This is a genomic window from Rhizobium laguerreae, from assembly GCF_002008165.1.
GTDB classification, from domain to species: domain Bacteria; phylum Pseudomonadota; class Alphaproteobacteria; order Rhizobiales; family Rhizobiaceae; genus Rhizobium; species Rhizobium laguerreae.
In genome coordinates, this window is the sequence record NZ_MRDM01000014.1 from 505940 (window position 1) to 562432 (window position 56493).

The 56493-nt window shown below is 60.8% G+C and carries 52 protein-coding genes, 3 pseudogenes and 1 other annotated feature (1 of these 56 running past the window's edge); of the genes and pseudogenes, 26 read left to right on the forward strand and 29 right to left on the reverse strand.

Annotated elements, in window-relative coordinates; all coding sequences use genetic code 11:
* From BS630_RS18265 to BS630_RS18285, 5 genes are all read right to left on the reverse strand, one after another.
* On the reverse strand, positions 1–50 hold the 5' portion of the coding sequence (locus BS630_RS18265) for a DMT family protein (RefSeq protein ID WP_017960930.1). It extends 298 nt beyond the left edge of the window; 50 of the gene's 348 nt are visible here — the first part of the coding sequence; the start codon lies at positions 48–50; its stop codon lies beyond the left edge, outside the window.
* 119 nt (positions 51–169) lie between these two features.
* Positions 170–1357 carry a GGDEF domain-containing protein gene (locus BS630_RS18270; RefSeq protein WP_077978508.1) on the reverse strand — a complete coding sequence of 396 codons (1188 nt, stop codon included), beginning with the start codon at positions 1355–1357 and terminating at the stop codon, positions 170–172.
* Between the two features lie 216 nt (positions 1358–1573).
* On the reverse strand, positions 1574–2824 hold the full coding sequence (locus BS630_RS18275; protein WP_077978509.1) for an MFS transporter: 1251 nt from the start codon (positions 2822–2824) through the stop codon (positions 1574–1576).
* A 461-nt stretch (positions 2825–3285) separates the two neighbouring features.
* Positions 3286–4089 (reverse strand): class I SAM-dependent methyltransferase, encoded by an 804-nt coding sequence (locus BS630_RS18280; RefSeq protein WP_077978510.1) that lies wholly within the window; start codon positions 4087–4089, stop codon positions 3286–3288.
* 185 nt (positions 4090–4274) lie between these two features.
* Positions 4275–5324, reverse strand: a complete 1050-nt coding sequence (locus BS630_RS18285; protein ID WP_077978511.1) for a class I SAM-dependent methyltransferase — start codon at positions 5322–5324, stop codon at positions 4275–4277.
* A 98-nt stretch (positions 5325–5422) separates the two neighbouring features.
* On the opposite strand from BS630_RS18285, the gene BS630_RS18290 reads away from it, so the two are divergent.
* A complete protein-coding gene (locus BS630_RS18290; protein WP_077978512.1) occupies positions 5423–6502 on the forward strand; it encodes a GlxA family transcriptional regulator in 1080 nt (359 codons plus the stop codon).
* 239 nt (positions 6503–6741) lie between these two features.
* Here the strand turns inward: BS630_RS18290 and BS630_RS18295 are convergent, their stop codons facing one another.
* From BS630_RS18295 to BS630_RS18315, 5 genes are all read right to left on the reverse strand, one after another.
* The gene (locus BS630_RS18295) at positions 6742–8208 is read right to left on the reverse strand and encodes a SulP family inorganic anion transporter (RefSeq protein ID WP_077978513.1); all 1467 of its coding nucleotides are present in this window, start codon (positions 8206–8208) and stop codon (positions 6742–6744) included.
* Positions 8209–8276: 68 nt separating this feature from the next.
* Positions 8277–8332, reverse strand: a sequence feature (sul1 is cis-regulatory element that is thought to sense ions involved in sulfur or methionine metabolism; They are found in Alphaproteobacteria).
* A gap of 139 nt (positions 8333–8471) precedes the next feature.
* Positions 8472–8723 carry a hypothetical protein gene (locus BS630_RS18300; RefSeq protein WP_011652465.1) on the reverse strand — a complete coding sequence of 84 codons (252 nt, stop codon included), beginning with the start codon at positions 8721–8723 and terminating at the stop codon, positions 8472–8474.
* 77 nt (positions 8724–8800) lie between these two features.
* Complete coding sequence (locus BS630_RS18305) at positions 8801–9178, reverse strand: response regulator (protein ID WP_025395010.1); 378 nt, start codon at positions 9176–9178, stop codon at positions 8801–8803.
* Between the two features lie 207 nt (positions 9179–9385).
* Positions 9386–11146, reverse strand: coding sequence for a phospholipase D-like domain-containing protein (locus BS630_RS18310; protein ID WP_077978514.1), 1761 nt, complete (start codon positions 11144–11146; stop codon positions 9386–9388).
* A gap of 249 nt (positions 11147–11395) precedes the next feature.
* The gene (locus BS630_RS18315; RefSeq protein ID WP_077978515.1) at positions 11396–12184 is read right to left on the reverse strand and encodes a DUF899 domain-containing protein; all 789 of its coding nucleotides are present in this window, start codon (positions 12182–12184) and stop codon (positions 11396–11398) included.
* 210 nt (positions 12185–12394) lie between these two features.
* Here BS630_RS18315 and BS630_RS18320 point away from each other — a divergent pair, with 210 nt between their 5' ends.
* Positions 12395–13042, forward strand: coding sequence for an ankyrin repeat domain-containing protein (locus tag BS630_RS18320; protein WP_077978516.1), 648 nt, complete (start codon positions 12395–12397; stop codon positions 13040–13042).
* Between the two features lie 77 nt (positions 13043–13119).
* On the forward strand, positions 13120–13611 hold the full coding sequence (locus BS630_RS18325; protein WP_077978517.1) for a YHS domain-containing (seleno)protein: 492 nt from the start codon (positions 13120–13122) through the stop codon (positions 13609–13611).
* Positions 13612–13629: 18 nt separating this feature from the next.
* Here BS630_RS18325 and BS630_RS18330 read toward each other — a convergent pair whose 3' ends face one another.
* Entirely contained in the window at positions 13630–15846 is a 2217-nt protein-coding gene (locus BS630_RS18330; RefSeq protein WP_077978518.1) for an adenylate/guanylate cyclase domain-containing protein, read from the reverse strand.
* A gap of 231 nt (positions 15847–16077) precedes the next feature.
* Here BS630_RS18330 and BS630_RS18335 point away from each other — a divergent pair, with 231 nt between their 5' ends.
* Positions 16078–16845: an adenylate/guanylate cyclase domain-containing protein gene (locus BS630_RS18335; RefSeq protein WP_077978519.1), complete on the forward strand. Its 768-nt coding sequence runs from the start codon at positions 16078–16080 to the stop codon at positions 16843–16845.
* A 165-nt stretch (positions 16846–17010) separates the two neighbouring features.
* Positions 17011–17463, forward strand: coding sequence for a DUF805 domain-containing protein (locus tag BS630_RS18340; RefSeq protein WP_077979228.1), 453 nt, complete (start codon positions 17011–17013; stop codon positions 17461–17463).
* A 96-nt stretch (positions 17464–17559) separates the two neighbouring features.
* Here BS630_RS18340 and BS630_RS18345 read toward each other — a convergent pair.
* From BS630_RS18345 to BS630_RS18355, 3 genes and pseudogenes are all read right to left on the reverse strand, one after another.
* Positions 17560–17938, reverse strand: a pseudogene (locus BS630_RS18345) (hypothetical protein).
* Between the two features lie 250 nt (positions 17939–18188).
* Positions 18189–18368 (reverse strand): annotated as a pseudogene (locus BS630_RS38020) (DUF982 domain-containing protein); the annotation flags it as partial.
* 215 nt (positions 18369–18583) lie between these two features.
* Positions 18584–18925 (reverse strand): hypothetical protein, encoded by a 342-nt coding sequence (locus BS630_RS18355; RefSeq protein ID WP_077978520.1) that lies wholly within the window; start codon positions 18923–18925, stop codon positions 18584–18586.
* A gap of 467 nt (positions 18926–19392) precedes the next feature.
* Between BS630_RS18355 and uvrB the strand changes: the two genes are divergently transcribed.
* Complete coding sequence (gene uvrB / locus BS630_RS18360; protein ID WP_077978521.1) at positions 19393–22386, forward strand: excinuclease ABC subunit UvrB; 2994 nt, start codon at positions 19393–19395, stop codon at positions 22384–22386.
* Between the two features lie 120 nt (positions 22387–22506).
* Here the strand turns inward: uvrB and BS630_RS18365 are convergent, their stop codons facing one another.
* From BS630_RS18365 to BS630_RS18375, 3 genes are read right to left on the reverse strand one after another with little or no spacing between them, the layout of a single operon-like run.
* Positions 22507–23187 carry a uracil-DNA glycosylase gene (locus BS630_RS18365; protein ID WP_077978522.1) on the reverse strand — a complete coding sequence of 227 codons (681 nt, stop codon included), beginning with the start codon at positions 23185–23187 and terminating at the stop codon, positions 22507–22509.
* Between the two features lie 4 nt (positions 23188–23191).
* Positions 23192–24013: a dCTP deaminase domain-containing protein gene (locus BS630_RS18370; RefSeq protein ID WP_158081418.1), complete on the reverse strand. Its 822-nt coding sequence runs from the start codon at positions 24011–24013 to the stop codon at positions 23192–23194.
* Positions 24013–24507, reverse strand: a complete 495-nt coding sequence (locus BS630_RS18375) for a hypothetical protein (RefSeq protein WP_077978524.1) — start codon at positions 24505–24507, stop codon at positions 24013–24015. Before BS630_RS18375 ends, BS630_RS18370 begins: the two co-directional genes overlap by 1 nt.
* Before the next feature lie 924 nt (positions 24508–25431).
* Between BS630_RS18375 and BS630_RS18385 the strand changes: the two genes are divergently transcribed.
* From BS630_RS18385 to BS630_RS18400, 4 genes are all read left to right on the forward strand, one after another.
* Positions 25432–26373, forward strand: coding sequence for a hypothetical protein (locus BS630_RS18385; protein ID WP_077978526.1), 942 nt, complete (start codon positions 25432–25434; stop codon positions 26371–26373).
* 64 nt (positions 26374–26437) lie between these two features.
* Positions 26438–26824, forward strand: coding sequence for a GNAT family N-acetyltransferase (locus BS630_RS18390; protein ID WP_077978527.1), 387 nt, complete (start codon positions 26438–26440; stop codon positions 26822–26824).
* A gap of 331 nt (positions 26825–27155) precedes the next feature.
* Positions 27156–29945 (forward strand): metal-binding protein, encoded by a 2790-nt coding sequence (locus BS630_RS18395; protein WP_077978528.1) that lies wholly within the window; start codon positions 27156–27158, stop codon positions 29943–29945.
* 180 nt (positions 29946–30125) lie between these two features.
* Positions 30126–33362, forward strand: coding sequence for a cadherin domain-containing protein (locus BS630_RS18400; protein WP_077978529.1), 3237 nt, complete (start codon positions 30126–30128; stop codon positions 33360–33362).
* Positions 33363–33447: 85 nt separating this feature from the next.
* On the opposite strand, the gene BS630_RS18405 is transcribed toward BS630_RS18400, so the two are convergent.
* Positions 33448–33759, reverse strand: coding sequence for a putative quinol monooxygenase (locus tag BS630_RS18405; protein WP_011652481.1), 312 nt, complete (start codon positions 33757–33759; stop codon positions 33448–33450).
* A 176-nt stretch (positions 33760–33935) separates the two neighbouring features.
* Here BS630_RS18405 and BS630_RS18410 point away from each other — a divergent pair, with 176 nt between their 5' ends.
* From BS630_RS18410 to dusA, 3 genes are all read left to right on the forward strand, one after another.
* Positions 33936–34403, forward strand: a complete 468-nt coding sequence (locus tag BS630_RS18410) for a DUF3828 domain-containing protein (RefSeq protein WP_077978530.1) — start codon at positions 33936–33938, stop codon at positions 34401–34403.
* 764 nt (positions 34404–35167) lie between these two features.
* Positions 35168–35380 carry a cold-shock protein gene (locus BS630_RS18415; RefSeq protein WP_003540801.1) on the forward strand — a complete coding sequence of 71 codons (213 nt, stop codon included), beginning with the start codon at positions 35168–35170 and terminating at the stop codon, positions 35378–35380.
* A 183-nt stretch (positions 35381–35563) separates the two neighbouring features.
* Positions 35564–36565, forward strand: coding sequence for a tRNA dihydrouridine(20/20a) synthase DusA (gene dusA, locus BS630_RS18420; RefSeq protein WP_077978531.1), 1002 nt, complete (start codon positions 35564–35566; stop codon positions 36563–36565).
* A 37-nt stretch (positions 36566–36602) separates the two neighbouring features.
* On the opposite strand, the gene BS630_RS18425 is transcribed toward dusA, so the two are convergent.
* Positions 36603–37559 (reverse strand): S1C family serine protease, encoded by a 957-nt coding sequence (locus tag BS630_RS18425; protein WP_077978532.1) that lies wholly within the window; start codon positions 37557–37559, stop codon positions 36603–36605.
* 565 nt (positions 37560–38124) lie between these two features.
* Here BS630_RS18425 and BS630_RS18430 point away from each other — a divergent pair.
* The 3 genes from BS630_RS18430 (at position 38125) to BS630_RS18440 (ending at position 39692) form a co-directional block, all read left to right on the forward strand.
* Positions 38125–38961 (forward strand): alpha/beta fold hydrolase, encoded by an 837-nt coding sequence (locus tag BS630_RS18430; RefSeq protein WP_077978533.1) that lies wholly within the window; start codon positions 38125–38127, stop codon positions 38959–38961.
* Between the two features lie 43 nt (positions 38962–39004).
* Positions 39005–39286, forward strand: a complete 282-nt coding sequence (locus BS630_RS18435; RefSeq protein WP_077978534.1) for a hypothetical protein — start codon at positions 39005–39007, stop codon at positions 39284–39286.
* Between the two features lie 196 nt (positions 39287–39482).
* Positions 39483–39692 carry a hypothetical protein gene (locus tag BS630_RS18440; protein ID WP_077979229.1) on the forward strand — a complete coding sequence of 70 codons (210 nt, stop codon included), beginning with the start codon at positions 39483–39485 and terminating at the stop codon, positions 39690–39692.
* Positions 39693–40004: 312 nt separating this feature from the next.
* On the opposite strand, the gene BS630_RS18445 is transcribed toward BS630_RS18440, so the two are convergent.
* Complete coding sequence (locus BS630_RS18445) at positions 40005–40625, reverse strand: hypothetical protein (RefSeq protein WP_077978535.1); 621 nt, start codon at positions 40623–40625, stop codon at positions 40005–40007.
* Positions 40626–41076: 451 nt separating this feature from the next.
* Here BS630_RS18445 and BS630_RS18455 point away from each other — a divergent pair, with 451 nt between their 5' ends.
* Entirely contained in the window at positions 41077–41568 is a 492-nt protein-coding gene (locus BS630_RS18455) for a BA14K family protein (protein WP_077978536.1), read from the forward strand.
* 272 nt (positions 41569–41840) lie between these two features.
* Here the strand turns inward: BS630_RS18455 and BS630_RS18460 are convergent, their stop codons facing one another.
* The 3 genes from BS630_RS18460 to BS630_RS18470 are packed head-to-tail and all read right to left on the reverse strand — an operon-like array spanning position 41841 to position 44837.
* Positions 41841–42773 (reverse strand): DUF3313 domain-containing protein, encoded by a 933-nt coding sequence (locus BS630_RS18460; protein ID WP_231284804.1) that lies wholly within the window; start codon positions 42771–42773, stop codon positions 41841–41843.
* Positions 42774–42813: 40 nt separating this feature from the next.
* Entirely contained in the window at positions 42814–44166 is a 1353-nt protein-coding gene (locus BS630_RS18465) for a sensor histidine kinase (protein ID WP_077979230.1), read from the reverse strand.
* On the reverse strand, positions 44166–44837 hold the full coding sequence (locus tag BS630_RS18470; protein WP_077978538.1) for a response regulator transcription factor: 672 nt from the start codon (positions 44835–44837) through the stop codon (positions 44166–44168). Before BS630_RS18470 ends, BS630_RS18465 begins: the two co-directional genes overlap by 1 nt.
* A 138-nt stretch (positions 44838–44975) precedes the next feature.
* On the opposite strand from BS630_RS18470, the gene BS630_RS37395 reads away from it, so the two are divergent.
* Entirely contained in the window at positions 44976–45122 is a 147-nt protein-coding gene (locus BS630_RS37395; protein WP_012757973.1) for a hypothetical protein, read from the forward strand.
* Positions 45123–45137: 15 nt separating this feature from the next.
* Here the strand turns inward: BS630_RS37395 and BS630_RS18475 are convergent, their stop codons facing one another.
* Positions 45138–45680 carry an NADPH-dependent FMN reductase gene (locus BS630_RS18475; protein ID WP_077978539.1) on the reverse strand — a complete coding sequence of 181 codons (543 nt, stop codon included), beginning with the start codon at positions 45678–45680 and terminating at the stop codon, positions 45138–45140.
* Positions 45681–45843: 163 nt separating this feature from the next.
* Between BS630_RS18475 and BS630_RS18480 the strand changes: the two genes are divergently transcribed.
* Genes BS630_RS18480 through BS630_RS18490 form a run of 3 tightly spaced genes read left to right on the forward strand, consistent with a single transcriptional unit; the run spans position 45844 to position 48448 of the window.
* Positions 45844–46845 carry an ABC transporter ATP-binding protein gene (locus tag BS630_RS18480; RefSeq protein WP_077978540.1) on the forward strand — a complete coding sequence of 334 codons (1002 nt, stop codon included), beginning with the start codon at positions 45844–45846 and terminating at the stop codon, positions 46843–46845.
* Complete coding sequence (locus tag BS630_RS18485) at positions 46842–47642, forward strand: ABC transporter permease (RefSeq protein ID WP_077978541.1); 801 nt, start codon at positions 46842–46844, stop codon at positions 47640–47642. The genes BS630_RS18480 and BS630_RS18485 overlap by 4 nt, the downstream gene beginning before the upstream one ends.
* A gap of 2 nt (positions 47643–47644) precedes the next feature.
* Positions 47645–48448, forward strand: a complete 804-nt coding sequence (locus BS630_RS18490; RefSeq protein ID WP_077978542.1) for an ABC transporter permease — start codon at positions 47645–47647, stop codon at positions 48446–48448.
* Between the two features lie 25 nt (positions 48449–48473).
* Here the strand turns inward: BS630_RS18490 and BS630_RS18495 are convergent, their stop codons facing one another.
* Positions 48474–48995, reverse strand: coding sequence for a winged helix-turn-helix transcriptional regulator (locus BS630_RS18495; RefSeq protein ID WP_025395039.1), 522 nt, complete (start codon positions 48993–48995; stop codon positions 48474–48476).
* Between the two features lie 103 nt (positions 48996–49098).
* Between BS630_RS18495 and BS630_RS37060 the strand changes: the two genes are divergently transcribed.
* Entirely contained in the window at positions 49099–49275 is a 177-nt protein-coding gene (locus BS630_RS37060; RefSeq protein WP_158081419.1) for a hypothetical protein, read from the forward strand.
* A gap of 65 nt (positions 49276–49340) precedes the next feature.
* Here BS630_RS37060 and BS630_RS18500 read toward each other — a convergent pair whose 3' ends face one another.
* Positions 49341–49958 (reverse strand): TetR/AcrR family transcriptional regulator, encoded by a 618-nt coding sequence (locus BS630_RS18500; RefSeq protein ID WP_077978543.1) that lies wholly within the window; start codon positions 49956–49958, stop codon positions 49341–49343.
* A 138-nt stretch (positions 49959–50096) separates the two neighbouring features.
* On the opposite strand from BS630_RS18500, the gene BS630_RS18505 reads away from it, so the two are divergent.
* Positions 50097–51128 (forward strand): aldo/keto reductase, encoded by a 1032-nt coding sequence (locus BS630_RS18505; protein WP_077978544.1) that lies wholly within the window; start codon positions 50097–50099, stop codon positions 51126–51128.
* A gap of 138 nt (positions 51129–51266) precedes the next feature.
* Here the strand turns inward: BS630_RS18505 and BS630_RS18510 are convergent, their stop codons facing one another.
* Positions 51267–52142 carry a bifunctional helix-turn-helix transcriptional regulator/GNAT family N-acetyltransferase gene (locus tag BS630_RS18510; RefSeq protein ID WP_077978545.1) on the reverse strand — a complete coding sequence of 292 codons (876 nt, stop codon included), beginning with the start codon at positions 52140–52142 and terminating at the stop codon, positions 51267–51269.
* A 146-nt stretch (positions 52143–52288) separates the two neighbouring features.
* Between BS630_RS18510 and BS630_RS18515 the strand changes: the two are divergent.
* Positions 52289–53099: pseudogene (locus BS630_RS18515) on the forward strand (hypothetical protein).
* 30 nt (positions 53100–53129) lie between these two features.
* On the opposite strand, the gene BS630_RS18520 reads toward BS630_RS18515, so the two are convergent.
* Together BS630_RS18520 and BS630_RS18525 are read right to left on the reverse strand one after the other, a co-directional pair.
* Positions 53130–53951 carry a class I SAM-dependent methyltransferase gene (locus BS630_RS18520; RefSeq protein ID WP_077978546.1) on the reverse strand — a complete coding sequence of 274 codons (822 nt, stop codon included), beginning with the start codon at positions 53949–53951 and terminating at the stop codon, positions 53130–53132.
* Positions 53952–53980: 29 nt separating this feature from the next.
* On the reverse strand, positions 53981–54868 hold the full coding sequence (locus BS630_RS18525; protein WP_077978547.1) for a transcriptional regulator GcvA: 888 nt from the start codon (positions 54866–54868) through the stop codon (positions 53981–53983).
* A gap of 180 nt (positions 54869–55048) precedes the next feature.
* Here BS630_RS18525 and BS630_RS18530 point away from each other — a divergent pair, with 180 nt between their 5' ends.
* Together BS630_RS18530 and BS630_RS18535 are read left to right on the forward strand one after the other, a co-directional pair.
* Positions 55049–55528, forward strand: coding sequence for a VOC family protein (locus BS630_RS18530; protein ID WP_077978548.1), 480 nt, complete (start codon positions 55049–55051; stop codon positions 55526–55528).
* 134 nt (positions 55529–55662) lie between these two features.
* Positions 55663–56094 carry a hypothetical protein gene (locus BS630_RS18535; protein WP_077978549.1) on the forward strand — a complete coding sequence of 144 codons (432 nt, stop codon included), beginning with the start codon at positions 55663–55665 and terminating at the stop codon, positions 56092–56094.
* Positions 56095–56493 lie beyond the last annotated feature (399 nt).

The window sequence follows — 56493 nt, forward strand, 5'->3', positions numbered from 1 at the left end:
GAGGCAAACAGCATGACGACAGGCCAGACGGCCGCAGGGGAAAAGGACATGGGGTAACTCGGGCTGTGAAGGGAGGAACCGATCCGGTAGGGAGATACCGGCAGCCCTTACCTAGCACGCCGCCATTCGGCTGCAAGCCCTGCGACGCCCGAGATCGGTCGCGATAGCCTCACACCGCCGAGGCGATGCGGATACCAGGCAGGTCGCGCGGCGGTTCGCCTTCCAGCATCACCCTGTTGCGGCCGGCCTCCTTTGCCGCATAGAGCGCGATATCGGCGCGGCCGATCTGTTCGTGCAAGGACCGGTCGCCCTGGCGGTGCTCCGCAACGCCGAAGCTTGCCGTGATCGCCTGGTCGGCGCCGAACGCGCTGCGGTCGGCGGCAGCAAAGTCCAGCCGGATGGCGTTGGCGATGGCCGCCGCCTGCGCGATCTCCACCTCAGGCAGGAAGGCGACGAACTCCTCGCCGCCGAAGCGCGCCGCAAAAGCACCCTTGGGCAGCCGCGCCGAAAGCTGCTCGGCAAGGCCGCGGATGACCAGGTCGCCGCAAGCATGGCCGAACCTGTCGTTCACCCGCTTGAAATCGTCGATGTCGCAGATGATGACGGCGCCGGTCGCAGCCTTCGCTCCGGTCGCCCAATCGGCAACCACCCGGTCGAAACCGCGCCTGTTGAGAAGGCCCGTCAGCGGATCGTGATCGGCGGCGCCGCGATAACGCGCGATGAGGTCGAGCGCGACCGCGCCGAGCGCCGAAAGCCCAAAGAGCAGCGACAGGATCGACGCGGTCGCCTGCATCATGAAATCATAATTCGACGAGAGGAACCCTTCGGCCGTGCCGCCATAGGAGGGCATCACGAAGACCAGCATGATATTGCGCCCGACCGTATCGAGCACGATCAGCCCGGCGATGACAAGCAGTAGCCTGTCGGCAAGATGACGGGCGTGCCTGATGCTCAGGGCAACGGCGAAGGCGAGCAGCACGGAACAGGAGAGATCGTTGATGACGAGCTCGGCCGGCAGGTTCCCCGCGACAAGGGCCGCATAGCTGGTCGCCGCGACGGAGAGACCGCAGAAGACCAGCCGTCCCCGCACGAAACCCGGCCGCCCGAAGCGGAAGAGCAGCGCGCCGCTATAGAAGTAGAAGGCTGAAACGAACAGCGCGTCGGCGATCGGCGACAGGATGGAATCCGAAACGAGGTCTGAAAGCAGCGGCATCGAGAAGGCCGCCACGCCGAGGAAATAGGCCGCCGCCCAATAACCGGCGTCGCGCAAACCCTGCCGCCTGACCACCAAAAAGGTGCAGCCGAAAATCAGCATGATTGCTGGCAAGAGGAAGGCGAAATTATCCGTCGAACCCATACGCTCCTCGCTGCGAGACGCAAGACATGACCCACGCGAGGAATAGGCCAAGTGTTTAGTCCCGGGACTAAACACTTAAGACAACGACCTTAAAAAAAAGAAACCGGCGGGGTACAGAAATTGCACCGGAATTTAGCATTCAAGGGCAGATGGCGCGGCAGGACGCAAGGAAAGGCCGGCGACGTCAGCCGCCGGCCTTCATAGCCGCAGGCAGCGCTAGATTCGGATCGCGCCATGCGGTTCCTCGGCCTCCTCCGAACCGAAGCGGACATCCTTTTTCTCGTAGCCGAAGCCGGCAAGGGCCGCGACGATGAGAGCTACCACGGCCGCGACGATCAGGAGCGCATAGGCATAGTCGCCGTCCCAGCGAGCGGCCAACCCGGCCTGCAGCGTCGCATTGCCCGAGGCGAGCAGGTTGCCGAGCTGATAGGCAAAGCCCGGGAATGTGCCGCGCACCTCGTCTGGTGACAGTTCGTTCAGATGCACCGGCACGATGCCCCAGGCGCCCTGGACGAAGAACTGCATCAGGAAGGCGCCGATGGCGAGCAGCACCGGCCCGGGCGCATAGGCCCAGAGCGGCGCGACGGGCAAGGCGATCAGCGCGGCGATGACGATTGCCTTCTTCCGGCCGATCCGCTGCGACAGTGCGCCGAAGAACAGCCCGCCGCAGATCGCCCCGATATTGTAGACGACGGCGATCGCGCCGACCGTATAGCTCGAATAGTTGCGCTGGGTCTCGAGGAATGTCGGGTAGATATCCTGCGTGCCATGGCTGAAGAAGTTGAACGCCGTCATCAGGAGGACCGCCCAGATGAACAGCGGAATGTTTTCGCGCAAGACCGTCAGGAACGGCCGGCGCCCCTCGGCCTGCCGCTTCAGGAAGGCCGGACTTTCCTCGACGTTGCGCCTGATGTAGAGCACCAGCAGAGCCGGCACGGCGCCGACAAAGAACATGCCGCGCCAGCCGATGACGGGAAAAAGCAGGAAGAACACGATCGAGGCGATCAGATAGCCCGAGGGATAGCCGGCCTGCAGGATGCCGGAAACGATGCCGCGGCTCTGCTCCGGCACCGTCTCCATGACCAGCGAGGCGCCGACGCCCCATTCGCCGCCCATGGCGATGCCGTAGAGCGCCCTGAGCACAAGGAACATGGTGAGCCCGGTGGAAAAGCCGGTCAGAAATTCGAATATCGAATAGAGCAGCACATCGGCCATCAGCGTGATGCGCCGCCCGTAGCGGTCGGCCGCCAGCCCGAAGACCAGCGCGCCGAGCGCCCGCATGGCAAGCGTCAGGAAGATCGCCACCGAGACGGCGGGAACGTCGGTATGGAATTCCTCGGCGATATATTTGAGAACGAAGACGAGAATGAAGAAATCGAAAGCGTCGAGCGTCCAGCCGAGATAGCTGGCGATGACAGTGTTGCGCTGCTGCGGCGTCAGCCGGCGCAGGCTTTCCAAAGCGGACATCTGATATTCCTCCGTCCGAAAGCGGCGGCGAGGCGGGCAATTCCGGATGCCGTCGGAAGGGGTGCCCGAAACGGGCGAGTGATGCTGTTGCGGCAGCGTTTGCAGTCGGAGACAGCGGGCAATAACGTCAGCATGCTGCCCGTGTTCCATCACGATTGCCGTGATCGGGCGGCACCTAAAGCGCCACTATTGAAGACGTCCCACCTTCCAGCACCCTGCCTTTTACGTTGGCGGATGCGGGCGCTGCCTGCCTCTTCTCCCCAGCGGGGAGAAGTGCCGGAGCGACAGCGAGGCGATGAGGGGGTGAGCGGCAAAGCCGCGAATGCACGGAGCGCGAGCGAAGGGCAATGAAGGGCGTGCCGTGTGGCCCCCTCATCCGACCCTTCGGGCCACCTTCTCCCCGCTGGGGAGAAGAGGGAGCAGCACGATTCTCGCTTTAGAGGAGGTGGCGCTCCCGCTAATCAGTCCGCCACGCTGCCCCGGCACGCCCACGCCACCGACGCAAACGACCTTGGCCCATCGGGCTCGCCCGCCTCGTAAGCGGCCCTGACGGCGGCATCGACCGCTTTTCGCTTCGCCGGATCTAGCCCCGCGACATATTTGCCGAGCGGTCCCTCGCCGGCGGCGATCGGCTCCCAGTAGTCCGCGAAGGAGAGGTATTCCATCCGGATCAGCAGCGAGGTTTCCTCGACATCGGCAAGGCCCTGCGCGATGAAGCTCTCCTTCATTTCCCCCGGCCGCATCATCGGCTGGAAACAATATTTGCGGCGCAGGGGCAGCGCGCCCTCATCAAGCATCACCACCGTATCCCACATCATCCGCATGCCGGACATGCCGCCATAATGATCCCAGACGGCTGCTGCGACTGTGCCGCCCGGGCGCACCACACGGCGCATCTCGGATACCGCCTTTCCCGCTTCCGGCACGAAATGCAGCACGAGCAGCGACATCGCCCTGTCGAAGCGGTTATCCTCGAAGGGAAGCGCGCAGGCATCGGCCTGCCGGATCGATACGCGCGGATCGGTGTTGCGCCGCGTTGCCGCCTCGACGAAGACCGGCGAATAGTCGACGGCTGCGATCTCCTGCAGGCCCGGCGTTTCCGCCAGCGTGAACGCCAGACTACCGGTGCCGCAGCCGACATCGAGCACGCGATCGCCGTCTGCAAGACCGACGAAATCGATCAGCATCGGCGCGAGCTTCCTGCTCCACCGCCCCATCAGCCGTTCGTAACCATCCGCACTTTCGACATTGAAACTCGACGGCATCGAAGCCTCCCCTCAAGAACGCTGGTCTGCCGCCAAACAATAAGGTGTCACGGCGACGGTCGCAAGCGGAACAGCCGTGCCAGGCTTAGTCTACATCGTCATCCGTCCGACCGCACAGACGAGAGCGTGCAGTCGGCGGCGGGTGGCCATCGGCCACCCGCGTCTCGAATTGCCCCCCGCTGACGTCAGAGCCGAGCCTCCAGCACCATGTTGAACGGGGTCTCCGTTGCACGCCGCACCTTCGAAAAGCCACCCGCCTTGAGCACCTCAGTCAGCTTTGCCTGGCCGGCCTGCGCGCCGAGGGCGGCACCCACTTCCTGGCCGAGCGAGGCCGGGACGCAGGTGTTGGCCGAGGCGGCATAGAAGACGCGGCCGACGGGGTTGAGGTTTTCGGCCAGGCTGTCGCCCGCCATCGGCTCGACCAGCATCAGCGTGCCTTCCGGCTTCAAGGCCCTGGCGATATGTCTGACGGCGCCGACCGGGTCTCCCATGTCGTGCAACGCGTCGAAGATGGTGACGAGGTCGAAGCCCGCCCCTTCGAAATCCTGCGCCCGGGCGGTTTCGAACCGGACATTGCTCATGCCCTTTGCGTGGCGGCTCGCATGCTCGATCGAATGGGCGTGGAAGTCGAGGCCTGTAAACTGCGACTTCGGAAACGCCCTGGCCATCAGCAGGGTCGACGAGCCGAAGCCACAGCCTATATCGGCGACCTGCGCGCCGCGCTCCAGCTTCTCGACGACACCTTCCATCGACGGAAGCCAGCTCTCGACGAGATTGGCCTTGTAGCCCGGCCGGAAGAAGCGATCGGTGCCGCAGAACATGCAGTTGCACCTATCCGTCCACGACACGCCGCCGCCATGGCGGAAGGCATGGGTGAGCTTGGCGCGATCGGCATAGATGGCGTCGAGGGCGACAAAGCCGCCGATCATGTTGACCGGGCTGTCCTCGACGGCAAAGACCGCCGCCTGTTCAGGCGAAAGCGTAAACCTGCCGGTCGCTGCGTCATAGTCGACAAACCCCGACGCTGCCTGGGCGGCGAGCCATTCCCTCACGTAGCGCTCTTTTGTGTCGGTCGCTTCGGCAAGTTCGATCGATGAGATCGCTCCCCTCTCCGCCATCTTGCGATAAAGACCCAACTCCTCGCCGATGATGACAAGGGCGGAGTTCTGCGCCGCCCCGAGCTCATTGACCATGACGCCGAGCAGCGTCTGCAACTTCTCGATATTCAGTTCCATTGATGCGATACCCTCTCCATCAGGCAGCGACATGCCACCCGTTTCGAAGCGCCTTTTACGTGTTGCTAATGGTTGGCAGCAGAGGCAGGATGGCCGCTATGAAGCCGATAGAGCCACATTCCGCCAATGTGAAGCGCCCCTTGCGGGTTAGCATCGTCGCATTTCCGGAGTGCGACCCCTCGATCATGTACGGCATCTTCGACACGCTGTGGATCGCAGGCGCCAACTGGAAGAGCAGCTCGAACGAGCCGACGAGCGAGGTGATGTTCGCGCCGCGCCTGGTCGCCGCCGAGCCCGGCCCGCTGAGGCTGATAACAGGCGTGACGATCATGCCGCAGGAAACGATCGATGACATCGAAGAGACTGACTACGTCCTCGTTCCGAACGTGCTTGTCGACACGCCAGAAACCATCAGGGCACTCGACCGGCGGCTGCTGAACTGGATTGTCGAGATGCACCAGCGCGGCGCGCGCCTGCTGGCCGCCTGCGGCGGCTCGATCGTGCTGGCCGAGGCGGGGCTGCTGGAAGGGCAGTCGGCAACGACGCACTGGATGTATGCGCCGCTGTTTCGCAGCCAGTTTCCGAATGTGGAGCTTAAGGAAGAGCGCATCCTGGTGCAGGCCGGCGCTGGTCATTCTATCGTCTGCGCCGGCGGCGCATCCTCCTGGCAGGACCTGACGCTCTTTCTCATCGCCCGGCATGCCGGAACGGCGGAAGCCATCCGCATATCGAAGATCTTCCTCTATCAATGGCATCGCGATGGCCAGCTGCCCTACGCCTCGATGATCGCCAATGCCGATCACGGCGACGCCGTGGTGAAGAAATGCCAGGAATATGCCCCCCTGCACTACCAGTCGGCGGATATCGTCGCCGAGCTGCTCAGGCTTTCCGGGCTGCCGAAGCGGTCCTTCGACCGCCGCTTCAGGAAGGCGACGGGTTATTCGCCGCTCGAATATGTCCAGTGGCTCCGGGTCGAGGAAGCCAAGCAGATGCTCGAGATGGAGGATGGACCGATCGAGGAGATCGCGCTCGAAGTCGGCTATTCCGACCTCGCCTCGTTCCGCCGCCTATTCCGCAAGCTGGCAGGCCTGACGCCCGGCGAATATCGCCGCCGCTTCCGGCTGCCCGCCAATGTCGAGGCGGCGCTACAGGCAGTGGCGCCGACGGCGCGTGCCTGAGCACGATGCCTCGCTCGACGACATCGGGAAGCGGACTCGACCGGCCACCTCCACAGAATGTCACCACTCGGTGACCTCGCTGCGACTCATCCGGTCTTGTCGAGCACTCCAGTTGAAGCCCTTCGCTCATTCGGCATAGCTGTGCCGCCTTTGGTTAACTGGCCATCAGACGGCTGAACGCCACGGGAACCGGCGGCAGCGACGATTTCGCGATCGTCTCACGCTAGCTCTCGCGCCCCTCACACCTCTTTCAGCACCACTTTGCTGTCGAGGCTTCCGATCAAAGTCGCGCTCGCCCGGTTGAGGCCTGCGACCTCCACGGCAATGCCGTGCGCCCTGAACCGATGCACGACCTTGTCGAGTGCGGCAACGGCGGTGATGTCCCAGAAATGCGCTGCGGACACGTCGATCTGCACGGACTTGCCCACCGCGTCCTGAACGTCGAAGGCTTCGACGAAGACGTCGGCGGAGGCAAAAAACACCTGGCCGGACACGCGATAGATCAGCCGCCCGGCGGCTTGATCGGGCGCCACATCAACACGCAGCAGACGGGCGACCTTGAAGGTAAAGAACACGCCGCTGAGCAGCACGCCGACCGTTACCCCGAGCGCCAGGTTGGCGGTGAAGACGGTGACGAGGACGGTCGCCACCATGACGGCACTCGACATCCTGGGATGGATGATGACAGCTCGAAGCGACGACCAGTCGAACGTATCGATCGACACCATGACCATGATCGCCACCAGCGCGGCGACCGGAACCTCGGAGACCCACGGCTTCAGCAGCACCATCAGGACCAGCAGGAAGGCACCGGCAAACAGCGTCGAGAGCCGGCCGCGCCCGCCATACTTCACATTGCTCACCGTCTGGCCGATCATGCCGCAACCGGCGATGCCGCCGAACAGGCTCGCGGCCGCGTTGGCAAGGCCAAGACCGGTGCATTCGCGGTTCTTCGAACTCGGCGTATCTGTGAGATCATCGACGACGCTTGCCGTCATCATCGATTCCAGCAGTCCTACCATGGCGATGGCAAGGGCGGGTCCGGCGATGATCCGAAGCGTTTCGAGCGTCAGCGGCACGGCCGGCCAGCCGAAGACGGGTAGCGAATCCGGCAGCTTGCCGAGGTCGGCGACGGTGAGAATCGGAAGCCCAAGTGCCGTCGAGGCGACAGTCAGGATCAGGACGCAGATCAGCGGCGACGGGATCGCCGTGGTGATGCGGGGCGTGAGATAGATGATGACAAGCCCGGCGATCAGCACGGCATATTCCATCCAGCCGGCGCCGATAATATGCGGCATCTGCGCGGCAAAGATCAGAATGGCGAGTGCATTGACGAAGCCGGTGCGGACGGATTTCGACACGAAGCGCATCAGCACGCCGAGCCGCAGCAGGCCGAACACGATCTGCATCAGCCCCGCCAGCAGCCCGGCCGCAAAGAGATAGGGCAAGCCGTGAGCATGCACCAGCGGCGCCGCCACCAGCGCCACCGATCCGGCGGCGGCCGAAATCATCGCCGGGCGTCCGCCGGTAAACGCAATGACGATGCCGATGACGAAAGAGGCGAACAGACCAACCTCGGGATCAACCCCCGCCACGAAGGAAAAGGCGATCACCTCGGGAATCAGGGCGAAGGTCGCCACCGCTCCGGCAAGCATTTCGCGCATGGGATTGGCGGACCAATCGCGACGGATGGAGGAAAGCAGCATCTTGAAGTCTCGCAAAGCATGGCCGGACCCGCTCTGTCGAGTGGTCGCGTGATGGCATGCAGGTTTTGCGTTGTCTGGCGGATCGGCGGCCAGAAGAGCCACCCGGGATCTCACCGGGTCCGTGGTGAATGCCTGCGGTATAGCCGATCTCTACTGCAGCGCAACATTCAATTGCGAAGGACGAAGGCGAAAACGCACGCGCCGTCCGCCTCTCGCCGGACGGCTGCTCACCCCTTCGCTTTGGCGCTGAGGAACCGAAGTCCTCACTGCCAGAGGAAGTCCGGCCCCGTGCTCTGTGAGGTAAGCTTCAGCGTCCCGTCCGGCTGGACGACATAGGTCTCGAACACACGGTAACCGAAATCGCCAAGAAAGGTATTCTTGACCACCGTTCCCGGACGATAGGGCGAACGGAGAACCTTTCCACCATAGGTGAGGCTGCCGGGAAGAGGCTGCGGATCCCCTGCGCTGGCGCAGGCCGAGAGAGCGAAAAGAACGGCAAGGAGCGCGTGTTTCATCCAGACTTCTCCTCGGGCAGGCGCAGCGGCCTGAGCGACGTCGATTTCCTTCTTATAACACGCAGCCTTGATGCTGTTCAGAACGCAACCTTGCTGCTGTCGAAGTCTTTGCGTCGGGCCTCCGCCCGCGAGAGCGCGCCGGCGATCCTCTCGTCGGTGAAGGGCTTGGAGATCACATCGAGCGCGCCTTCGATACCGTGACCGACATTCTCGGGACTGCCGGTCACGAAGATGACGTCAACTCCATGGCGGTCGATCAGCCGACGCGCCAATTGTGCGCCGCTCAGCCCATCGGAGAGACTGAGATCGACGAGTGCGACATCGCTTCTTTGAGCGTGGGCGAGTGCCTGCTCCACCGTCGAAACCGGCCCGATGGTCTGGTGTCCGGCCTCTTGCGCAATACGCTCGAGTTCCAGAGCGATAAAATTCTCATCTTCGACGATCATCACCTTCATGGATAAGCCTCCTCATAGACGGCCTGTCAGGCGCACTGCGGGTAGCGGCTACAACGCAACCGTCCCCGGAATGTTTCCACTTTGAGAAGAATATATTGGCGACCGACGGGCAGCGCCGCGTTATCGGTCCCGCTACCGGTCCTTGTGGAGGAACCAGCCGATGGCGAGGTCGCTCCGGCCTGTGCCGCAGCGGTCGTGACCGCGACATTACTCCGCCCGGGCAAACAACGCCCGATCCCGGGCGCGGATTGGGTCGGTCCAGTCGCGTTCGAACCAGGGCGTGCCGCCGGGCTGAGGCGGGCGTTTGAGTTCCAGCGGACGGGCCGGGCCGCCGCTCGCTCCGGAGGCGACGCGGAAGATGTAGTGGTCGTACATCCTCAGCGCCTCGATCATGTAGCTGGTCGCAACCCTCCGGTCGCGCACGAGGACGAGGTTTTCGCCGTTCTCGTCATCGGCGGGGTTCGAGAAATTGTAGGAGCCGAGATAGACCCGCGCCGTCGGCTTGTCGAAATCGAGCACGAGGAATTTATGGTGCATGCGCGTGCCGCGCTGGTTGCCGTCGACGCCTGACAGGCCTGAGGGTTCCGTCAGGAAGGGCGGCGGCACGTTGCCCGTCAAGGCGGCCGCCCGCACCACCCTGCGGCGATTGTCCGGCGTCAGCACGTTGAGGCCGAGATTGCCGGCGCGCACCTCGGCATCGGCGATGCCCATGACATGCATCTCGGGGCGTTCGAGCGCGCGGCCGAGCGCCGGACCGATCGCTCCCCTGGTCATCTGGCCGAGGAAAGCGAGCGAGAACAGCACGCTGGAATGGGCGGTATCGATATCGGCGCCGATCTCGTCGAGCCGGCCATTGGCATCGCTGTGCGGCGAGAAAGCGACCTTGGCGTCGACGCCGTCAAGGCCGAGATCGATCCAGCCGGCGGAACTTGGCGAGTCGCGGAAGTCTTCGGCGCGTTTGGCGGTGAAATAACTCTCGAAGGCGGTGAAATAATCGTCGATCGCCTTTTCGCTGTGGACGGCAAGGCTGTTGTTCGACTGCACATAGAGCCCGCGCCAGCTGAGGTTGGTCGAGCCGTAAAGCACGGTCGAAATGCCGCTGCCGCGGACCGCAATGGACTTCTGGTGCTGGAGGTTGGCCATGTGCTGGCGCTTGACATTGGCAACACCCGCCGAGGCGATCAGCCGCTCCGCCGCCCTCGTCTCCGGCGAATTCGGGCGGCCATGGCCCTTGGTGCGGTCGCTGTCGTCGATGATGATCTTGAGTTTCGGCCCCAGCGCCTCCAGCCGGGTGACCACCTCGGGCAGGTTGAGATCATAGGCGATGACGCGCACCTCGGCGCCGGCAGCGTGCGCCCTGTCGAGCAGATCGAGCGTTTCGGCCCGCGCCTCGAAGCCCATCCAGGCGAGCGCCCGCGCGGCATCGGCATGCGTCGGCACGAAGTCCAGCCCCTCATCGCCAACAGGCGGCACCAGCGTGATGATCGTCGGCGCGTCGGGGGCAAAATTGCGCACGAAGGCCTGCGACGAGACGAAGCCGCGGGTGAAGGCGACGTTGAGCTTGCCCGGAATGGTCTCGCGCATCAGCGCCAGTTCCGCCTCCTGCGCCTCGCCCGCCGTCAGCGCGCCCGCCGCATCCATGAACTTCGGCGTGACGCGATAGAGAAACTTGCCGGGCAGATCGGCATTGAAGGGAAAATGCACCCAGCGGAATTTTTGGATCGGCGCCTCTGTCGTGCGGATGCCGTCGACTGGAACCGGCTGGCCGGGAAAGCCGATACGGTTGCGCACCGTCTTGAAGAAGTCCGTACTCGGCTCACGATATTGGATGGCGAAGCCGACGAAATCGATCGGCGGCCGGCCATTCTTCCAATCCATGCCGAGCAGCACCATGCCGTCGCCGCGATGGATGGTCAGCGCAAAAAGCGCAGCCGCATTCCTGCCGGTCACACGAAAATCCGTATCCATGCCCGCCTCCCCTGGAAATCGGGCGAAATCTAGCATGGTTCCGTGACAGTAAGGAGATATGTCGGTGAAATTCTGCGCGCAGAAGGTGCAGGGAGGCGAAGCTACGACGCAAGCGCGTTCTGGGACACTGCCGCGTCGCCAGCCGTCAATCATTGACCCGATTGTCGACGACCGCCAGTTCGCCAGACTTTCAGACGGACCGCCGTACCCTCCTGCCCCGGCGGGACGGAGGATACGGCCGGACCGAACCTACGGTTTCTCGTTTGCGCTCTCGGCCCTGAACGCCGCCTCGCCGGCGTCGGAGACCTCGACCCATTTCTTGTCGGGCTCGGCGTCCGGCACGTAGCTGTCGTGCCAGTTCCACCACTTGTAGGTCGGGGTCTGCGGATAGCCTTCGGGCGAATCCTCCCAGACTTCCTGGCGACCGAGCGGCGTGATGTCGAGGTAGTTCCAGGTGCCGCCCATCTGCTCGTCGCCGCGGTTGTTGATGAAGTAGGTGCGGAAGATGCGATCGCCGTCGCGGTAGAAGACATTGGTGCCGTGCCACTCGTCGACGCCGAAGTCCTTGTCGAAACTGTCGGTGATCGTCACCCACGGCATCGTCCAACCCATCCGCGCCTTCAGCCGTGCAATGTCGGCCTGCGGCGCGCGGGAGGCGAAGACCAGTGTCGTGTCGCGGGCGTTGAGATGGGCGACATGGGCAACCTGATCGGCCACCATCGAGCAACCGCGGCAGGCATGTTCGGGCCAGCCGAACACGCCGGGCTCGTAGAAGGCGCGGTAGAGGATGAGCTGGTGTCTGCCTTCGAACAGGTCGAGCAGGCTGACCTTGCCCTGAGGCCCTTCGAACGCATAGGCCTTCTCCACCGCCATCCACGGCATGCGCCGGCGCTCGGCAGCGAGCGCGTCGCGGGCGCGGGTCTCAGCCTTTTCCTTCACGAGCAGTTGCGCGCGGGCCGCCTCCCAGGCCTGCGGCGACACGACCGGCGGTTTGTGCATGGCTTGTCCGCTTTTTCCATTCTCGGCTGAAGCAGTCATGGCTTTCAATCTCCTCATTGGGGCGAATTCGCGGGGCTTGGACGCCCGGTTCATCGCGCATTGGTCTGAGATAGTTTCGCATCGGAAATCGAACAGGGGGAGTAACAAGTGTGACCGTATTCTTTGGAACCGTCGGTCGCAGCCTTGGCGCGCGAGTGGTGTTGGCCGGGAGCGCGTCCATTAGCGCAATCTTGTTTACGAATTGCACACGTGCTAAAACGCGACAAAACGGCGCATACGAACCCTGATCAAACTGAGATCGTGCCCGTGAATATTTTTATCGCGACTGTTGCTACGCTTGTCATTGGCGCCCTCCCGGCATGGGCAGGTCCTTTGCATCAGGCGGCCAAGGACGGCGATATCGCCCGCGTCACACAGTTGCTGGACCAGGGCTCCGATCTGTCGGAGCTCGATGAGGCGGGCGAACCGGCGCTGATTATCGCGTCATTGGCGGGCCATGCCGATGTCGTCGTTCTTTTGCTGGATCGCGGCGGCGACATCGAAATTCGCAACAAGGGCGGGCTGACAGCACTGCATGCAGCAGCCTATGCAGGAAATCTGGAGGTGGTGAAACGGCTTGTCGCCGAGGGAGCTGATGTCAACGACAGGAAGAATTTCTATCAGATGTCGCCGCTGCACGGCGCCGCCGAAGAGGGCCGCACCGACGTGGTCGCTTTTCTGCTGACGAAGAGTGCGGATGTCGAAGCGACGGAAAGAAACGGGTACACGCCTCTCACTCAAGCCGGGTGGCGGGCGCATTGGGACACGGCCAAATTACTCATGGAAGCCGGTGCTGTTTGCCAGAAAGCCGAGCTTGTGGGCGAACCGCTCTACAAGGAATGCACCAAACGGCAATAGCATTTCGGTTCAGGTACAGACCGCGTCCGGGAAAGGAGCTTGTTATGTCTTATCATGTGCAAAAATGCGGAACGCGGATGGGCGTGGCTGTTGGCGCTGCGGTGATGTTGCTTTCCTTCCTTCAGCCTGCGGGGGCCGAGGAACTCGTCAATACCGGCTATTTTGGCGATGTCGCGATCAAGGGCTACGACCCGGTCGCCTATTTCACTGAAAACCAGGCCGTCGAAGGATCCGAGACATATTCCCACCACTGGCTTGGCGCGACTTGGTATTTCGCCAGCGCTAAAAATCGCGACCTCTTTAAGGGCGATCCATCCAAATATGCGCCGCAATATGGCGGCTATTGCGCTGACGGCGTGTCTTTCGGGACGGTGACCACCAATATCGATCCGAAAGCTTGGCGGATCATCGATGGCAAACTGTACCTGAGCTATGATCCCGGGGCAGCCGAAGGCATGGAGAAAAATCCGACCAAGGTGACCGACTCGAAGAAGCATTGGTCCGAAGTTCAGCAGACGCTGATTTCGGAGAAGATGCATACCGTCTGGCAGCAACCGGATACGAAATGAAGCCGCAACGCCCACCCGTCAGGGTGTGGGTGAAAAGAAGGTCAAGGCGCGCGGCGTGACATGGACGTATGGCCTGTCGCGCTGTTCACCTGACGTGTTGCGGTAAACATATCCGCACACCATCCTGTCTAGGAAATAGCCGTCGAATTTTTCGCAGAGACTGTCGCCTCGCACCTCGACGATACCGGTGATGTTGGTATTCGCGCTGCGATAGGCAGTGTTTCCGGCCTTGTCAAAATATTGGGTGAAATCCGTGCCGTTTTTGTGCTTGCCGGTCCAGCTCTTGCCATCGACAAGATTGCGCAGGTCTGCCTCGCCCAGCCTGTCGGCTTGACTGCCTGTAAAGCCGAAGGGCCATTCGGGAATGCCGGCCTTTCGCAATGCGGCCAGATGGCGCTGCAGATCGCCGTCCCGCCAGTAATCATAGAGATAGCCGTAATAGGTGAGATTGCTTTCGGGGAAGAGCTCCAGCAGCTTTGCCGTCTCCGCTGCAGCCTTGGTCTCATTGCCCTGGTCGGCATAGGCGGCCGCCAGGTATTCGCGTGCCGGCTCGACCTTCGGCAGGCTGTCGAGCGTCGGCTCTATCAGCGAGATCGCGCGCTGATCATCGCCCGCGGTATAAAAGACGATCCCCGCCAGCAGTTGAAAGCTCGACGCCGGCGAAGGGTCGAGTCGCAAAGCCTTTTCCATCTCCGTGATCGCCTGCCCGCTGCTTCCGGTATGGACCAGAATGAGAGCGAGGTTGGCGGCGGCCTCAGCATCGTTCGGCTCCATCGCAACCGCCATGTTGGCGGAATTTTTGGCCTCCGTCTCGCGTCCATCCACCCATTGCAGCAGGGCAAGCACCGTGTGCGCCCTGGCATTGTTGGGATCGAGCTTCAGGGCTTGCCCAGCGGCGTCATAGGCGATCTTGCGGGCGACGGCGGCCGACCAGAGGTAATTATAGTCGTTGCGCCAGACATCGACGGCCACGCGCGCGATTCCCGCATGGGCATTGGCAAAGCCGGGATCGAGATCGATCGCTTTCTGGTAAAAGGAGAGCGTCCGGCGATAAGTGTCGACATCCCTCAAGATGAAGCCTTCCTGCTCGGCCCGCATGTAATAATCATAGGCTTCGAGATTTTCGGTCGGGATTCGGGCCAGTTGGTCGCGCTCGCGGGCGCTGAGCTTGACCGACAGGGCCGAGATGATCTTGCCGATCACATCGTCCTGCACCGCAAAGAGGTCGGCATACTGGCGGTCGTAGCGCTCGGCCCAGAGCGACAGGCCGGTGACCGCATCGATCAGTTTGACATTGATCCGCAGACGCGGCCCGGCCCGCTGCAGGGTTCCTTCGAGCACATATTTGACGCCGAGTTCGGCGGCCACGTCCTGGATCTTGCCGACGGAGTCCCGGATGGCGAAGACCGAGTGGCGGGCGATGACGAAGAGACCCGATACTTTGGACAACTCGGTGATCAGATCGTCCGTCAACCCCTCTGCGAGATGGTCGTGCTCGGTGTCGCCGCTGACATTGATGAAGGGCAGAACCGCGACGGAGGGCCTGTCCGGCAGAGGATAGGCGAAACGTTCGCCAGGCCCCGGTGGTTTTGCCGGCATCCATGGCTGCCACCAGAGTGCTGCGCCCGCGAACGCGAGGATAACGGCCGCGGCTACGCCCGCAACCAGGTGACGTCTCGGCAGGCGCCTGCGGGTCTTGAGGGTTTTGCCGGCGGCAGTCGGATCAAGCAGGACGCGGTAGACCCGGATCGGTTCGGTGATGCTCTTCAATCGCTGTTCGCCGAGCGAAGCAAAACCGACCGGGACTTTCGATTTCACCTGGTCGTATGTCGTGCCCGATATGGCGATGCCGCCCGGTTCGGCCAGCGCCTGTATTCGATCGGCGATATTGACGCCGTCGCCCTGGATGTCTTCGCCCTCGACGATGATATCGCCGAGATTGATGCCGATCCGGAACTCGAGCCGATGCTCCGGCAGCGCCGCGGCACTCTGCGTGGCTTTCAGCTGCTGGACCTCCACCGCGCAGCGCAAGGCATCGACGACACTCTGAAATTCGACCAGCAGACCATCGCCCATGGTTTTGACCAGCCGGCCATGGTGACGCGTGATCGCCGGCTCGAAGACATCGTTCTGGTCCGCCTGAAAACGCGCACGGGTGCCCTCTTCGTCGATCTGGCTCAATCGACTGTAACCGACGACATCGGCGATCAGGATTGCTGCAAGACGGCGCTCCATCCCCGGTCTTTCCTGGAGAGCGAATGTATTATTAACAATATCCTACAGTATGTCCCAGCGCGATGCTATCGTCGGGCGAGGCGATATTCAACTTAGTGGCGACGTGTCCCAGAAGAATGGGGCCGGACGAAATAGTTCGAGCCATCGTCGCACTCGACGGTCGGCAGAGTTGCCAAAAGCAGGCAAGTATCGGAAGCTCATTTTTTGCTATCAGGCGATGGATTGCGAGATATGACGACAGCCTCCTCTACGGAGCCAACCAGGCACGGCAGCGCCCGGATCTGCCGCGGCTGCTGGGACCAGATGCACATGCCGATCCCGATCGGCGGCCCGCTCGCCTTACCCTTCCGCGCCTTAGGCATCACCCGCAGCAAGATGAATCCCGATATCTGCACGATCTGCGAACGCTCCTTCCAATATGTCAAGAAGCAGCGCCAGATCACCGTCGACGCCACCATCCTGTTTGCCGATATCAGGGGCTTCACGGATCTGTCGGAGCGCATCGAGGCTGTACAGCTGAGCGAGATCGTCAGCCTGTTCCAGGATCGCTGCGCGCAGGCGATCTGGGCGCATGACGGCATCGTCAACAAGCAGATGGGCGACGGCCTGATGGCTATCTTCAACTTCCCGATCGTCCGAAAGGATCACGCCGGCGCCGCTATCCTGGCCGCGCAGGAGATCCAGCAAAACTGCGCCGCAGCGCTGAACGGTCTGGCGCTCGAGGCATTGCCCGGCCGCACCCTCGGCGTCGGCGTCGGCATCCATTCCGGTGAGGTCCAGATCGGCGAATTCTCAAGCTTTCGCAGCGATTTCACCGCCATCGGCGGCGTCGTCAATCAGGCCGCAAGGCTGGAATCCCAGGCCGCCGCCGGCGAGATCCTGATCTCGGCCGAAACGGCGGCGAAGGCTGCTGATCTCGCCGCAGGCGCCGAAACTCGCATGCTTGTGCTCAAGGGCATCGAGCAGCCGGTGCAGGCACGGGTGCTGGCCAAGCGCTAAGCTGCCAACTGCGCTGCCAACCTCTTCCAAGCGTCTATACTGCCCTCAACGTGGCAGCCGCTGTTTCTCACGCTTTGATTGCCGACGCATCAAATTGCAAGCCAGTTAATCTTCCGGAAACGACCATTGCTTATCTCTATACCACTCAAATCGTTGGGGTATCTCATGGGTAGTTTTTCTCTCTTTCACTGGCTGGTCGTCTTGATCCCGCTAACAGTGCCGTTGTTCTTCATTTTCAGAAAACCACCCGCCGGGCCGAACCGCTTCGGCGGCCTGCCGCAGCCAATGGGTTTCGGCCAAGCGATCAGCAGCTACTTCAAAAAATATGTGGATTTCACCGGCAGAGCCAGCCGATCGGAATTCTGGTTTTCGGCGCTCTTTGTCGCTCTCGTCAGCATCGCTTTGTACCTTGTTGATCGAACCGCAACATTGAACGGGATCTGGTCGCTGGCGACGTTTCTTCCCTCAATCGCCATGGCCGCTCGGCGTTTTCACGACATCAACCGAAGCGGATGGCACCAGCTTCTTGGGATTCTGTTCCCCATTGGAACGATTGCCGTCATCGTGTGGTATTGCAGAGCGCCGTCCGTGGATGACTCCAGGGCGTCCGTCTTTTGAAAATAGTGTACGGCGAGCGTGGGAATGGTTCTCACGGTTTGAGCAGGGCCACGTCCGGAAGGTGATCGCGAGGCTGCCAGGCGCCTCGTCTCTCTCTCAGTATTTCATCTTACGCAATTCAGGAAAATCATAGTAACGCAGCCGTTCGTCGTGGCAGCGATGGTCGTTCTTTTTCAGGTACAATATCATGTTGTGTTGCAAGCCCAGGCCGATATAGGACCAGTTCGGGTTGGCACGTTCCGTCGTGCGTGTGCAATAAGCATAATATCTGCTTTTCCGGATTAAGCAGAACCACGCTGGAAATCTCGGCCTTTACGAAGTTCCCCGGTTTAATGGTTCCCCGCAGAGCCTCGACATTCTCGCGTCGAACTGCGCTGGAAGGCGGCTGCTGGGAATCTAAAACGGACTGCGGCGCCGGAGTCTGGCAGCCAGCCAGTGCCAGCAGGACAGCGCAAACAAGGAATTTGATTTTCATTCAGATGAATCTCCAAAGAATCAGAGCGCCGTAACGTGGCGTATTTCCTACAAACACAGCGGGAATAATATTTGCAATACATGAAAAGAACATGTTGACGCCGCGTGACGCGTGGATATAGCCGGCGTCGCTCCAGCTATACCGCAGGGTTCAAGGCGGAGGCTTCTGCGCCGTCTTCATCATCATTGATCGTAACGCCGGCTTCCAGCGCGGCCAGGATGAAAGCCTGCCGCACCGTCTCGGCCGGCATGCGTCCGGCAAGCCAGGCGCGGCAGAAATCAATCGCCCTCTGCTGGTGGACACCGCCATTGACCGGCCAGTCCGAGACGAGTGCATAAAGCGCATCCTGCGGTGAGCGGAGAACCAGGCGTTCGCCGGTATCAAGGTCGATCGAGATCGTTTTTTTCCAGAAGGCGGAATGGTCGCTAATGGCAGTTGCACCTGAAGCTGAAGTGACAGGAAACTAACTGCGGAAGACCGATTTCGGTTCCGATACGAGGGTCGGACGATCGCCGCGCGGCATTTCACGAATGCCGTCGGTCTTTGGGCGAAGAAACGACGGGCGCCGAGGATATTGAAATCGGGATCGCCGGCCAATGCCTCACTTTTGGCCGGGCCGATCTCGATGGTTGCTGCCCCCGGCTGTCAGCCGGGCAGCTTGCAGCCCTTGCTCATTCCAGCGGACTGCATGGCCGAAACCTTGCCTTTGGACGCGGCAATTTCGCCTTCCTTGTCTCCCCCGGCGACGCTGCCGATGGGGACGCCGACGAGGAAGACACCGAAAGCATCGCCGTTCGCTGCGCTGATCTGCTGCTTGGACAGGTCGTCGAGCTTGGCCTTCTCTTTCTTATGTTCGACTGCGAGCGCCTCGCAACTGAGGTTCGTATAGGCCGCCATCGGAATATCGACCTGGACGATGGCGTCAGGACGTTTGGCGCAGCCGGCCACTGCCGCGGCCGCCGCGAATGCAATGATTATCTTGTTCATGAATAGTCCCCAATTCCCGCAACAGCTCTAACATCGCCGCGCGCATTGCGGGAGGCTGCCCAGCGTTCAACCACAGACTTTTATTTCTGCTGAACTCGGCGCCCGAGAGCCTCATCCTGAGGTGCCCCGCCAGGGGCCTCGAAGGACGAGGCGGGTGTCCAACAGTTGACGGATTTAAGGAGCGGCGCTGCGGCGCGTGCTTCGAGGCTCCGCCCTCTCGGGCTGCGCACCTCAGCATGAGGGAGGTTGGAGGATGCCGCAGCCGCTCGCTGACGCGAAGGAGGCCGCCAGCGCCCAAGAGAGCCTCACCCTGAGGTGCCCCGCAGGGGCCTCGAAGGGCGGGGCGGGCACGCCGGCCCCAGCCCCACAAGGTTCGGAATTATTAAGCCAATCCGAACGATTCATTCGTTTCCCTTTTGTACTCTTTCCCTCTTCACTTTCGCGGTGACTCTCTCCATATTCCGCCCATGGCCAAATCTCCGAAGAAATCCCCCGCCCCGAATGGCTTCGAGGAAGCCCCTCAATCGTCTTTTGAGGGAGCCCCCCTCTCAGGCTCGGTTGCCGATTGGGTGAAGCAGCTGGAGGCCGATGCCGAAGCCTCGGGCGTCGAGACCCAGCGCCAGATCGCCTCCAAGGCCGGCAAACATCGCAAGAAGGTGGAAATCGCCGCCAGGACGAAAACCAGCGACGGCGGCGTCAGCGCGTCGAAATCGGCGCGCGGCACCTCCATGGGCGGTTCGACCGACCCGAAGACGCGCGCCGCCGCCGGCCTCAATCCGGTCTCCGGCATGGATACGACGCTGGAGGAAGCCTCGTCGCTGCAGGCCGGCACCGCGGTCACCGCCACGGTCGAGGCGCTGTCGGCACTGATCGAGAGCGGCAATCCGCTGCACAAGAACGGCAAGATCTGGACGCCGCACCGCCCTGCCCGGCCCGACAAATCCGAAGGCGGCATCGCCATCCGCATGCAGTCGGATTATGAACCGGCCGGCGACCAGCCGACCGCTATCCGCGATCTCGTCGAAGGACTGGAAAATGGCGACCGCAGCCAGGTGCTGCTCGGCGTCACCGGCTCCGGCAAGACCTTCACCATGGCCAAGGTGATCGAGGTGACGCAGCGCCCGGCCGTCATCCTGGCGCCGAACAAGACGCTGGCCGCCCAGCTCTATTCCGAATTCAAGAATTTCTTCCCCGACAATGCGGTGGAATATTTCGTTTCCTACTACGATTATTACCAGCCGGAAGCCTATGTGCCGCGCTCCGACACCTATATCGAGAAGGAAAGCTCGATCAACGAGCAGATCGACCGCATGCGCCACTCGGCGACGCGCTCGCTGCTCGAACGCGACGACTGCATCATCGTCGCCTCGGTCTCCTGCATCTACGGTATCGGCTCGGTCGAGACCTATACGGCGATGACCTTCCAGATGTCGGTCGGCGACCGGCTGGACCAGCGCCAGCTGCTGGCCGACCTCGTGGCTCAGCAATATAAGCGCCGCGACATGGATTTCACCCGTGGTTCCTTCCGGGTGCGTGGTGACACGATCGAGCTCTTCCCCGCCCACTTGGAAGATGCCGCCTGGCGCATCTCGATGTTCGGCGACGAGATCGACGCCATCACCGAGTTCGATCCGCTCACCGGCCAGAAGGTCGGTGACCTCAAATCGGTGAAGATCTACGCCAATTCGCACTATGTCACCCCGCGCCCGACACTGAACGGCGCCATCAAGTCGATCAAGGAGGAGCTCAGGCTTCGCTTGGCCGAGCTGGAGAAGGCCGGCCGCCTGCTGGAGGCCCAGCGCCTCGAGCAGCGCACCCGCTACGATATCGAAATGCTCGAAGCAACCGGCTCGTGCCAGGGCATCGAGAACTATTCGCGTTATCTCACCGGCCGCGACCCGGGCGATCCGCCGCCAACGCTGTTCGAGTACATTCCCGACAACGCCCTCGTCTTCATCGACGAAAGCCATGTCACCGTGCCGCAGATCGGCGGCATGTACCGGGGCGACTTCAGGCGCAAGGCGACGCTGGCCGAATACGGCTTCCGCCTGCCCTCTTGCATGGACAACCGGCCGCTGCGCTTCGAGGAATGGGACGCCATGCGCCCCGACACTATCGCCGTTTCGGCCACCCCGGGCGGCTGGGAGATGGAACAATCCGGCGGCGTCTTCGCCGAACAGGTGATCCGCCCGACCGGCCTGATCGACCCGCCGGTCGAGGTGCGCTCGGCCCGCAGCCAGGTCGACGACGTGCTCGGCGAAATCCGCGAGACAGCGGCCAAGGGCTACCGCACCCTCTGCACCGTGCTGACCAAGCGCATGGCCGAGGACCTGACCGAATATTTGCATGAGCAGGGCGTGCGCGTCCGCTACATGCACTCCGACATCGACACGCTGGAGCGTATCGAAATCCTCCGCGATCTGCGCCTCGGCGCCTTCGACGTGCTCGTCGGCATCAACCTTTTGCGCGAGGGCCTCGACATTCCCGAATGCGGTTTCGTCGCCATTCTCGACGCCGACAAGGAAGGCTTCCTGCGCTCGGAGACCTCGCTGATCCAGACGATCGGCCGCGCCGCCCGCAACGTCGACGGCAAGGTCATCCTCTATGCCGACCAGGTCACCGGCTCGATGAAGCGGGCGATGGAGGAAACCGGCCGCCGCCGCGAAAAGCAGATGATCTATAACCAGGAACACGGCATCACCCCGGAATCGGTCAAGGCCAGGATCTCCGACATCCTCGACTCCGTCTACGAACGCGACCACGTCCGCGCCGATATCTCCGGCGTCTCGGGCAAGGGCTTCGCCGATGGCGGCAACCTCGTCGGCAACAACCTGCAGACCCATCTCAACGCCCTCGAAAAGAGCATGCGCGACGCCGCCGCCGACCTAGACTTCGAAAAAGCCGCCCGTCTCCGCGACGAAATCAAACGCCTCAAGGCCGCCGAACTGGCGGTTATGGACGATCCGATGGCTAGAGAAGAGTCAAAGGCAATGGAAGGCGTCAGACGGAATGCGAAAGCGACCCGCGAGTCCCTTCTCCCCGCCGGTGAGAAGGTGCCCGGCAGGGCGGATGAGGGGGCCACCCCCTCCTACTTCTCAAGACCCGGCCTCGACGACATGGGCCCGGGCACTGACACCGCCACCCCTCTCTTCCGCAAACCCGCTCTGGATGAGATGGGCCGCGACATCGCCGAGCCCGCCAAGAAGACCCTCTTCCGCAAAAACGACCTCGATGAAATGACGGTCGGCCGAACCGAAAAGCCGGTCACTGGCGCAGTGCCGGAAAAACCTGAAGCCGCCAAGGGCACGAAGCGGTTTTCACCGCTGCTCGAAGGCCAGCCGGAGCGCGACGACGTGCGGCCGGTCGTGCGCGGGAAGACGGGTGTGGGGAGCTATGAGGACCCGGGCGAGCAGAAGCGCAAGGGGCGGACGAAGGGGAAGACTGGGCGGCCGGGGCGGTGACGCTTTGTCTTCCAACAACGTTTTGCTGCAACACGTCAGATCTCTGATCTTGACGGCTGAGCGACGCAAAATTCGCAAGCCGTTTCACTTCCTTCGTCGGAGCTCACTAAAATTTAAATCTCAAAATAAATCTAACTGAGTGGCCTTTTTAGCAAGGAGACGAAGATTATATATTTTAGCAATAGCGCCAATGAAATCAGTCTGACCGCCGTAGCTGGGATGCCTCACCGGAATACAATTATAACCAATTGAATTCACGGCAGTATGAGCATCTCTCCCTATAGAAACTATCGTGTCTGGCTTTAGAGTATCAAGAACATATTTCAGAAATCCGGCAGTTATGAAGCGTTCCCGAGAGGTATGGCTTCGATTTTCCATTTCTGAATTTGGGCCATGTGGATGGTATGGAAAGACGTTCCAAAGAAAAACCGGCTGGTTAATTTCAGCGAGCATATCCCAAACTACTCTGGCCGTTCGCTCAGGCCAAATAGCACCCCTAGTGGCCTGACGAAATCGACTTTCATTCATTACTCTCGCGAGTCTATTGAGATTACCCTCATCGGTAAGAGGCAATCCAGTCCGACGCCCACCGCGATAACCTAAATCGCGCCCGATCCACAAAGTGGATACTTTAGCGCTTCTCGCAGATTCAAAGAATAATTGAATGTTCTGGCGACGCACGTAAGGTGAATTTTCTACGTCGTGAAAGCCACATATGTGCTTGTACGGATTAAACACATTGTCCAATTCCAACTCAAATAAGCTATTAAAAAACTCACTATCGTCACGGAATTCAGACATCACCTTAAATATCTTCTCGCGGAACCTTTTTCACGATGACGTGGTATTCTCTCTTTCTCTTGAGAATCTGATAGATAAAAAATGCAAAAACCATGGCGGGTACAATAACGACTAAATACAAAAAGAAAGCATTTATATTAATGTCAACCGAAGGGCTTTTTCCACCAATCCACTGCCCAAGAACTACTTGCAAGACCGCCACCAACAACGCAACAAAAAATGGAATTCCAACACCCAAAACAATTGCGAAAACCAAATCAACACGCCCTCGCAAATCCTTTAATTCGTCAGAAATTGTATGAACGGATGTATTAATTGATGGAATTGACTGAACGAGTTTGGGAGTTATACCCATAAAACCCGGTTTATAGCCTTTAGAATATTTTAGATCGGCTTCTCCGGATAGCGTCGTCAGCCATATAAGAAAGCACGGCTCTCTTTCGCTAAGTACAACAGGCTTGGGGCCTGCGTTGAATACAGATATCACAAGCTTGCCGTGGTATCCTGGATCAACGTGAAAGCCACTCACATTTACTAAGCCAGATAGCTTTATACTGCTTTTTACGTTTATGAGAGCCATTGCATCGTGTGGTATGGTCAGAATCTCGTGAGTTAGCAAAAATCCAAATTGCCCAGGCGGAATTACAAAGTGCTCATCCCGGCTTAACTTCCTTGCAACATTCTCATCTCGCGGACTTCCGTCCACGCTTATGTAAACCTCATTACCAACATGCAACGTATAGGCGTTACAATCGATATTGTCATCATTATAAGGTGCAAAAATACGACTGATCTCTTGTGAGAGTTTCTTGCCGGACCAAAACATCATATTCTCGCTGGGTGGTATGCTTGACGATGAGAAAGCACCTCACGCCGCTCCTCCAACCCAGAAAGCAGATCGATACCGTTTGCGCCCGCACAACTCACAACCCACGCTAGAATGTCTGAGTTAGCCGCAAGAGCAAGTTCTCTGAAGCTTTCTAAATGATCCATTTTTTCACACGCGTCGGCAAAACGGCCGACCGCATCTGCAAATGTCAAAATATCAGACCTATCGCTCAAATATGAGTTTTCGCTAATATTTAGACGTTGATTTAACGCGTTCGCGGCGCTCAAAGTGATAAGCAACGTATCAACAAGCGTTGCCTTCAACGTCTTTTCTTCTTTATTTCCGCGCGCTAAACGACCCACATATTTCGCATAATGCAGACCATAGTGTTTCATGCGTTCCATCTTGTGGAGCGACAGAATGTCAAGGTGATTATGCATATCATAGTGTTGTTGAGCTACTTGGAGGTCTTTGAAGTTGAGCTCCTGCATCACAGCCTCCCAATTCGACTCGTTTAGGCGATCATAGATTAGCTAGAAACCTTGCTCGCAGATTGACAGGCAAAAAAATCTGTAATCCACAATTTAGCATATCTTGTAGCCATCCTTCCAATCCGAGCTCAGAACCTCGTTGCAGCGCCCGACGGTGTCCCGTTAGAGATCAGCGACCTGTCCGATGAAGAGCGATAAGCGCGCGCAGCATCTCGTCCGTCTGAGAACCCTATCGCTTGTCGGTTGTCTGGCTCGAGACACTAACCCAGTCTGTCTAAGCGACAGGCTCCCGGCATGGCCGATAAGGATTGATGCACTATCGCTTTGGACGGCGCAGGCGATGAGCCACCATCAGCATCAAAGAAGGAGCGCGCGATGCCAGAACTTCGAGAAAGGAACCAACAATGTCCGACACCATCCTACGCTACGTCCCAGCCGACCCGTATTGGCAACCCTCCCCGGAAAACGCCGCCAAGGCTGTCCCTTGCTGGAAACAATCGTCCCCGGGGCGGACGAAGTGAAATCGAGCTTCGAGGATGAGGTCAAGTTCTACGATCCCGGCGAAAACTGGTCTGGAGTGAAGTGCAGCGCCTGCGGTGCGGATGCCCCTTCCCCTCCGCCCTCAACACCCTCCGGTCCGCCGCCTGGGACGCCCGCCCCGCGCGACTTCACCCGCGTCCTGTCCCGCAGCCTCGCCCGGCACAAGACCGCCGCCCAATTCCGGCCGATGCGCCGAATCCGTCATTGATCGGCAACAGCTTTGCCCTAGCTTCTGCTGGCGGCCGGCCGCTCGCTGGGGCGGCTTCGGGGGACGACATGCATGAACGAACGCCCGAAACACGCCGCGTGAGTCCGGTTCGCCGCAACGCGCCGCGGACGGCGGCCGGGCGGTTGGCGCCTCTTTCGCCGGCGCAGGAGACCAGGATGCGGATCGTCAATCTTTCAGTCGGCCTCGCCTTGATCCTGACGCCGGCGGCAGCTTATGCGGACACGACACATCAGGGAAACGCCGACATGTTCAAGACCCTTCTCTCGAAAATACGCATCCGCTCTGAGGGGCAGACCATCTCTGCCGCGCCGCCCGAAACGCTGGCGCAGTTGCGCGACGCCGTTGCCGCGCGCCTGCGCGGCGAGCCCGAGGTCGAAGAGGTTGCGATCGACCCCAGCAATCCCGCCGTTCTCCGCCTGCGGCTTGCCAATGGTGGAAGCGAAGCCGTAACGGGGACGGTCGATGTCACCAACGTCTACGGCAGGCTTTATACGCTCCGCAACGATCTGGACCGCGAGGCCGCCATCGAAAACCTCGTGCAGAGCGTTCTGATCACGGTCCGCAGGCCGGAACTCGACCTGCAGCATGTCTTCGCCAATATCCGCTTCCGGCAGCCTGGGAATGAGCAGGATGCGGCAACGTCTCTGGCGGAGGAGCTTGCCGGCGACGTGGCGATCGTCTTGCAATTGGACACGCCCCAGAGCCTGGTCGGGCTCTCGGGCGCCGATCTCGGTGAGCGCTCCGTCGCCGAAATCCGCCAGGCCGCGCAGGGGAATATTCTGCGGGAAATGTCGAAGCTCCAGGAAGAGCGGATCAACGATCACATGATCGCCTACCGGATCGACGACAACCCGCCGCTGACGCCGGCCATCGTGCTGACGGATGAATTCTGGGCGATGGTGGACAAGAATTTCCCGGATGGCGCCTTGCTGATCCTACGCCAGCGCGACGAGGTCGCCGTGATCGACCGAAAAGCGCCCTCCGCGCTGATCACGGCCCGGCAGCTGATCGACATGGCGAAACACCGCGGCGTCGACTTTCTCTCCGACAGAATTTTCGAAAGACGCGACGGCCGGCTCGTCACTGTGACGGAATGAGCTACAACGTCGCCCTCACTTGATCCGGAAGACCTACATGCCCGCTGAAGGAAGGGAACCGCCCATGCTGGACCTGCGCATCGACCCCTTCCCCTCCGCCGCCGAACTGAACGCGCTCTTTTCCGTCGCCTGGGGCAGCCCGCACAACCGCGATTTCACCGCCATCCTGTCCCGCAGCCTCGCCCATATCGGCGCCTATCAGGACGGCCGGCTCGCCGGCTTCGTCAATGTCGCATGGGATGGCGGCATTCATGCCTTTATCCTCGACACCTCAGTTCACCCTGATATGCGACGGCAGGGAATCGCAACGCGGCTGGTCCGGGAAGCGACGCGGGTTGCGCGGGAGCGTGGCGCAGAGTGGCTGCATGTCGATTTCGAACCGCACCTGACCGGCTTCTACCGCGCCTGCGGCTTCAAACCCACGGAAGCAGGCCTGATCAAGCTGGCATAGAGCCGCCTGCCACGCTCGAAGCACTCCAAACAATGACGCTCCACGACAATGCGGACCGGCTTACGGCCGGTTTTCCACAGCTATTCCGCGAATTTAATATAATTTAAAAGACTAAAATATCACTAAGAGTTCTCTAATTCCAAGTCGTAACCCGGTGTTTAAGCTTACTTTTCCGTTAAAAAAGCAATAAAAAAACACAATTATCCATTGAAAACTTAGTTGCGTATTGGCATAGATCCCCAAAGGGTTGTCGTCCGTTGAACCAGTGAGAACAGTTCTTCTGAAGATTTCTCGTTTCACAGAATACAACGCATCTTATGGAAAGTTTAATATGGCCCTGAATATTCTGGACACGAACGGCGCCACAGTTACCAAGACCGGCGCTGAGTTCGAAGCGTACGATGTTATTCGTGATTCCGCCGCCAACCCTTCCGCCCCTGTCAATCTCACCGTCTCCGATTCCTCCGTGGCCGATCTGGCCGATGAGTTGGAGTCCGTCTCTGCGAACGTGACCGGCTCGAGCGGCGACAACATGATCACGACGGGTGCCGGCAACGACACCATTTCAGGTGGCGATGGCGCGGACACACTGAGCGGTGGCGATGGTGACGACACGATCTACGGCAATGCCGGCAACGATACATTGAGCGGCGGCGACGGCAACGATAGAATCACCGATGGCGGTTTTAACTTTGGACCTGGCGGCCTACTGCCGGAAATCCTGAACATCGACGCCGGCAATGGCGACGATATCATAACCATAGACAGCTTCGCTGCATTTACGTCGGGAACTATTGACGGCGGTGATGGCATCGATGCGTTGCGCGCCTGGTCGCTCCACGGCCTGACGCTCAACAATATGGAAAACCTTGAAACGGCAGCATTTCAGATTAGCGGTTCGAGCGCAGAGTTCGAGAGCTTTGATAGGATCGTCAGGTCAACTGACCCCTTCTTCAGTTATGACCCCTCGCTGGCGGTGACGGACAGCGCCCATCTCGATCTTTCCGACGAACTGGGAGATCTCGGGACTCTTGTCCGCGGCTTCTCCGGTATCGACGTCAAAACCGGCGACGGCAACGATGAGTTTGCGGGCAGCGACGTCAACGACATTTTCGACGGCAGCGGCGGCAGCGACCTCATCAATGGCAACGACGGCGATGATAAACTGACCGGCGGCGCTGGCAACGACACCATTAATGGCGGCGCGGGCATCGACACGGCTGCATTCACAGGCAATTTCGCTGATTATTCCTTCGCGGTCGACAATGGCAGCCGCGTCGTGACGAGCGTGCTGGAAGGCACGGATAGACTGACAAACGTCGAATTCGCGCGCTTTGCCGATGGCATCTACGACTTCGCGACCGAAACCTTCACGGTCAACAGCACCGAGCCGGGCATCCCGCTGAACATCCTGGACACAAACGGCGCCACGATCACCAAGACCGGTGCGGAGTTCGAAGCCTACGACGTCATCCGCGACTCCGAAATCAATCCTCTCGTCTCGGTCAACCTGGTCATCTCGGATTCCAGCACGGTAGACCTTGCCGACGAACTGGGCTCTGGCTCCGCAAATGTGATCGGCACAAGCGGCAACGATGTGATCACCACAGGCGCAGGCAACGACAATATTGCAGGCGGCGACGGCGCAGACACGCTGAACGGCGGCGCAGGATACGACAGCCTCAATGGCGGAGTTGGCAACGACACGCTGAATGGCGGTGACGGCAATGATGTGCTCTCGGGCGATGTCGGAAACGACGTCATCAGAGGCGGCGCGGGCAACGATACGATCGACGATGGTGAGCTTTTCGGCTCGACCCCGGAGATCGTTGATATCGACGCGGGGGATGGCGACGATCGCGTAGCCATAGAAACATTCGCTCCCGGGAACTCCGGAACGATCGATGGCGGCGCCGGGATCGATACGTTGCGAGTCACCTCGCTCCAGGGCCTGACGATCAAGAACATAGAGGTCCTTGAAACGGCAGGAGTGGCGGTTGCCGGTTCAAGCGCGCAGTTCGAAAGCTTCGACAAAATCGTCTGGTCGACCGATCCGTTCGACGATTTTCGCGCCTCAGTGACACTGACGGACAGCGCCCATCTCGATCTCTCCGACGAACTGGGTGATCTCGGATCTTTCATCGCCGGCCATGCCTTTGGCATCGACGTCAAGACCGGCAGCGGCGACGACGAGTTCACGGGCACCGACGGCAACGACATTTTCGACGGCAGCGGCGGCAACGATATCCTCAATGGCAACGCCGGCAATGACAAATTGACCGGTGGCGCCGGCGACGACACCATCAATGGCGGCGACTGCATCGATACGGCAATCTTCTCCGGCAATTTCGCCAATTATTCCTTCGCATTTAACAACGGCGATCACATCCTGACGAGCGCCGGGGAAGGAATGGATACGCTGACAGACGTCGAATTGGCGCGCTTTGCTGACGGCGTCTACGATTTCGCCACGGAAACTTTTACGCCGAAGGATAATGCCGCGCCGACCAATATCCAGCTTTCGAAGACCGCCCTCTCAGAGGACACGCCGATCTGGACCACGGTTGGCCTGCTCAGCGCCAAGGACGCCGATGGCGACGCACTCACCTATACGCTGCTCGACGGCGCCAACGATCATTTCCGGATAAAGGGCGACCGCATCGTCACCTCGAAGGCGCTGGATTACGAGACCGACAAGTCGCACACGATCAAGGTTGCCGTTTCCGACGGCAAGGTCACGGTCGAAAAGGACATCACGATCAATGTCCTCGACGTCAACGAAGTACCTGTCAACAAGGCGCCGACCAATCTCGCCTTCTCGCGCAGCTCGGTCTCCGAGAACATCGCGATCGGCACCTCGGTCGGCCTGCTCACGGCAAAGGATCCGGAAGGCGGCACGGTAAGATGGCGGCTCACGGACGATGCTGACGGCATCTTCAAACTCGTCGGCAACAAGATCCAGACAAAGGCTGCAATCGACTACGAAAGCACCCACAGCCTGACCTTCACCGCCGAAGCCTATGACGCGGCTGGAAACGTCACCAGCCACGATTTCACGCTTGCCGTGAAGGACGTCTTCGAGCTGTCGGTTTCGAGCTTGTCGCATGAGGCGTTGATCTAGTCGCAACACTGCCGCGGGACGCAGACATGCGTCCCGAACAGTGCCCCACCTTCCAACCTGCGGCCGCCGCCTCTCCGAATAAGGCGACTGCTCTCCCGCACGAACCTTCTCCACCCGGAACGGCAGATAAAGACACAAGCCGCTCTTGCAGAGTCCAACGCATCTTCTAGAAAGTTTAACATGGCTTTGAATATTCTGGACACGAACGGCGCCATTATTACCAAGACCGGCGCTCAGTTCGAAGCTTACGATGTTATTCGCCACTCCCCCGCTAATCCTCTCGCTGCGGTCGATCTGCAGGTCTCGGATTCCGGCGTGGCAGATCTGGCCGATGAACTGGGCACCGTCTCCGCGAACGTGGTAGGCTCGAGCGGCGACAATGTAATCACGACAGGCGCCGGCGACGACTTGATCAACGGTCAAGCTGGTGATGACACGCTGAATGGCGGTGACGGCAATGACGAGATTTATGGCGACGTCGGCAATGACGTCATCAATGGTGGCGCGGGTAACGACACGATTAGCGATGGTTATTATTTTTCCGATGTCGCCGAAGTCTTCAATATCGATGCGGGCGATGGCAACGACACCGTAATTTTGTCCAACGACACTTTCCTCCAGATATCAGGAACAGTCGACGGCGGCGATGGCACCGACACGCTGCAAGCCAGCAATTTGTCCGGCCTGACGATCAAGAACGTCGAGATCCTCCAATCAGGGATATTCGGAGTTACCGCATCGACCGCGCAACTCGAATACTTCGACAAGATCACCGGTTCGAGCTCCGATTCTTCCGTCAACTTGGTCTTGACGGACGGAGCCCATCTCGATCTCTCCGACGAGTTGGCAGGAGACCGAAACTACATCTCTGGCAATAACGACGTATCCGGTATTGACCTCACCACCGGAAGCACTCAGGACAATGTGATCGGCACCGCCGCCAACGACATTATCGACACGGGCGATGGCAACGACTACATCAACGGCAATGCCGGGGACGACAGGTTGGACGCCGGCAAGGGTGACGATGAAATCTTCGGCGATGCCGGAAATGACGTCATCAGGGCCGGAGCGGGCAACGACATCATCTTTGATGGTGATTTCTTCAGCGGTTCCCCGGAAGTTTTTGACATCGACGCAGGCGACGGCGACGACGCCATAACCCTGCGAACCGGGGGGCTTTCCGGAACAATCGATGGCGGCGCCGGGATTGATACTCTGCAAGCCTCCTCGCTCAGGGGCGTGACGATCAAAAACATCGAAGTCCTTGAAACGGCGGGATCGGTGGTATCAGGTTCGACCGCGCAGTTCGAAAGCTTCGACAAGATCGTTTACTCGAACGATCCGAGCGAGGGCTTTCCCGCCTCATTGTCATTGACGGACGGCGCCCACCTCGATCTTTCCGACAAACTGGCAAACGGTGCGGCCAGCATTCGCGGCACCGTTTCCGGCATTGACGTCAAGACCGGCGGCGGCGACGATCAATTCACGGGAACCGACGGCAACGACATTTTCGACGCCGGCGCCGGCAACGACACGATCATTGGTAATGGCGGCAACGACAAATTGATCGGCGGCGACGGCAACGATACAATCACCGACGGTGCATTTGGCGGCTTTCTCCCGGAAGTCTTCGATATCGATGCAGGCGACGGCGACGATGCCATAACCGTGGAGACGTTCAGTCCACTGGTTTCCGGAACAATCGATGGCGGTGCCGGGATTGATACTCTGCAAGCCTCCTCGCTCAGGGGCCTGACGATCAACAACATCGAAGTCCTTGAAACGGTGGGATGGTTGGTTGCCGGTTCTAGCGCGCAGTTCGAAAGCTTTGATAAGATCGTCTACTCGGCCAATCCGGCCGACGATTATCGCCCCTCATTGGCATTGACGGACAGCGCCCACCTCGATCTTTCCGACGAGCTGGGAGATCGCGGGGCTTTCATTTCCGGTTATGTCTCCGGCATTGACGTCAAGACCGGCAGCGGCGACGACGACTTTATAGGCACCGACGGCAACGACATTTTCGACGGCAATGGAGGCAACGACATCATCAATGGCAAGGCCGGCGATGACGTCATCAGGGGTGGAACCGGCGACGACACGATCACCGATGGCGATAATGTCTCCACCAACCCCGAGACCTTCAATATTGATGCGGGCGATGGCAATGATGCAGTTAACTTGCAGTCACACTCGGTCGCATTGTCCGGATTGATCGATGGCGGCGCCGGCACAGACACACTGCGTGTCATCGAGCCGACGTTAGACCCCGGCATGGAATACATCGGGCTTGCCGGCCTGACGATCAAGAATGTCGAAATTCTTGAAACGGCGGGAGCCGAGGTTCTCGCTTCGGCTGCCCAGTTCGAAAGCTTCGACAAGATCGTCATTTACGACAAACCGGGCTACGAGAACGATGTCCTCGCGCTGACATTGACGGACAGCGCCCATGCCGATCTCTCCGACGAGCTGGCAAACCGCCATGTCGACATCTTCGGCACCGCCTTCGGTATCGACGTCAAGACCGGCAACGGTGATGACTACTTCTTCGGAACCGGCGGCAACGACAAATTCGAAGGCGGCGCCGGCAACGACACGCTGTTTGGGGGTGCCGGCACCGACATGGCAGTCTTCGCTGGCAATTTCGCTAACTACACCTTCGCGACGAACAACGGCGATCACATTCTGACGAGCGCCAAAGAGGGTGTGGACACGCTGCGCGACATTCAAATCGCTCGTTTTGCCGATGGTGTCTACGATTTCGCCGAGGGTACCTTCACACCCGACGCTAATACCGTACCCATCAATCTCCAGCTCTCGAAAACCTCTGTCTCCGAGAGCACCCCAATTTGGACCACCCTCGGCCTGCTCAGCGCTCACGATGCCGACGGTGACAAGCTCACCTACAAGCTGATCGACGGCGCGGACGATCACTTCCGGCTGAATGGGAACCGCATCGTCACCTCCAAGGCTCTTGATTACGAGACGGCGAAGTCGCACACGATCAAGGTGGCCGTCTCCGACGGCAAGGTCACGGTCGAAAAGGACATCACGATCAACGTTCTCGACGTCAACGAAGCCCCTGTTAACAAGGCGCCGATCAACCTCGCCTTCTCGCGCAGCTCGGTCTCCGAGAATGTCGCCATCGGCACCTCGGTCGGCCTCCTCACGGCACGCGATCCGGAAGGCGGCGCCGTGAAATGGCGGCTGACGGACGATGCCGACGGCATCCTCAAGCTAGTCGGCAACAAGATCCAGACGAAGGCGGCGATCGACTACGAAAGCACCCACAGCCTGACCTTCACCGCCGAGGCCTATGACGCGGCCGGAAACGTCACCAGCCACGATTTCACGCTGGCCGTGAAGGACGTCTTCGAGCCGTCATTTGCGCTGTCGCATGAGGCATTGATCTAGCCGCGACAGAATTGCCGGGCACCGAGGTGGGACTTGCAGTCGCGCAAGCCCCACCGATGGGTGGCCGCGCGAAATCAGGCATGCATCAGTCAAACCGCTCGTCGATATGCTCCACCTGAGCGGAAATCACATTGTCGATAACGACATGCGACAGCAGCGTCGGGCCGACGGCCCATAACTCGCGCATGTGATCCGTATCCTCGTGCCGGCGATGCGCTTCCTCGCTGGTGAAGGCCTCGGCCAGCAGGATCTTGTCGGGATGCTCTGGCATCGGCACCAACTCGATATAGAGACAATCCGGGTCGAGCCGGCTCTGTTCAAGATGGTTCTGCGCCGCCGCCAGATAGGCATGGCGCTTTCCAGGCTTGGTCATAAAGAATCCGACAATGCATTTCATCTCACCTCCCCAGCTTGATTTGGAAGTCTCGCCCGGGCGCTGTCACAAGCAAGTGCGGACCACTGTCATTGGAACACGGCCGATGGCCGCGCCAAACCTGATAACCCTTCCAAAAATGCCGCTCCACCTCCGCACCTGATTCCGCTATGGTTCACCGCTCATCCGAGGAGAGCCGCATGCGCCTGCCCACATTCATCCTCGCCCTCGCCGTGTCGGCACTCGCAGCCTTGCCGGCATTGGCGCAGACCTACAAGACGCCGAAGGCGCTGCTCAAGGCCCTCTATAGCTACGACACCGATAACAGCGACGCTGAGGCGCCCTCGCCTTATTCGACCTTCTTCTCCGACCACCTGAACGAGCTCCTTCAGACCGATCTCGATAACACACCGGAGGGCGATGTCGGCGCGATCGACTTCGATCCCGTGATCGCGGGTCAGGACGGCGCCGCCAGCGACGTCAGGATCGGCCAACCGATCCTGCTGGATGACAAAGCCGAGGTGGAGGTGGAGTTCGAAAACGGCGAAGAGGTGACGCTCTTCTACACCCTGGTACGCGAACACGGCGGCTGGAAGGTCGACGACATTGCGAACCAGAAGGGGGATAATCCGTGGAGCCTGAGCGCGTTGCTGGGTGATGCGCGGTAGGTGGGCGGCCGTTGGGGTCTCGCCTGCGACGTGGATTGAGCGGACAATTGCACTAGCTGTAGAATAAAAGCCGCAGGCGCCAAAGAGAGCCCTCATGGTGAGGAGGCCCAAGGGGCCGTCTCGAACCATGAGGGCGGGCGTGGAAGCTCCTCCCACCTGCATTCCACAAAGCCCCCCTATGCAAATCGAAGGTTATGGCGCCGGTGGCCGCCCCCGTCCTTCGAGGCTTCGCCCTGCGGGCTACGCACCTCAGGATGAGGGCGGAGCAAAGACGGCGCGAGGAACACTGGAGAGCAGACCCTGCGATCCTCTTCACCATAAGGGCTGATCGGTTTGCCTGCCGCCCGGCCGCCCGCGAACACATCCCTGTCCGGCTATCGAATCCGCCCGTCATCCCATTTCGACACGGAATCCCGATATGGCACAGGCGTGCAAGAATCCGTTAACCCATCGTCAAGTATCTGAATCTTCGGCATTTCCCGGTATCGATGCGGGCATGCCACAATAATCCCGCTTGCTTTTTGCCCGAAATGCTGGCACGAATTGACTTACTCGGGCATTTGCATGCCGGTGACTGGACTGATGTGGTAATCCCTTCCGTTTGGAAGGCGGCGCGGGACTACCCGCCTACGTAGACGTTCTTTCCCCGTACGTGACTTCTCCGACTGACCCTTCGTCCCAATCGATCGGGGCGAAAGCTAAAGCCGTCCGCTTCCTCTCGGGGGCGCGGATACTACACAGACTAAGGGAAAAGGACGATCCCAATGGCCACCAAGGGCACCGTAAAATTCTTCAACCAGGACAAGGGTTTTGGTTTCATCACGCCGGACGGCGGCGCAAAGGACGTTTTCGTCCATATCTCTGCGCTGCAGGCTTCTGGCATCCAGTCGCTGCGCGAAGGCCAGCAGGTTACTTTCGACACCGAGCCGGATCGCATGGGCAAGGGCCCGAAGGCTGTCAACATCTCGGCTTCGTAAGTCAGACAATCGCTTCGGCGGCAGAAACGGCGCTCCGCAAGGAGCGCCGTTTCTGTTTGTGGTGATCGGCGGTCATTTGTCGATCGTATTGGCAAGTGTTATATGCGCGCTTGATGGATGCCCGCCCCATACGGCGGTGACGGTGCCGTGCTTGCACCGGTAACAAGGAATAATGGAACGTCGATGACGCAGAAGAGGCCGATTTTTGCGGTCGCCCCAATGATCGACTGGACGGATCGGCATTGCCGCTATTTCCACCGGCAGATCAGCCGCGAGGCGCTGCTCTATACCGAGATGGTGGTGGCCGATGCGATCATCCACGGCCCGCGCGACCGGCTGCTCGGTCATGACGCCGCCGAGCATCCGCTGGCGCTGCAGCTCGGCGGATCGGACCCGGCAAAGCTTGCCGAGGCGGTGAAGATCGCCGAGCCCTACGGCTATGACGAGATCAACCTCAATATCGGCTGCCCTTCCGATCGCGTGCAGTCGGGCACCTTCGGCGCCTGCCTGATGCTGACGCCGGAGACGGTGGCCGAATGCATCGCGGCGATGAAAAGGGTTGCAACCGTGCCGGTGACGGTGAAATGCCGGATCGGCGTCGACGAGCAGGAACCGGAACAGGCGCTGCCCGAGCTGATCACCCGCGTTCTAGACGCCGGCGCCGACGCGATCTGGATCCATGCGCGCAAGGCCTGGCTGAAGGGCCTGAGCCCCAAAGAAAACCGCGAGATCCCGCCGCTCGACTACGAGATCGTCTACCGGATGAAACAGCGCTGGCCCGACGTCTTCATCGGCATCAACGGCGGCATCCGCACGCTCGACGAAGCCGCCGTCCATCTCGACCATGTCGATGGCGTCATGCTCGGCCGCGCCGCCTATCAGAATGCGGCGATCCTTGCCGACATCGACCAGCGCTTCTTCGGCGCCCCTGCGAGCGAGCCGGACTGGGAGACGCTGCGTGACCGGATGATGGCCTATGCCGAACGCCACATCGCCAGCGGCGGCCGGCTGCAGCACGTGGCCCGCCATATGGTCGGCCTCTTCACCGGCCTGCCCGGTGCCCGCCGCTACCGCCAGATCCTCTCGACCGATGCCGCGAAAAACGGCGCTGGGCCGGAGGTGCTGGCGGCAGCCTTTGCGGCGGTGGATTTTTCGGGGACCGAGCAGCAAGCGGTCAGCGCCTGACGTACGTGACGTCTCGTCATGGCGTCGAAGTGCGGCGTCAGGAACGCGCCGTCGGCAGCAAGATCTTCTTCTCGATCCGGCCCGCCACCGAAAACACCAAAATCTCCGTATCCCTGCCGATCCTGCTGCCATCCATCAATCGGACGATATCATCGACGCCGCCGACCGGGCTGCCGTCGATGGCGAGGATATAATCGCCCTCCTGCAGCCCTCCCTTCGCCGCCGGCCCATCGGCTTCGACGCGGCGGATGCGCACGGAAGTCGTCTGCACCGTGCCCGCCGCAAGGGCCACCCGGCGCGGCAGCACGATCGTGTCGCCTGATATGCCGATGAAGGCACGCCTGACCTGCCCATAGCGGAGAATTTCCGAAACCACGAAATTGGCCGTATTCGACGCGACGGCGAAGGCGATGCTCTGCGCACCCTGGATGACGGCGGTGTTGACGCCGATGACCTCCCCGCCCGATGACACCAGTGGCCCGCCCGAGTTGCCGGGATTGAGCGCCGCATCGGTCTGGATCACGTCTTCCATCAGCCGGCCGCTGGCCGCCCGCATCGACCGGCCGAGCGCCGAGACGATGCCGGCGGTAACCGTCCATTCGAAGCCGAGCGGGTTTCCGATCGCGATCGCGATATGGCCCCTGCGCAGGCGCTGAGAATCTCCGAGCTTCGCCCAGGCGCCGGTGCTTGTATTGGCGCGAATGAGGGCAATGTCGGTATCGACGTCGCGACCCAACACCCGGCCCTCGGTGACGAAGCCGTCAGGCGTGGTGATGCGGACGACCTTGGCGTCGTCGACGACGTGATTGTTGGTGATGATCAGGCCGTCAGGCGAGACGGCGAAGCCAGACCCGTGCCCCTGCCGGCCTCCCACCCTCTCGATCCGGCTGACTGCCGGCCCGACGATGTCGATTGCTGCTGCGATCGATTGCGAATAGGCATCGATCAGCGCCCCATCATTCTGAGGCGCTATGTCCTTATCCATGTAACCCATTATTTGATCCTCAGGCGGCAATAACGGCCGTCCCGCCGCCGGCAAAGCCGTCGCGGTTGCGACGGTCCGCCATGGCGCTGTTGTATGAGGATTAGATGGTTGGGCGATGAACCGCGTTCAAGTGAGCGCCGGCAGCGGCATGCACGCGGCGGCAGAACGGGAGCCCACCTACCCCGGACAGATATATTGAACTACCCGGACGGATATATTGAACGAATATCAAAAAAATGGCTCATTACAGACGTTCGCCGCGCCCCTGACGGACTAGCCTGAGATGGCCAACAGCCGAGATACCGTGGATTAAAAGAATGTTCGCAGTGCAAAGCAGCCATGCGAAATGGGCGGGTTCACACCCATCCTCGCGGAAACATACAAACTTCTGTCATGTCAACAGAATAGAAAGAAGCATTCAATAAGCACATCAACATATTCGGGTTGATCAGGCGCGACCTTCTTACCCCTAGCCTCCGGCCCAACGGCGCTCGTGGCCTTGTCAATTCTGCAGGCAACGGCGCAAACTTCTGACCGCATTAATCCAACCAACCCCAACCAACGGAGCCAAAAGATGAGCACGGTTACCACCAAGGACGGCGTCGAAATCTTCTACAAGGATTGGGGGTCGAAGAGCGCCCAGCCGATCATGTTCCATCACGGCTGGCCGCTATCCTCCGACGACTGGGACGCCCAGATGCTGTTCTTCCTCGAGAAGGGCTATCGGGTCATCGCCCATGACCGGCGCGGCCATGGCCGCTCGACCCAGGTGGGCGACGGTCACGATATGGATCACTACGCCGCCGATGCCGCAGCCGTCGTCGAGCATCTCGATCTCAGGAACACCGTCCATGTCGGCCACTCCACCGGCGGCGGCGAAGCGACCCATTATGTCGCCCGCCATGGCCAACCACAGGGCCGCGTCGCCAAGCTGGTGATCATCGGCGCCGTGCCGCCGATCATGGTAAAATCCGAAGCCAATCCCGGTGGCCTGCCGATCGAAGTCTTCGATGGCTTGCGCAAGCAGCTCGCCGCCAATCGCGCGCAGTTCTATTACGATCTGCCGGCCGGTCCGTTCTACAGCTTCAACCGGCCGGGCGCGAAGGTCCTGGAACCGGTCATCAACAATTGGTGGCGCCAGGGCATGATCGGCGGCGCCAAAGCGCATTACGACGGCATCAAGGCCTTTTCGGAAACCGACTTCACCGAAGACCTGAAGATCATCACCGTGCCGACTTTCGTCATGCATGGCGACGACGACCAGATCGTGCCGATCGCCGACTCTGCCCTGCTCTCGTCCAAGCTCCTGCAGAACGCCACGCTGAAGGTCTACGAGAAATTCCCGCATGGCATGTGCACTACCCACGCAGACATCATAAACCCCGACATCCTCGCCTTCATCAAAGGCTGATCCATGCTGTTGCCGGGCGTCGATCAGGCGCCCGGTCGCCACAATGGCTTGCCATCCTCCACGCCGGCGTTCTGGCCACGTCGATCGATTGACAGCCAGTGACGCATTTTCCCATGAAACCGTTTTCGCCCATTTGCGTTTAGCGGCCATGAAAAGAGAACGTGAACCCTCATCAAAGGCTTACCGGCAGGATCGTTTCGAAAACACCGAGCGAGCCGCCAAGGAAACCATCGAGGCGGAGCAGCGGGCCCGCCGCGAAAAAACCAAGCGGCTGAAAGAGCTGCGCCTGGCGCAACAAAGCGGCCAGGATCCCGCAACCAAGTAGATCTCACGCTCACACCATCCGTCCGGCCGACGCCCTGGTCGGTCTCATCTCGAGCCGCCGCCCTCGCCCGCATCTTCTCGCGCGGCCAAAATTGTTTTTTGAATTTCGGACCTTCGCCCATCTTGCAGAGCAAAGATCGCGAAATTATCTTTTTTCCACGGAAGCGATTCACGGCATCCAAAAAGGGCAGATTGCGATGTCAGACAAGCTGTTTAGCACACGTGACGAACCGCTCGCCTCGGAAGACCTCGATGTGTGCAGGCGTGTCCATGAATCTCTCTGTAGCGGTCTAAAGATCGACAGAGCAGGCAAGGAGGCCGACCGTCTTGGCGCCCTCATCATCGAGCTTTACCGCCAAGGTGTGCATGAAGAAAGCCAGCTCCGACTGCTGGCCGGCGGAAGGTGAGCCTGATAACGCGCCTTCAGGTTCAAAAGGCCTTTCACCATCCCGTTCGCTCGCCAATGCTTTAGCCATGGACCTGTTGACAGCCCGCACCAGCGCCGTCCGGTGAGGGCCAGCAGGTTGTTGGCGTAGGCGGCGAGTTCGAGGGGGCCGACATACATACGCAACGGCCGGCAACGAAGCCGGGTCTGGAGCCGCGGGCAGTTGCACGGCGGCAGTGGCCTGATCCAGCGCCATGTCGCCGACGACAAGCAGCATTGCCCCGTCGTCGAAGGAGCAATGAATTCGGCAAATCCCAAGGTTCCTCAAGGAGGATTACGGGTTCGTTGTCGTCTCGGTGCTTGTGGCAGAGGTCTCGGTTTGGTCAATACTTTGGGCGGCTTCAGTGGTGTCCGCTGTGACTTCCATTCCAGTCTCAGAGGTTTCCTCAGCCGCGACCGGGTCTGTCGTCGCGCTCCCGTCGGCCGTCTCGCCGGTCGCTGTCTCGGTCTCTGCTGCCGGGGTTTCCGGTGTCGGGGCGGCTGCCGCCAAGGCGTCTCTCATCTGGTCGATCGTTCCGATAGCTGTTCCGACACCGAGCGTCTCCTGTGCCCAGCCCAAAGCCTCCGGCGTGACCGTGCCTGTCTTGGTTGCGGCGGCCAGCGCCGCAGTCAGGGCGGCATCGCCCAATACCGGATCGTCGGCCGGTGGCGCCACCCCGTTGGTGAGTTCATATTGAGCGTACGCCGTGCTGAACGCGGCAATCGCGGCCATCCGAGGATCAGCCGTTTTCATGAGAGCATGGAAGTTGCGCTTCAGCGAATTGAGACCGGCAAGCTCTGCTGCTGGCTTCTTTGCAGGTTTTGTCGCCGGCGCTTTGGCGATGGTCGTCTTTTTGGACGTGCCCTTCGTACTGACAGTCTGCTTGGCCGATTTCGTCTTGGCGGCCTTGCCCATGCTTCCGGTCCGGCCACTTTCTGTCTTCCCCCTCGAGCTGGCGCTGCCCTTTCCGCCGCCGCTATTGCTGCTGCCGCCTCCATGACCTCCGCCGCTGTTTCCGCCGCCGTGGCCACCACCACCGCCACCGCCACCGTTGCCACCACCATTGCCACCACCGTTGCCGCCTTTCGCGAAAGCAGGCGAGAAATCGGTGAAGGTGATGTTGAGAGGTGCAATCGCGAAGCTCGTCGAGAGACAGAGAACACCGAGAATTCTGGAGAGCCGCATGCTAATCCTTCCGACATGCACAGGAGTGCCGTTACATCTCGGTCATTGATGCGGCCCATCCATAAAGATCTAATTGACTATCTACTTTCAATTTGAACTTGTTGCTGAATTTCCCAAAATGAACCATTCCCCTTCCCCTGCGTTATCCCCTCGATACATCCGTTTACCCAAGGTGAGTGAAATGAACAGATTCGCCATCATTGCCCTGTCGATAGCGACGGCCTTCTCCGGAATGCCGGCCTCGGCAGGCCCGGCGTTCATGCCGAGCCCGGTGCAATCGGCGCAACCGGCGCCGCAAAGCGCCGATGCCCGCATCATGACCGTTGGCTGCAATAACTTCACGAACTGCCCGGGTCAGTTCAGCAATAATCGCAGGTGGTATCGCAACCGCCACTATCGCAACCGGGACTACTACCGCGACCGAGACTACTACCGAGACGACCGCTATGGCTGGGATCGTCGCTACGATCGCCGGTATCGCCGCCACGACAACACCGGCGCCATCATCGGCGGTCTGGCCGCCGGCGCCATCATCGGCGGCATCCTCGCTTCGCAGCCGCGCGCACGTGCCTATAGTTCGCATGCGGACTATTGCTACAGCCGATATCGGTCCTATCGCGCCTCGGACAATACCTACCAGCCGAACTACGGCCCACGCCGTCAGTGCCGTTAACCGGTCCACCATTTAGCAACAAGCCTCGCAACAAGATGCGGGGCTTTTTGATGCCTGTGCCGAACCAACTCGCCCGCTTCCCTCCGACAGACCCGATCAGATCAAGCTGTATTTCTGGCTGCGGCCTGGCGTCGTCGTCTGACGTGAAGCGCGACGGATTTCTAGACGGACGGAGCACAAGCCTTGCCCGCCTTTGCTCCGTCCGTCCCCTCAGCCTGGGGCGGGCTGAGTGCTGATCGCGACGGCTTGTCGGGCGCCGCCACCGGATTCTCTCAATAGGTCGCGGCCGGTTTTGGCTTCTTCTCGGTCCATTGCGGCGGCGCGCCGTATTTGGCGGCCACGGCGCCCATCAGTCCGGGCGGGCGGCCGAAGGCGTCGCAGGCGGCGTATTTCGGTTTGCCGCCGAGCCAGGATTTCATCCGCTGCCCCGAGGGCAGCGAGACATCCAGTCCCTTCGGCTCCTTGCCTTTGATCAGCATGCGGGAAAACTCGCTGCTGAATTTCGAAGCCAGGCTATAGGCGTCGCCGACTTCGGAAACGCGGGGATTGTTCTGCAGCGAGTTTGCACCACGCGACCAGACGATCGCCGCCCGCTGTACGCCACCGCTGTCGACTGCCTCCGCCTCGACCGCCAATCCGCCGAGGCCAGCCGGCAGGCGGGGCACGCTGACCGGCAGCATGAAACCGGTGCCGACGGTCACCACGGTCGAAACACCCGCCATCGCCTTGTTGGTCGGCACGATGTCGGTGACGACGGAGCGGATTGTCAGGTCTGCCGGCTGGCCGGCAGAGACCAGCTGGTATTTGTCGCTGAGCGAAATGCAGAGTGCCCGGTCCAGAGCATTCGCCACCATCACGCGATCGGCGTCCGACTTGACGCGGGTCGCGGCGTTGAAGGCGAAGGTCGTCGGCACGATGCTCACCGTCTTTGCCGGGCTAAGGCGCGTCCCATCGACATAAACGCGCGATTTCGACAGCTTGCCCTTCGGCGCGCCGAGATTGCCATAGGAAGAAAGCGTGCCGGCCTCCTTTAGCGGCACCGAGCTGCACCCGGCCGCGGCCATGGCGAACGCCACCGGCAGAGCGAGGCACAAACCTCTCGACCCCACGGGGAAGGAAAATGGGAATGGATTGCTGCGCACGCTGTCTGGCCTCCGTCGCCGATGAACTCGAGCGAAAGTGGCCGTCGAGAATTGCCGCAGCATTACATCGTTTCCGTGAACGGTGCCGCCGGAGCAGGCGGGCTTATCCGAGGTCGATCGTTACCCGCGTCCCGACAGCGCTGCTCTCGATGCTGACCTCACCGCCATGATTTGCGGCGACCTGCTTGACGAGGCTGAGGCCGAGACCGGCGCCCCTGCTCTTCGGGGTGACGCGATAAAATGGCTCGAACACCAGCTCCCGATGTTCGGCCGGAATACCCGGCCCTTCGTCGTCGACCGTGATCGACCCGCCGCCGGAAGGTGAGCCCGACACAGAAACCGTGATCATGCCGCTGTTGCCTCCGTGGTCGATGGCATTGCGCACGAGGTTGCTCACCGCCCTCGGTAGCGCCGACGGGCTGCCCTTGCGTTTCAGGCTCTTGACCTCGCTCTGAAACGAAATTTGATAGCCGGCGGCAATCGCCAGCGGCGCCAGATCGGCAACCGTCATTCGGGCGATCTCGACGAGATCAACCATTTCGTCGAGATCGGCCGCCTGATCGTTGCGCTCGAAATCGAGCAGTTGCTCGGCCGCTTGCGCGAGCCGCGCGACGTCGTCGAGCAGCCGCTGTCGCTCGCGCCCGTCGGGCATGCCGTCGATCCGCGTCTGCATGATTGCGATCGGAGTCCGGAGTTCATGCGCAGCGTCGAGCAGGAAGCGCTGGCGTTTCTTAAACTCGTTCTCAAGCCGCTCAAGCGTTCCGTTAAAAGCAATCACCAATGGTGCGATTTCCGTGGGAATACCATCCACCGGCAATCGGGCTCCTTGCCGGCGGGGTTCGATTTCCGCTGCCTTGCTCGCTATATCCTTCACGCCCGCCAAAGCGCGCGCTACGACGCGGGGGATGGTTAGAAAAACCCCGGGCAATGCGATGGCCAAAAGTGGTGTGTAAATGAGGTAGGTTTTGCCGAGTATTGCCAGAAATGCGGAGCTTCTGCTGGCGTTTCCGCCGTACATAACTCTGTACTCGCCTTCTGCCGTGTCGACACGGTCGATGGAGGCGACCTCGGTCGTACCAGACGCCCCTCGTATGTCGGCGTCTTTGATGAGGTAGACGTACCGGGCTAGGTCCGCATAGGGCGCCGGTATTACGCCGTAGGAGGCCGTTTCTCCACTGGGTGTTGCGACGAAAAACCAGAGCCTGTTGTTCTCAGTCTTGAACGACCTGAGACGCGGACTATCAGCTATGACGATCCTGCCCTGCGAGTCACGCGTAAGAGCTTCCTCGAGGGCTGCAGTCAGCTGAACCTGCATTCCTTCATTGGGCGAGAGGATGCTGGTGGCGTAAATGCAAAGCCCGATGATGACAGTCGCAACAACAGCCACGAAAACGATACTGAGCTGCCAGCTGAGCGTCCACCAGAGTGAAAGCTTCGACTTGGTCGCCTCGCGCATCATTCTTCCTTCATGAGATAGCCGACGCCGCGGATATTGTGGATGGTCACGCCGGCGGAGGCGTCGATCAGCCGCTTGCGCAGCCGCGAGATATGCGCGTCGAGCGCGTTCGACTGAATTTCCTCTTCGTAGTTGTAAACCGCCGCTTCCAGCGTCGAGCGCAGCACGGTCTTCTCCTTGCGTCTTGCGAGTGCTGAAAGCACCAGAAGCTCGCGCCGGGGGAGATCGAGCGGCGTAGCGTCGACGGTGACGCTCAGGTGCAGCGGGTCGATCACCAGCCGCCCGGCCATAATCTTCAATTCGGCAAGGCTCGGCGGCCGGCGCAGCACGGCCCTCAGCCGCGCCATCAGCTCCTCAACCAGAAACGGTTTGCCGAGATAGTCGTCGGCGCCGAGATCGAGCCCTTCCACCCGCTGCCTCGGCTCGTTCAGCGCCGTCAGCACGATGATAGGCGTGTCCTTGCCCGTCCGCCTGAGCTCCGGAATGAAGCTCAGCCCCTCCCCGTCGGGCAGGCGCCGGTCGAGCAGGATTGCATCGTAGAGGTTCTGCCGCGTCAGCTCGACGGCGTCGGCCAGATGCATGGTGTGGTCGGTGACGATCCCATGTTTGCCGAGTGCGACCGACAGCGCCTCGGCCAGCTCCCTCTCATCCTCTATCAGCAGTATTCGCATCGCCCGCCCATTACCTCGCTCTCCCCTCTGTCCGCCACAAGGGTTGCGGCAGCATTGCGGAGCTTGCAAGGCAGCCGGTCATGCTGCTGCAATTGTTGAGGTCCAGCACAAGAATATTCGCTGCAGCTGGAGATCAAGATGATCCGACCAATCCTTCGTCTCCTGACGAGACACTTCCTCTCCGCCTTCATCCTCGCCGCGCTGCTCGCAGCTCCGCTCGTCATTCTGCACACGCTTCACGAAAAGACGGCATTCGAGAACGGCCTGCTGATGGACGTCCGATGATGCAGCGAGCGAACCTCAGGCGGTCTTACTGTCTGCCGTGCAATAGGCCGATAAGGCCTGAAGATAGGCCTGCACCTTGGAACGGTTCTCCGCTGCCTTAATGGTGTTGAACACCTCGGCCGGCTCCAGCTTCATCAAAGGAAGCCTGAGGAAAATATCGCCCGCGAACCGGTCGGTGATGGTCGCAAGAACGGTGCGAAGACCCGTCAGCATGTCGTCGCCGCGATGGGATGCGTGCAGCAGGGCGATCGGCTTATGGACGATCTCATCTCCCGATACGAGCCAGTCGATCGCATTCTTAAGGCCGCCGGGGATGGATCGGACATATTCCGGGCTGGCAATGATCACCCCATCGCTCTGAGCGATCGCATCGATGAAATTCCGCACTGCCTCCGGCAGATGCTCTCCCTCGAGATCGGGCGAGAATACCGGCAACCGCCCCACGCCGTCGAAGATCGAAATCTCGATCTCATTTGGCGCTACGGCGCGAACAGCCTGCAGCATGGCGGTATTGGTGGAATTGCGCCGGGCGCTGCCGGATATTGCGAGAATCTTCATGACCCTAACAGGAAATGATTGATCATGGCTGTCAACGCAAAAGGCTACGCTAGACCGATTGAGTAACGCCCCAAAAAGCGACTTTTGCTTGAACTGGCCGAGCCTCGCGTTAGCCTGGATGCTGCTGCCGAATCGGCTGGAATTACCCCTTGAGGAAATACACATGTCGGCTTTGATCGAGGCGCGGGGCGTCAGCAAACGCTTCCGGCAGCACAAGCGATTTCCGGGCCTGCTGGGCGCCTTGAAGACGCTGGTGACCAACGAATATACGGAAGTTCTGGCCGTTTCCGACATCGGTTTCGACATCGCGGCCGGCGAAGCCGTTGGCTATCTCGGCCCGAATGGCGCCGGCAAATCGACAATGATCAAGATGATGACCGGCATCCTGGTGCCGAGCGACGGCACGCTCTCGGTCCTCGGCCGGACACCACATCTGCGGCGGATGGACAATGCCCGCGAGATCGGCGTCGTTTTCGGCCAGCGCAGCCAGCTGTGGTGGGACCTGCCGCTGGTCGACAGTTTTACCCTGCATCAGCGCATCTACGACATTCCCACCGCCCGCTATGCGGATAATCTCCGACGCTTCAGCGAGATGCTTGATTTGACGCCCTTTCTCGACCGCGCGGTGCGCCAGCTCAGCCTCGGTCAGCGCATGCGCGCCGAGATCGTGATGTCGCTGCTGCACGACCCCAAGATCCTCTTTCTGGACGAGCCGACCATCGGGCTTGATGTGGTCGCCAAGGACGCCGTGCGGCGTTTTCTCGCCGAGATCAACCGTGAGCGCGGCGTCACCATCATCCTCACCACCCATGACCTGCAGGACATCGAGACCATCTGCCCGCGGCTGATCATGGTCGATCATAGCAGGCTCATCTTCGACGGCGAGTTGAAGAGCCTGCGTGCGGCATTGGGTTCGGCCCGGCGGCTGACACTTGAATTTGCCAGCGACCCTGGACCGCTGCCGTTGCGCACCGCGGCACTCGTCAGCGATGAGGGCCTGCGCAAGAACTATCTCATCGAGCGTGAAGACATCTCGCTGGTCGCAATCCTGTCGGAGGTCGGCAGCGGGCGCGGCCTCAAGGATGTGGCGCTGCACGAGCCCGACATCGAAGAGGTTATCCGCACCTTCTACCAGCGGCGCAATGCCAAGGCTCTGGCATCATGAGCGCCTATTTCGCCTTCGCCCGCAGCTCCTTCCATTCGCAGCTCGCCTACCGCAACGAAGTATGGGCCAATATCTTCGGCAAACTCGTGCAGGTCTTTGCGCGTGTCGCCATCTGGCAGGCGGCCTATGCCGGCATCGGCGGCATCGTGGCCGATGGCGTGTCCCTGCAGCAGATGGTGACCTATGCCCTGCTCGGCGGCGCCGTGATGGGCGCGACCCGCCCTGAAAGGATCATCGGCGAAATCGGCCGGTCGCTCAAGACAGGCGATATCGCAGTCTGGCTGCTCAAGCCCTTGTCCTATCCGCTCTATCTTTTCGCCAACGAATGCGGCAGCTTTGGTTACCGCCTGATGACCCAGGTCATTCCGACCATCGCCTTTACCGCGTTGTTTTACGGCATGCTGCCGCCGGCGACCCTGTTCGATGGCTTGATGTTCATCGCCTTCTGGGCGCTGTCCTTTACGCTGCTGTTCCTGATGTCGGCGCTCTTCGGCATCATCGCCTTCTGGCTGATGACGAGCTTCTCGCTGGACTGGATCCTGGGCGCCCTGCTGCAATTGTTCTCGGGCCTGCTGATACCGTTCTGGTTCTTCCCCGAACCGCTGGCCACGATTGCCCGCCACCTGCCCTTCGCCTGGGTGGTCTATTATCCCAATGCCGTCTATCTCGGCAGGCTTTCCACGGCCGATGTCTGGCTCCATCTCGGCCTGGGCCTTGCCTGGGCCGCGCTGTTCCTTGCCGGCGTCCTCTTGCTGTGGCGCTGCGCCTCCACCCGCATCACCGTGCAGGGAGGCTGATCGTGCTTATTCATCACCTGCGCGTCCTGCCGCTGCTGGTCCGGATGCATGTCCGCTCCCAGATGGAATATCGCGGCGCCTTCTGGCTCGACCGTCTTGCGCAGATCCTTTCCTATGGCAGCGTCTTCGCCACCATCGGCATCCTGCTCGACCGCTTCGACACGCTTGGCGGCTGGACCTGGCCGGAGCTGGCGCTGCTGTTCAGCTTCCAGCTGCTGGCTTATTCGCTCGGCGCCGCGATGAGCTTCGTGCAATTGCGCGACCTCGAAGAACTGGTGCGGCTCGGCACTTTCGACACGCTGCTGGTCAAGCCTTTCAGCCCCTGGGCCTATCTGGTCTTTTCCGGCCTCAACATAGGCTATGCCGGCCACGTCATCCTCGCGGTGCCGCTGATGGGCTGGGCCGTTCTGTCCGTCGACTTCGCCTGGTCGGTCTGGTCGGCATCGTTCCTCATCGCCGCGCTCCTCAGCGCAACGCTGCTGACCGCGGCACTCATCACCATGATCGGCGCTACGGCGCTGATCTGGGTGCGCTCCAACCACCTGTTTTCGATCTTCTTCGGCTTTTGGGAACTGACGCGCTACCCGCTCAATATTTTCCCCGGCGGCATCCAGACCATCCTCATCACCGCGGTCCCGCTGGCCCTCACCAGCTCGGTCCCCGTCGGCGCCCTGCTCGGCAAGCCCATCCCGATCCTCGGGGACTGGGCCGGGCCGGTGGCTCTCCTCGCCGGCCCGATCTGGGTGTTGATATCAATTGCCTACTGGCGATATGCCACCAGCAAGTACCAGGGTGCCGGCGGCTGATCGAGCCGACCGACTTCCCTCGATATCAGGATGCCTGCGACAACGATCTCGCGCGGACCTCGAGGAATGCCGCAGTCAGCTTAGCGAGCACCGGCGAAGTGCATGTACCGTTGGCGCCGCCGATCGGGTCGACGATGTGGATCTGCCGGAGATCCTCCATGAACTCGTCCCACAGCGGCGGCCCGCCTTCTTCGAGAAGCTGCGCACGGATGCTCAGCTCCTCGCTCACAGGCAGATGCCGCCGTCCCCAGGCGCCGATCATGGCAAAGACCGGCACGAGTTGGATCGCTGGCTCCGCCAAGCTGTAGATCGCTTTCTGGCTGTGGCTCGGGTCGTCCCGCTTGCTGATGAATCCGAGCGAGAGCAGACGCTTCAGCCTGGCAGCCAGAATGTTGGAGGCAATCCCCTCCTCCGAATGGGTCAGAAGATCGCGGAAATGGCGGCGGTTGCCGAACATGATGTCCCTGATGATGATGAGGCTCCACCGATCGCCCAGCACTTCCATCGTCAGGTTGATCGGGCAGCCCGACCGCAGTTCAATGTCCACGAATTCTCTCCTTAAAACTGGTTGCAATATAGGATCACTTATGCGGCAACGCAACTAGTTTCGGTCCGCAATCAGATGGAGGAGAGCAGTATGTCGAAGGTGCATGTCGATTCCTTCACGCCAGCGCATGCCGCAGGATGCCCGCGGCGGCAATGGCGATGATGACATCAAGACGGAAATCCCGACGCAAAAGATCCTGGCGGGTGCCGCTCTGAAGGCTGCCGGCTACCTCTCAACGCCATTCGATGAGTATATCGAGCTGTCGAAGCGGACCTGGTGACGCCAAGCCGTTGCCCGGCCGCCGCGCGTGCCGGCCGGGCAACGGCGCGCTTCATTGTCGGAGCGTCACCGCTGTACAGCGCCGTAGCGCAGCCCGTCGACCAGCAGGGAAACCATACGCCGGGCATGTTCGGACCCTTGGGCGTAGGCGTGCATGCTGAGGCTTGCGGCCGCGTTCAATAGATCCTCGGCGGCGATATCGGTGCGGACCTCGCCGGCGGCAGCGGCGGCGTCGAGAAGCGAGCGAAGGGCCGGCTGCAGCCGTTGCTGGAAGTAGGCGGGCAAGGCATCGAAGGCTGGGTTGCCGGAGTGCAGGGCCGCCGCAAGTCCGCGCTTGGCCGCGATGAAATCCACAAAACGCTGCATCCATCTGGCCAGCGCTTCGCCCGGCGCATGTTCGGCGGCAAGGATCGGCGCAGCGTCAGCGCAGGCGTCGATTTCGCGGCGAAAGACGGCAACGACGAGGTCGGAACGCTCGGGAAAATGCCGGTAAACGGTGCCGATGCCGACGCCGGCCTTCTCCGCGATCTCACGCACCGGGGCATCGACGCCGGAGGTCGCAAACACCGTCAATGCCGCCTGAAGCAACCCGTCGAGATTGCGCTTGGCGTCGGCGCGCACACGCCTGTCCACCCTTTCCCCGGGCTTCAGGCCGTCCTCCTGCTCTTTTCTGTCGTCGCTCATCCTTCACTCACTTGCAAAACGGAACATCGTTCCGTATATAAACGGAATACGGTTCCGTTTATGCAAAGTTAACACAGCGCGACGGTGTTGGCCACGTCGATGCGCACGAAGTCCGCCTCCCCAATAAAGGAACAGACCATGCAATACCGCACGCTTGGAAGAACCGGCATCAAGGTCAGCCCCTATTGCCTCGGCGCGATGATGTTTGGCGCTGCCGGCAATCCCGACCACGAGGATTCGATCCGGATCATCCACAAGGCGCTCGATGCCGGCATCAACTTCATCGACACCGCCGATATCTACAGCCGCGGCGAATCCGAGGAGATCGTCGGCAAGGCGCTCAAGGGCCGGCGCGATGACGTCGTGCTCGCCACCAAGGCACATCTGCCGATGGGCGACGACCCGAACCGACAGGGCAATTCGCGCCGCTGGTTGATCCGCGCAGTCGAGGATTCGCTCCGCCGCCTGCAGACCGACCATATCGATCTCTACCTGATCCACCGGCCGGCACCCGATACCGACATCGAGGAGACGCTATCTGCCCTCACCGACCTGATACGGGCGGGCAAGGTACGCGCCGTGGGATCGTCGACCTTCCCCGTCTCGGAAATTATCGAGGCGCAATGGGTTTCCGAGCGCCGCGGGCTGGCACGCTTCCGCGCCGAGCAGCCGCCCTATTCAATCCTCAATCGCAGCATCGAGCGCGAGGTTCTACCCGCCTGCGAGCGTTACGGAATGGGCGCGATGGTGTGGAGCCCGCTGGCGATGGGCATGCTCACCGGCAAATACCGCAAGGGCGCGCCGCAACCCGACAGCGCCCGCGCCAAACGCTTCCCCAGGCAGATGAACGACGAGCGCCGGCTGGACGCGATCGAAAGGCTGATCCCGCTCGCCCAGCAGGCGGGGCTTTCGCTGGCGCACATGGCGATGGCCTTCACCATCGCCCATCCGGCCGTCACCTCGGCGATCATCGGCCCGCGCACGATGGAGCACTTCGACGATCTGCTTGCCGGCGCCGGGGTGAGCTTGACGGACGAAATCCTCGACCGGATCGACGCGATCGTCCCGCCCGGCACCGACACCGGCCCGTTGGAGGCGGCCTATAACCCGCCTGCGGTAACGCAGCCGAACCTACGCCGCCGCCCGATAACCGAGCGCTTCGCCGCCTGACCGGCAGGGGGTGAGGCCCGATCCTGCAAAGCAGGAGCGATCGATCCAGTGAATCGATCGCAGGGCCGAACGCCCTGAGCCATGCGAAGGGCCGGGCAACGGCGCTCCCCTAATTCGGGCAGCACAAAGCACCTACGCTTAAAGGCGTTTCTCAAAGAACGTGTCCGGGTATGGATCGTCATTGAAACGATCGATCTCACTCCAGCCGGTTCCACGATAAAGCTGCGTTGCCTCGGGCAGCGCGCTATTCGTATCCAGACGCAGGAGCTTGATGGACAATTCGCGGGAGATGTTCTCGGCGTCCGTCATAAGACGACTTGCGAGCCCAAGGCCGCGCGCGGATGGGGCGACCCAGAGCCGTTTGATCTCCGCGACCTCGCCGCCATTGCCCTTCAACCCGACACAGCCGATCGGGAGACCATCCGACATGGCCACCAGGAACGCACCGCGCGGACGGATCATATCCTTGGCGTCGGGATCGCGAGAAAGCGATACATCGAAACCCTTCTCGAAGCGGCGCGCCAGTTCGCCGTAGTATTCGCGGAGACAATAGCTGGCGTCCTCGTGCCGCGGGTCTTTCTCTTCGAGCACGGTCTGCTCACGTCTCAGCGAGGAAGCGACGATATCCATGGCGCGCAGCAATTCGTCCGGCCGGCGATGGCGTGCCAGAAATGTTTTCGCCTGCGCATTGGAAAGCGCTTCATAAGCCTGAAACTCGCTATGGCCGGTTTCGGTCAACCGGGCAACGCGGCGACGCGCGTCCTGAGGGTTTGGCACCGTCTCGATGAGACCTTCCTCTTCCAGACTGCGCAGCAGACGGCTCATCAAACCGGAGTCGAGACCGAGATAATCGCGGATCACCGCAACATCCGATTGCCCCCGGCCGATCGAATTGAGAACGCGGGCTGCGCCCAGCGGACGACCGCGTCCGAGGAAAGACGTGTCGAGAGCGCCGACTTCGGAGGTGACGGCACGGTTGAAACGACGGACACGAGCGACAGGATCGTAAGTCATATTATCTGACTTTAGTCAGATAATTGATCCTGTCAATTCGGAGCACGCAAAGGGAGGGCATAAATGAGCCGCGCACTTCCCCGCCATCCGCCTTGCGCAGCAGCATCGCCTCGCCTATGGGAACGACAACGTTCCCAAGGCCTCCCGTGTTCCGTTTTGCCCTTCACGCCCTGATCGTCTCATCCTGACGCTGTTGACGCAGATCGGCGGCATCGCCTATCTCGTGGCGCTGGCCGCCTCCCACGCCTGGGGCTTGCGGCGGTTTTTGGCAAAGCTTGCGATCTTCCTGCTTTGTTATGCCAGCGCCACTTTTGCGGCGAGTTTCGCCGCGCCGATCTTCGGGCGAGTTCCCCTCTCCTGCATCGCCGACGCGACGGACCGGCTCGTGGTCCGCTCCCCGATCTATTGCCTGCTGAACCGCAACTACGTCACCCCAGAAGTGCACGATCTGGCAAAGGCGCTTGCCGCCCACATGGACAGGGAATTCCCCGGAGCCGTCACCGTTGCGCTGGATGCGAATTTCCCCTTCGTGAACGGCTTTCCGCTGCTGCCGCATCTGTCGCATGCCGACGGGAAAAAACTCGACTTCGCCTATTATTACAAGGATGTGGACGGCGCCTTCCTGAATGGCGCCACCCGCTCCCCCATCGGCTATTTCGCTTCGAGCAACCCGCCCCCGGCGACGAACGGCCATGCGAAGGGCGCAATGACTGGCTTACCACCCGCTGGGACTTCGATGCGCTGCAGCCTCTGTTTCCGGCCTATTGGATCGAGGAGCAGCGCACATCGGCCGCGATCGGCTGGTTGACGAGCGAAGGTGTGACGCGCTTCGGCCTGCGGAAGATCTTCATCGAGCCGCATCTGAAGAACGCGCTCGGCATCGCCGATAGCCATATCCGCTTTCAAGGTTGCCGCGCCGCCCGCCACGACGACCATATTCATATCCAGGTTGAGTGATCCTCTCTCCCGCCCCTCTCGCCTCGACTGTCACGAACGGCGGCGCGCCGTATAGATCGCCGTCGTCATGTTGCGTTCGACGTGTCCGCCAAAACGTGATGCGGCAATGTCTTCCAGAGTATCGAGCAGCGCGCCGCGCTCGGCCGGTGGCAGCGCTGCGACGTTGGAATAGGTTGCATACAGCCTGCGGACGGCTGCCGGATCGAGCGTCAGCGTCCACGAGAGAAATTGCGGCTCGTCGGCAATGAAGCCGGTCGCGGCCAGTTCCGCGACACGGGCGCCAGTGTCCAGCCCGTGAGGCAATCGCTCCACATCGCCGCTCGACAGGCTCGATGGATGACTCGCGAACAGATGCACCGTTTCGTCATGGAAGGCATCCGGCCGGCCTGCATCGCCGAAGACGTTCCACCACAGGGCGACCGCGCCGCCCGGCCGAAGCAGACGATGGATCTTCTTCAGCGAAGCTTTCGGATCAAGCCAGTGAAACATCGTCGCGGCAGCGACCAGATCGAAGGAGGCCGGCTTGAGATCGGCGGTCTCGAAAGGCGCCTCGACGATATCAAGACAGGGATCGTCGATCGAGACGCGAAGGTAATCCGCAAGCCGGCCATCGGGCTCGACGGCAACGAGGCTGCGCGGCCGGTGACCGAGCAGCGCCACCGTCGCCAGCCCCGAACCGGCGCCGATCTCCAATATGTCGATGCCGGCCCTAAGACCGGCGCGCTCGCGCAGGGCCGCCCAGGTCGCCTGCGGATAAGGCGGCCGCGCGCTGTGATAATTGGCAGGATCATCGCCAAACGCCTCGCGGCCAAACCGCTGGTCAAGCTTTACCCTTTTCATCGCGGACTCCATTCGGCCGAGGCGCTGTGGCACCCGAGATCTCAAGAATGACTGATTTCGGCAAGGAGCCAATCACGAAATGCCTTCACCTTGCGTTGGTGGATTGCGCGCGGCGGATACACCACGAAGTATTGCGACGCGGATGTGAGCGCCTGTCTGAAAGGCCTGACCAGCCGGCCCGCGGCAAGGTCGGCGGCGACGAGCATCGTGCGCCCCAAAACCACGCCTTCCCCCTGTACTGCGGATTCGACGGCGAAGGTGGCAGAGTCGAAGGTCAGGCCGCTCTTTGGATCGACATCGCTAACGTCGGCACTGCGCAGCCAAGTCGCCCAATCGATGGGGAATCCGTCGTGAATGAGCGTGTGATACTTCAGATCGCCAGGCTCGCGCAGGGGATACGCCCCTTCCAGAAGCCGGGGGCTGCAGACGGGAAAGACCTCTTCGCCGGTCAGCAACTCCGATGTCAGCCCCGGATATTCACCTCCGCCGTAGCGGATTGCGATGTCGATGCCGTCGGCGAGGAAGGTCGTCAGCCGGCCGGTCGTCGATATCCGTACATCGATGTCGCGGTTCGCCTGATGGAAACGATAGAGCCGCGGCACCAGCCACCGGCCGGCAAATCCGTCTGACGTGCTGACGTTGAGCGTCTTGTCCGAATGGCGGGCCGATGCCGATTTCGTTGCCGCCGCCAGCAGATCGAGCGCTTCGCGCACCGACTGCGCATAAGGATCGCCAATAGCTGTCAGACGGACCGACCGCGTTCCCCTCTCGAACAGCTGCACGTCGAGCTGCTCCTCGAGGTGCTTGATCGCCCTGCTGATCGCGCCATGCGTCACGTTCAGTTCGTCGGCGGCTCGGGAAAAGCTCAGATGGCGCGCGGCCGCCTCAAAGCTCGGCAGGGCGTTCAGCGGCGGCAATCGTCTTGGCATAGGTCGGCTCATTTGTGAGTTTTGATCACAAATCATTGCCGAAATTTGGTTTGTCGTCGAGCCCATACGCTTCATATGTTCGGGATAGGCGCCACGTCTCCTTTATGAGACAGCATCGGCGCTAACGAGACGATCTGTGATTTCCTATCACCTATATCCGATGTTGCGGAGCAAACGACCATGGCAACGATTTTCCCTTTCCTCTGGTTCAACACCCAGGCTGAAGAAGCCCGCGATTTTTATCTCTCCGTCTTCAGAAACGCGAAGAAACTCGGCTCCACGGAGGTGCCGGACTGGGTCTCCGGAACGAACCGCACCGTGCCAATCGCCACCTATGATTTCGCGCTCGAAGACCTCAGGCTCAGGACATTCAATGCGGGGCCTGGCGACGGCTTCAACGATGCCGTCTCGTTCTTCGTCGAAACCAGGGATCAGGCCGAGACCGACTATTACTGGGAAGCGCTGACATCGGACGGCGGCTCGGAGCGGGCCTGCGGCTGGCTGCGGGACAAATTCGGCGTCAATTGGCAGGTCTGCCCCGAGATCACCCTCCGACTGATCGGCGATCCCGACCGCAAGAAGGCGGAGCGGACGCTCCAGGCCATGTACAAAATGCGGAAGATCATCATCGCCGATCTTGAGGCGGCCTACGCCGGCTAGTGCATGTCGCCCATCACATAAGGACTAAAGCGCGGCGCGCTTTAGTCCCATTGAACTCTTGGCTGGCATTGGCAATTGCGCCACGCACAAGCATACTGCTACCCGGGATGCCCGATTGGAATTGAGGGTGATCGATGGAGACTGCGGTCAGGGACCTGTTCGCGCGATATCAGCAGTTCTTCAATCGCGCGCTGGATGGCGATGTGGATTTGGATGCGAGCGCGTCGTTCTACGCTTCCGCGTTCATCGCAGCCTCGCCCTCCGGGGTCATGGCCGGAAAAAACGACGATCAACTCGGACGGATCATGGAGCAGGGCTATGAGCGGTATCGAGCGACAGGGACGAAAGAGATGCGGATACGCGATCTCAGGCTCTCCCCGATCGATGAGTGTCATTGCGTGGCTCACCTTGCCTGGACGGCGATCTACTCTCGACAGGACGCGCCGGATATCTCGATAGATTTCGATGTCCATTATCTCGTTCAGAAACTGAATGGAGAGCCGAAGATATTTGGTTGGGTTTCCGGCGACGAGCAGGCACTCTTGAAAGAATACGGAATCGTCTGACACAGCGCGTCCCCAACCGCGCAAAAACAAAAGTTAGACCATCTCTGCGCCACGGAGAAACCAGGAATGATATAGCCTCCGCGACGACGATACGATCCCTCGCCCGTCAGTGCCCGCCTTCGGTCTTGGCAAGCAGCCTGGCCAGCTCTTCGAGCTCTCCGGCCGAAAGGTGCCGGAGTTCTGCCGGCGGGCGATAGGCTCAACGGACTACGGCTCAGGAGCTTGGCCGCCCGCTACGGCAGATGACCGCCCGATCTACGTCAACCAGCGCACCTAACGCTCACGACGCTCCAAACGCCTTCCCCTCCGCACTTCGACCTACCGGAACCGGACGACACAGGCTGGTTCGGATCCCATAAGCTGCGAGGATCAATGGCCGGATGGGTCAATGCACACATT

Bases quoted from the DNA above. Each gene is read 5' to 3' on its own strand.
- BS630_RS18505 (WP_077978544.1), top strand. From the start codon at position 50,097: ATGCAATACCGCACGCTTGGAAGAACCGGCATCAAGGTCAGCCCCTAT.
- BS630_RS18460 (WP_231284804.1), bottom strand. From the start codon at position 42,773: ATGCTGCGGCAATTCTCGACGGCCACTTTCGCTCGAGTTCATCGGCGA.
- BS630_RS18445 (WP_077978535.1), bottom strand. From the start codon at position 40,625: ATGGGCAAGGCCGCCAAGACGAAATCGGCCAAGCAGACTGTCAGTACG.
- BS630_RS18500 (WP_077978543.1), bottom strand. From the start codon at position 49,958: ATGAGCGACGACAGAAAAGAGCAGGAGGACGGCCTGAAGCCCGGGGAA.
- BS630_RS18535 (WP_077978549.1), top strand. From the start codon at position 55,663: ATGGAGACTGCGGTCAGGGACCTGTTCGCGCGATATCAGCAGTTCTTC.
- BS630_RS18290 (WP_077978512.1), top strand. From the start codon at position 5,423: ATGAAGCCGATAGAGCCACATTCCGCCAATGTGAAGCGCCCCTTGCGG.
- BS630_RS37060 (WP_158081419.1), top strand. From the start codon at position 49,099: ATGTCGATTCCTTCACGCCAGCGCATGCCGCAGGATGCCCGCGGCGGC.
- BS630_RS18400 (WP_077978529.1), top strand. From the start codon at position 30,126: ATGGCTTTGAATATTCTGGACACGAACGGCGCCATTATTACCAAGACC.
- BS630_RS18435 (WP_077978534.1), top strand. From the start codon at position 39,005: ATGGCTTGCCATCCTCCACGCCGGCGTTCTGGCCACGTCGATCGATTG.
- BS630_RS18295 (WP_077978513.1), bottom strand. From the start codon at position 8,208: ATGCTGCTTTCCTCCATCCGTCGCGATTGGTCCGCCAATCCCATGCGC.
- BS630_RS18280 (WP_077978510.1), bottom strand. From the start codon at position 4,089: ATGCCGTCGAGTTTCAATGTCGAAAGTGCGGATGGTTACGAACGGCTG.
- BS630_RS18330 (WP_077978518.1), bottom strand. From the start codon at position 15,846: ATGGAGCGCCGTCTTGCAGCAATCCTGATCGCCGATGTCGTCGGTTAC.
- BS630_RS18340 (WP_077979228.1), top strand. From the start codon at position 17,011: ATGGGTAGTTTTTCTCTCTTTCACTGGCTGGTCGTCTTGATCCCGCTA.
- BS630_RS18485 (WP_077978541.1), top strand. From the start codon at position 46,842: ATGAGCGCCTATTTCGCCTTCGCCCGCAGCTCCTTCCATTCGCAGCTC.
- BS630_RS18275 (WP_077978509.1), bottom strand. From the start codon at position 2,824: ATGTCCGCTTTGGAAAGCCTGCGCCGGCTGACGCCGCAGCAGCGCAAC.
- BS630_RS18315 (WP_077978515.1), bottom strand. From the start codon at position 12,184: ATGACTGCTTCAGCCGAGAATGGAAAAAGCGGACAAGCCATGCACAAA.
- BS630_RS18510 (WP_077978545.1), bottom strand. From the start codon at position 52,142: ATGACTTACGATCCTGTCGCTCGTGTCCGTCGTTTCAACCGTGCCGTC.
- BS630_RS18470 (WP_077978538.1), bottom strand. From the start codon at position 44,837: ATGCGAATACTGCTGATAGAGGATGAGAGGGAGCTGGCCGAGGCGCTG.
- BS630_RS18475 (WP_077978539.1), bottom strand. From the start codon at position 45,680: ATGAAGATTCTCGCAATATCCGGCAGCGCCCGGCGCAATTCCACCAAT.
- BS630_RS18310 (WP_077978514.1), bottom strand. From the start codon at position 11,146: ATGGATACGGATTTTCGTGTGACCGGCAGGAATGCGGCTGCGCTTTTT.
- BS630_RS18530 (WP_077978548.1), top strand. From the start codon at position 55,049: ATGGCAACGATTTTCCCTTTCCTCTGGTTCAACACCCAGGCTGAAGAA.
- BS630_RS18405 (WP_011652481.1), bottom strand. From the start codon at position 33,759: ATGAAATGCATTGTCGGATTCTTTATGACCAAGCCTGGAAAGCGCCAT.
- BS630_RS18385 (WP_077978526.1), top strand. From the start codon at position 25,432: ATGCGGATCGTCAATCTTTCAGTCGGCCTCGCCTTGATCCTGACGCCG.
- BS630_RS18390 (WP_077978527.1), top strand. From the start codon at position 26,438: ATGCTGGACCTGCGCATCGACCCCTTCCCCTCCGCCGCCGAACTGAAC.
- BS630_RS18375 (WP_077978524.1), bottom strand. From the start codon at position 24,507: ATGCAGGAGCTCAACTTCAAAGACCTCCAAGTAGCTCAACAACACTAT.
- BS630_RS18370 (WP_158081418.1), bottom strand. From the start codon at position 24,013: ATGTTTTGGTCCGGCAAGAAACTCTCACAAGAGATCAGTCGTATTTTT.
- BS630_RS18425 (WP_077978532.1), bottom strand. From the start codon at position 37,559: ATGGGTTACATGGATAAGGACATAGCGCCTCAGAATGATGGGGCGCTG.
- BS630_RS18285 (WP_077978511.1), bottom strand. From the start codon at position 5,324: ATGGAACTGAATATCGAGAAGTTGCAGACGCTGCTCGGCGTCATGGTC.
- BS630_RS18325 (WP_077978517.1), top strand. From the start codon at position 13,120: ATGGGCGTGGCTGTTGGCGCTGCGGTGATGTTGCTTTCCTTCCTTCAG.
- BS630_RS18415 (WP_003540801.1), top strand. From the start codon at position 35,168: ATGGCCACCAAGGGCACCGTAAAATTCTTCAACCAGGACAAGGGTTTT.
- BS630_RS18365 (WP_077978522.1), bottom strand. From the start codon at position 23,187: ATGTCTGAATTCCGTGACGATAGTGAGTTTTTTAATAGCTTATTTGAG.
- BS630_RS18270 (WP_077978508.1), bottom strand. From the start codon at position 1,357: ATGGGTTCGACGGATAATTTCGCCTTCCTCTTGCCAGCAATCATGCTG.
- uvrB (WP_077978521.1), top strand. From the start codon at position 19,393: ATGGCCAAATCTCCGAAGAAATCCCCCGCCCCGAATGGCTTCGAGGAA.
- BS630_RS18430 (WP_077978533.1), top strand. From the start codon at position 38,125: ATGAGCACGGTTACCACCAAGGACGGCGTCGAAATCTTCTACAAGGAT.
- BS630_RS18455 (WP_077978536.1), top strand. From the start codon at position 41,077: ATGAACAGATTCGCCATCATTGCCCTGTCGATAGCGACGGCCTTCTCC.
- dusA (WP_077978531.1), top strand. From the start codon at position 35,564: ATGACGCAGAAGAGGCCGATTTTTGCGGTCGCCCCAATGATCGACTGG.
- BS630_RS18355 (WP_077978520.1), bottom strand. From the start codon at position 18,925: ATGAACAAGATAATCATTGCATTCGCGGCGGCCGCGGCAGTGGCCGGC.
- BS630_RS18440 (WP_077979229.1), top strand. From the start codon at position 39,483: ATGTCAGACAAGCTGTTTAGCACACGTGACGAACCGCTCGCCTCGGAA.
- BS630_RS18300 (WP_011652465.1), bottom strand. From the start codon at position 8,723: ATGAAACACGCGCTCCTTGCCGTTCTTTTCGCTCTCTCGGCCTGCGCC.
- BS630_RS18465 (WP_077979230.1), bottom strand. From the start codon at position 44,166: ATGCGCGAGGCGACCAAGTCGAAGCTTTCACTCTGGTGGACGCTCAGC.
- BS630_RS18335 (WP_077978519.1), top strand. From the start codon at position 16,078: ATGACGACAGCCTCCTCTACGGAGCCAACCAGGCACGGCAGCGCCCGG.
- BS630_RS37395 (WP_012757973.1), top strand. From the start codon at position 44,976: ATGATCCGACCAATCCTTCGTCTCCTGACGAGACACTTCCTCTCCGCC.
- BS630_RS18395 (WP_077978528.1), top strand. From the start codon at position 27,156: ATGGCCCTGAATATTCTGGACACGAACGGCGCCACAGTTACCAAGACC.
- BS630_RS18520 (WP_077978546.1), bottom strand. From the start codon at position 53,951: ATGGAGTCCGCGATGAAAAGGGTAAAGCTTGACCAGCGGTTTGGCCGC.
- BS630_RS18480 (WP_077978540.1), top strand. From the start codon at position 45,844: ATGTCGGCTTTGATCGAGGCGCGGGGCGTCAGCAAACGCTTCCGGCAG.
- BS630_RS18305 (WP_025395010.1), bottom strand. From the start codon at position 9,178: ATGAAGGTGATGATCGTCGAAGATGAGAATTTTATCGCTCTGGAACTC.
- BS630_RS18525 (WP_077978547.1), bottom strand. From the start codon at position 54,868: ATGCCAAGACGATTGCCGCCGCTGAACGCCCTGCCGAGCTTTGAGGCG.
- BS630_RS18410 (WP_077978530.1), top strand. From the start codon at position 33,936: ATGCGCCTGCCCACATTCATCCTCGCCCTCGCCGTGTCGGCACTCGCA.